Annotated in this window: 50 protein-coding genes and 1 pseudogene (2 of these 51 running past the window's edge); 29 read left to right on the top strand and 22 right to left on the bottom strand. The window is 66.1% G+C overall.

Going from position 1 to position 56,350, the window contains the following annotated elements:
* Positions 1 to 2,266 carry the 5' portion of a PAS domain-containing hybrid sensor histidine kinase/response regulator gene (locus ACSQ24_RS18330; RefSeq protein WP_436096058.1) on the bottom strand. The gene continues 1,313 nt to the left of window position 1, outside the view, so the window shows 2,266 of its 3,579 coding nt (coding positions 1-2,266); its start codon is at positions 2,264 to 2,266; its stop codon lies off the left edge, out of view.
* Between the two features lie 287 nt (positions 2,267 to 2,553).
* Between ACSQ24_RS18330 and mscL the strand changes: the two genes are divergently transcribed.
* The 3 genes from mscL (at position 2,554) to ACSQ24_RS18315 (ending at position 5,488) form a co-directional block, all read left to right on the top strand.
* A complete protein-coding gene (gene mscL / locus ACSQ24_RS18325) occupies positions 2,554 to 2,970 on the top strand; it encodes a large conductance mechanosensitive channel protein MscL (protein WP_436096057.1) in 417 nt (138 codons plus the stop codon).
* 153 nt (positions 2,971 to 3,123) lie between these two features.
* Positions 3,124 to 4,314 carry a pyridoxal phosphate-dependent aminotransferase gene (locus ACSQ24_RS18320; RefSeq protein WP_436096056.1) on the top strand — a complete coding sequence of 397 codons (1,191 nt, stop codon included), beginning with the start codon at positions 3,124 to 3,126 and terminating at the stop codon, positions 4,312 to 4,314.
* A 103-nt stretch (positions 4,315 to 4,417) separates the two neighbouring features.
* Entirely contained in the window at positions 4,418 to 5,488 is a 1,071-nt protein-coding gene (locus ACSQ24_RS18315) for an AbrB family transcriptional regulator (protein WP_436096055.1), read from the top strand.
* Positions 5,489 to 5,529: 41 nt separating this feature from the next.
* Here the strand turns inward: ACSQ24_RS18315 and ACSQ24_RS18310 are convergent, their stop codons facing one another.
* The 3 genes from ACSQ24_RS18310 to ACSQ24_RS18300 all read right to left on the bottom strand — a co-directional run bounded on the left by ACSQ24_RS18310 (position 5,530) and on the right by ACSQ24_RS18300 (position 9,311).
* Entirely contained in the window at positions 5,530 to 7,119 is a 1,590-nt protein-coding gene (locus ACSQ24_RS18310) for an ABC transporter substrate-binding protein (RefSeq protein ID WP_436096054.1), read from the bottom strand.
* Positions 7,120 to 7,227: 108 nt separating this feature from the next.
* Positions 7,228 to 8,157, bottom strand: coding sequence for an SMP-30/gluconolactonase/LRE family protein (locus ACSQ24_RS18305; RefSeq protein ID WP_436096053.1), 930 nt, complete (start codon positions 8,155 to 8,157; stop codon positions 7,228 to 7,230).
* Positions 8,158 to 8,405: 248 nt separating this feature from the next.
* Entirely contained in the window at positions 8,406 to 9,311 is a 906-nt protein-coding gene (locus ACSQ24_RS18300) for a LysR family transcriptional regulator (protein WP_436096052.1), read from the bottom strand.
* Between the two features lie 160 nt (positions 9,312 to 9,471).
* On the opposite strand from ACSQ24_RS18300, the gene ACSQ24_RS18295 reads away from it, so the two are divergent.
* The 5 genes from ACSQ24_RS18295 to glcF all read left to right on the top strand — a co-directional run bounded on the left by ACSQ24_RS18295 (position 9,472) and on the right by glcF (position 14,515).
* On the top strand, positions 9,472 to 10,908 hold the full coding sequence (locus tag ACSQ24_RS18295; protein WP_436096051.1) for an FAD-binding oxidoreductase: 1,437 nt from the start codon (positions 9,472 to 9,474) through the stop codon (positions 10,906 to 10,908).
* 59 nt (positions 10,909 to 10,967) lie between these two features.
* Positions 10,968 to 11,252 (top strand): GIY-YIG nuclease family protein, encoded by a 285-nt coding sequence (locus ACSQ24_RS18290; protein ID WP_436096050.1) that lies wholly within the window; start codon positions 10,968 to 10,970, stop codon positions 11,250 to 11,252.
* Positions 11,253 to 11,321: 69 nt separating this feature from the next.
* The gene (locus ACSQ24_RS18285; protein ID WP_436097923.1) at positions 11,322 to 12,509 is read left to right on the top strand and encodes an FAD-binding protein; all 1,188 of its coding nucleotides are present in this window, start codon (positions 11,322 to 11,324) and stop codon (positions 12,507 to 12,509) included.
* Positions 12,509 to 13,144, top strand: coding sequence for a DUF2585 domain-containing protein (locus ACSQ24_RS18280; protein WP_436096049.1), 636 nt, complete (start codon positions 12,509 to 12,511; stop codon positions 13,142 to 13,144). The genes ACSQ24_RS18285 and ACSQ24_RS18280 overlap by 1 nt, the downstream gene beginning before the upstream one ends.
* A gap of 3 nt (positions 13,145 to 13,147) precedes the next feature.
* Complete coding sequence (glcF, locus tag ACSQ24_RS18275) at positions 13,148 to 14,515, top strand: glycolate oxidase subunit GlcF (protein WP_436096048.1); 1,368 nt, start codon at positions 13,148 to 13,150, stop codon at positions 14,513 to 14,515.
* A 156-nt stretch (positions 14,516 to 14,671) separates the two neighbouring features.
* On the opposite strand, the gene ACSQ24_RS18270 is transcribed toward glcF, so the two are convergent.
* Positions 14,672 to 15,373, bottom strand: coding sequence for a DUF3053 family protein (locus ACSQ24_RS18270; protein ID WP_436096047.1), 702 nt, complete (start codon positions 15,371 to 15,373; stop codon positions 14,672 to 14,674).
* 397 nt (positions 15,374 to 15,770) lie between these two features.
* Between ACSQ24_RS18270 and hisS the strand changes: the two genes are divergently transcribed.
* The 4 genes from hisS (at position 15,771) to ACSQ24_RS18250 (ending at position 20,332) form a co-directional block, all read left to right on the top strand.
* Positions 15,771 to 17,327: a histidine--tRNA ligase gene (gene hisS, locus ACSQ24_RS18265; protein ID WP_436096046.1), complete on the top strand. Its 1,557-nt coding sequence runs from the start codon at positions 15,771 to 15,773 to the stop codon at positions 17,325 to 17,327.
* A 258-nt stretch (positions 17,328 to 17,585) separates the two neighbouring features.
* Positions 17,586 to 18,689 (top strand): ATP phosphoribosyltransferase regulatory subunit, encoded by a 1,104-nt coding sequence (locus tag ACSQ24_RS18260; RefSeq protein WP_436096045.1) that lies wholly within the window; start codon positions 17,586 to 17,588, stop codon positions 18,687 to 18,689.
* A complete protein-coding gene (hisG, locus tag ACSQ24_RS18255) occupies positions 18,686 to 19,675 on the top strand; it encodes an ATP phosphoribosyltransferase (RefSeq protein ID WP_436096044.1) in 990 nt (329 codons plus the stop codon). Before ACSQ24_RS18260 ends, hisG begins: the two co-directional genes overlap by 4 nt.
* Before the next feature lie 174 nt (positions 19,676 to 19,849).
* A complete protein-coding gene (locus ACSQ24_RS18250) occupies positions 19,850 to 20,332 on the top strand; it encodes an META domain-containing protein (RefSeq protein WP_436096043.1) in 483 nt (160 codons plus the stop codon).
* 220 nt (positions 20,333 to 20,552) lie between these two features.
* Here the strand turns inward: ACSQ24_RS18250 and ACSQ24_RS18245 are convergent, their stop codons facing one another.
* From ACSQ24_RS18245 to groES, 5 genes are all read right to left on the bottom strand, one after another.
* Positions 20,553 to 21,656 carry an ISAs1 family transposase gene (locus ACSQ24_RS18245; protein ID WP_436096042.1) on the bottom strand — a complete coding sequence of 368 codons (1,104 nt, stop codon included), beginning with the start codon at positions 21,654 to 21,656 and terminating at the stop codon, positions 20,553 to 20,555.
* Positions 21,657 to 21,771: 115 nt separating this feature from the next.
* Positions 21,772 to 23,871 carry an ABC transporter ATP-binding protein/permease gene (locus ACSQ24_RS18240; RefSeq protein ID WP_436096041.1) on the bottom strand — a complete coding sequence of 700 codons (2,100 nt, stop codon included), beginning with the start codon at positions 23,869 to 23,871 and terminating at the stop codon, positions 21,772 to 21,774.
* Positions 23,872 to 24,003: 132 nt separating this feature from the next.
* A complete protein-coding gene (locus tag ACSQ24_RS18235; protein ID WP_436096040.1) occupies positions 24,004 to 24,387 on the bottom strand; it encodes a DoxX family protein in 384 nt (127 codons plus the stop codon).
* 316 nt (positions 24,388 to 24,703) lie between these two features.
* Positions 24,704 to 26,341, bottom strand: a complete 1,638-nt coding sequence (gene groL / locus ACSQ24_RS18230; RefSeq protein ID WP_436096039.1) for a chaperonin GroEL — start codon at positions 26,339 to 26,341, stop codon at positions 24,704 to 24,706.
* A gap of 42 nt (positions 26,342 to 26,383) precedes the next feature.
* A complete protein-coding gene (groES, locus tag ACSQ24_RS18225) occupies positions 26,384 to 26,671 on the bottom strand; it encodes a co-chaperone GroES (protein ID WP_129158371.1) in 288 nt (95 codons plus the stop codon).
* Positions 26,672 to 26,887: 216 nt separating this feature from the next.
* On the opposite strand from groES, the gene ACSQ24_RS18220 reads away from it, so the two are divergent.
* Positions 26,888 to 27,343 (top strand): MarR family winged helix-turn-helix transcriptional regulator, encoded by a 456-nt coding sequence (locus ACSQ24_RS18220; RefSeq protein WP_436096038.1) that lies wholly within the window; start codon positions 26,888 to 26,890, stop codon positions 27,341 to 27,343.
* A gap of 160 nt (positions 27,344 to 27,503) precedes the next feature.
* A complete protein-coding gene (locus ACSQ24_RS18215) occupies positions 27,504 to 27,977 on the top strand; it encodes a PaaI family thioesterase (protein WP_436096037.1) in 474 nt (157 codons plus the stop codon).
* Between the two features lie 7 nt (positions 27,978 to 27,984).
* Here ACSQ24_RS18215 and ACSQ24_RS18210 read toward each other — a convergent pair whose 3' ends face one another.
* Positions 27,985 to 28,794, bottom strand: a complete 810-nt coding sequence (locus tag ACSQ24_RS18210; protein ID WP_436096036.1) for a helix-turn-helix domain-containing protein — start codon at positions 28,792 to 28,794, stop codon at positions 27,985 to 27,987.
* 86 nt (positions 28,795 to 28,880) lie between these two features.
* On the opposite strand from ACSQ24_RS18210, the gene ACSQ24_RS18205 reads away from it, so the two are divergent.
* Positions 28,881 to 29,381, top strand: coding sequence for a hypothetical protein (locus ACSQ24_RS18205; RefSeq protein ID WP_436096035.1), 501 nt, complete (start codon positions 28,881 to 28,883; stop codon positions 29,379 to 29,381).
* Positions 29,382 to 29,398: 17 nt separating this feature from the next.
* Positions 29,399 to 29,776, top strand: coding sequence for a VOC family protein (locus tag ACSQ24_RS18200; protein WP_436096034.1), 378 nt, complete (start codon positions 29,399 to 29,401; stop codon positions 29,774 to 29,776).
* A 171-nt stretch (positions 29,777 to 29,947) separates the two neighbouring features.
* Here the strand turns inward: ACSQ24_RS18200 and ACSQ24_RS18195 are convergent, their stop codons facing one another.
* The 4 genes from ACSQ24_RS18195 to ACSQ24_RS18180 form a co-directional block, all read right to left on the bottom strand.
* Positions 29,948 to 30,652: a DUF930 domain-containing protein gene (locus tag ACSQ24_RS18195; RefSeq protein ID WP_436096033.1), complete on the bottom strand. Its 705-nt coding sequence runs from the start codon at positions 30,650 to 30,652 to the stop codon at positions 29,948 to 29,950.
* 106 nt (positions 30,653 to 30,758) lie between these two features.
* The gene (locus ACSQ24_RS18190) at positions 30,759 to 31,601 is read right to left on the bottom strand and encodes a DMT family transporter (RefSeq protein WP_436096032.1); all 843 of its coding nucleotides are present in this window, start codon (positions 31,599 to 31,601) and stop codon (positions 30,759 to 30,761) included.
* Entirely contained in the window at positions 31,598 to 32,098 is a 501-nt protein-coding gene (locus ACSQ24_RS18185; protein ID WP_436096031.1) for an N-acetyltransferase family protein, read from the bottom strand. The genes ACSQ24_RS18190 and ACSQ24_RS18185 overlap by 4 nt, the downstream gene beginning before the upstream one ends.
* Before the next feature lie 65 nt (positions 32,099 to 32,163).
* Positions 32,164 to 32,928 (bottom strand): sulfite exporter TauE/SafE family protein, encoded by a 765-nt coding sequence (locus tag ACSQ24_RS18180; protein WP_436096030.1) that lies wholly within the window; start codon positions 32,926 to 32,928, stop codon positions 32,164 to 32,166.
* A 137-nt stretch (positions 32,929 to 33,065) separates the two neighbouring features.
* Here ACSQ24_RS18180 and ACSQ24_RS18175 point away from each other — a divergent pair, with 137 nt between their 5' ends.
* Complete coding sequence (locus ACSQ24_RS18175; RefSeq protein WP_436096029.1) at positions 33,066 to 34,490, top strand: lipopolysaccharide biosynthesis protein; 1,425 nt, start codon at positions 33,066 to 33,068, stop codon at positions 34,488 to 34,490.
* A gap of 156 nt (positions 34,491 to 34,646) precedes the next feature.
* Positions 34,647 to 35,459: a L,D-transpeptidase gene (locus ACSQ24_RS18170; protein ID WP_436096028.1), complete on the top strand. Its 813-nt coding sequence runs from the start codon at positions 34,647 to 34,649 to the stop codon at positions 35,457 to 35,459.
* A 77-nt stretch (positions 35,460 to 35,536) separates the two neighbouring features.
* On the opposite strand, the gene ACSQ24_RS18165 is transcribed toward ACSQ24_RS18170, so the two are convergent.
* The 4 genes and pseudogenes from ACSQ24_RS18165 to ACSQ24_RS18150 form a co-directional block, all read right to left on the bottom strand.
* Positions 35,537 to 36,334, bottom strand: a complete 798-nt coding sequence (locus ACSQ24_RS18165; protein WP_436096027.1) for a DUF2076 domain-containing protein — start codon at positions 36,332 to 36,334, stop codon at positions 35,537 to 35,539.
* Positions 36,335 to 36,517: 183 nt separating this feature from the next.
* A pseudogene (locus ACSQ24_RS18160) lies at positions 36,518 to 36,724 on the bottom strand (IS630 family transposase); the annotation flags it as partial.
* 848 nt (positions 36,725 to 37,572) lie between these two features.
* Positions 37,573 to 38,877: a UDP-glucose dehydrogenase family protein gene (locus tag ACSQ24_RS18155; protein ID WP_436096026.1), complete on the bottom strand. Its 1,305-nt coding sequence runs from the start codon at positions 38,875 to 38,877 to the stop codon at positions 37,573 to 37,575.
* A gap of 310 nt (positions 38,878 to 39,187) precedes the next feature.
* On the bottom strand, positions 39,188 to 39,886 hold the full coding sequence (locus ACSQ24_RS18150) for a L,D-transpeptidase (protein WP_436097922.1): 699 nt from the start codon (positions 39,884 to 39,886) through the stop codon (positions 39,188 to 39,190).
* A 469-nt stretch (positions 39,887 to 40,355) separates the two neighbouring features.
* On the opposite strand from ACSQ24_RS18150, the gene ACSQ24_RS18145 reads away from it, so the two are divergent.
* On the top strand, positions 40,356 to 42,524 hold the full coding sequence (locus tag ACSQ24_RS18145) for a methyl-accepting chemotaxis protein (protein ID WP_436096025.1): 2,169 nt from the start codon (positions 40,356 to 40,358) through the stop codon (positions 42,522 to 42,524).
* 6 nt (positions 42,525 to 42,530) lie between these two features.
* Here the strand turns inward: ACSQ24_RS18145 and ACSQ24_RS18140 are convergent, their stop codons facing one another.
* On the bottom strand, positions 42,531 to 42,953 hold the full coding sequence (locus ACSQ24_RS18140; protein ID WP_436096024.1) for a globin domain-containing protein: 423 nt from the start codon (positions 42,951 to 42,953) through the stop codon (positions 42,531 to 42,533).
* Positions 42,954 to 43,068: 115 nt separating this feature from the next.
* Positions 43,069 to 44,478 (bottom strand): MATE family efflux transporter, encoded by a 1,410-nt coding sequence (locus ACSQ24_RS18135; RefSeq protein ID WP_436096023.1) that lies wholly within the window; start codon positions 44,476 to 44,478, stop codon positions 43,069 to 43,071.
* A gap of 185 nt (positions 44,479 to 44,663) precedes the next feature.
* On the opposite strand from ACSQ24_RS18135, the gene ACSQ24_RS18130 reads away from it, so the two are divergent.
* The 5 genes from ACSQ24_RS18130 to ACSQ24_RS18110 all read left to right on the top strand — a co-directional run bounded on the left by ACSQ24_RS18130 (position 44,664) and on the right by ACSQ24_RS18110 (position 51,243).
* Positions 44,664 to 45,893: a M20 family metallo-hydrolase gene (locus ACSQ24_RS18130; protein WP_436096022.1), complete on the top strand. Its 1,230-nt coding sequence runs from the start codon at positions 44,664 to 44,666 to the stop codon at positions 45,891 to 45,893.
* Between the two features lie 169 nt (positions 45,894 to 46,062).
* Positions 46,063 to 47,475, top strand: a complete 1,413-nt coding sequence (locus ACSQ24_RS18125) for an amidase (RefSeq protein ID WP_436096021.1) — start codon at positions 46,063 to 46,065, stop codon at positions 47,473 to 47,475.
* Between the two features lie 223 nt (positions 47,476 to 47,698).
* The gene (locus ACSQ24_RS18120; protein ID WP_436096020.1) at positions 47,699 to 49,297 is read left to right on the top strand and encodes an ABC transporter substrate-binding protein; all 1,599 of its coding nucleotides are present in this window, start codon (positions 47,699 to 47,701) and stop codon (positions 49,295 to 49,297) included.
* Between the two features lie 120 nt (positions 49,298 to 49,417).
* Complete coding sequence (locus ACSQ24_RS18115; RefSeq protein ID WP_436096019.1) at positions 49,418 to 50,359, top strand: ABC transporter permease; 942 nt, start codon at positions 49,418 to 49,420, stop codon at positions 50,357 to 50,359.
* A 41-nt stretch (positions 50,360 to 50,400) separates the two neighbouring features.
* Positions 50,401 to 51,243: an ABC transporter permease gene (locus tag ACSQ24_RS18110; protein ID WP_436096018.1), complete on the top strand. Its 843-nt coding sequence runs from the start codon at positions 50,401 to 50,403 to the stop codon at positions 51,241 to 51,243.
* 246 nt (positions 51,244 to 51,489) lie between these two features.
* Here the strand turns inward: ACSQ24_RS18110 and ACSQ24_RS18105 are convergent, their stop codons facing one another.
* Positions 51,490 to 51,789 (bottom strand): DUF718 domain-containing protein, encoded by a 300-nt coding sequence (locus tag ACSQ24_RS18105; RefSeq protein ID WP_436096017.1) that lies wholly within the window; start codon positions 51,787 to 51,789, stop codon positions 51,490 to 51,492.
* Between the two features lie 179 nt (positions 51,790 to 51,968).
* Between ACSQ24_RS18105 and ACSQ24_RS18100 the strand changes: the two genes are divergently transcribed.
* The 5 genes from ACSQ24_RS18100 to ACSQ24_RS18080 form a co-directional block, all read left to right on the top strand.
* Positions 51,969 to 52,901, top strand: coding sequence for an N-carbamoyl-D-amino-acid hydrolase (locus ACSQ24_RS18100; protein ID WP_436096016.1), 933 nt, complete (start codon positions 51,969 to 51,971; stop codon positions 52,899 to 52,901).
* 237 nt (positions 52,902 to 53,138) lie between these two features.
* The gene (locus ACSQ24_RS18095) at positions 53,139 to 54,305 is read left to right on the top strand and encodes an amidohydrolase/deacetylase family metallohydrolase (protein WP_436096015.1); all 1,167 of its coding nucleotides are present in this window, start codon (positions 53,139 to 53,141) and stop codon (positions 54,303 to 54,305) included.
* Positions 54,306 to 54,435: 130 nt separating this feature from the next.
* A complete protein-coding gene (locus ACSQ24_RS18090; RefSeq protein ID WP_436096014.1) occupies positions 54,436 to 54,960 on the top strand; it encodes a GNAT family N-acetyltransferase in 525 nt (174 codons plus the stop codon).
* Positions 54,957 to 55,415 carry a RidA family protein gene (locus tag ACSQ24_RS18085; RefSeq protein WP_126113183.1) on the top strand — a complete coding sequence of 153 codons (459 nt, stop codon included), beginning with the start codon at positions 54,957 to 54,959 and terminating at the stop codon, positions 55,413 to 55,415. The genes ACSQ24_RS18090 and ACSQ24_RS18085 overlap by 4 nt, the downstream gene beginning before the upstream one ends.
* Positions 55,412 to 56,350 carry the 5' portion of an alanine racemase gene (locus ACSQ24_RS18080; protein WP_436096013.1) on the top strand. The gene runs 156 nt beyond the window's last position, so only the first 939 of its 1,095 coding nucleotides appear in the window; it begins with the start codon at positions 55,412 to 55,414; its stop codon lies off the right edge, out of view. Before ACSQ24_RS18085 ends, ACSQ24_RS18080 begins: the two co-directional genes overlap by 4 nt.

Genomic DNA, 56,350 nt, shown 5'->3' with positions numbered 1-56,350 from the left:
ACGGGTAGAGCTTGAGCCGGACCGGCTCGCGGTCGTTGACGAAGCTCTCCAGCCGCGCCGCCATGAGCTCGTCCTGCGGCCCTACGCCATAAGCGCCCCGCTCGGCATTATAGCGCACGATTTCGTCGAGCCCGGTTCCGAAGCGCACCAGCGAGGGCGGCAGGTCGTAGAGCTGGATGAAGGCCTTGTTCCAGGCGAGGAGCCTGAGGTCGCGGTCGAGCACCGTGATGCCCTGGCCGGCATGGTCGAGGCCGTTCTGAAGGATGTCTCGATTGTACTGGAGGGCGGCCGAAGCGTCGTCGAGTAGCTTGAAGGCGGCTTCGGTCGAGAGATTGCGCCGCTTCAGCAGCAGCGACAGCACGAGGCGCGAGGAGGCGGCGCCGATCGCGGAGGAGAGCAGGTGCTCGCCGAAGCGCAGCGTGTGGATATCGGCCTCGCGGGTTCCATTTAGCACTTCGCCGCGCGAATGCGCGAAGCCCTCGAAGGCGCGCTGCGTCCGCTCCTGGCCGAGATAGCGGCCGATGGTCGACTGCAGCTCCGCCTCGGTGACGCTGGAGCGCCAGAGCGAGAAGGACTGCGCCATGGTCGCCCGGTCCGACTCGACGAAGGCGTTGGCCTGGAGGCGCTCCATCGCGCTCGCCGGGCGAATGAACGAGAAGCCGACATAGCAGGCGAGGTTGATGCCGAGGCTCCAGAGCACGCCATGCGGCAGCGGCGGCAATGACAGGCCGAACAGCCCCTCCGGCCGCAGCAGGGCGATGCCGAGCGGCCCGTGCTCGACGATTCCCGCCCAATAGCCGCCGGGCAGCGCCAGACTCGGAATCAGCAGGGTGTAGAGCCAGGTCAGCAGGCCAGCGGACAGTCCGGCGGCAGCGCCGAGCGCCGTGCCGCGCCGCCAGACCAGCCCGCCGAAGAAGGCTGGTGCGATCTGCGCGGTCGCGGCGAAGGAGAGTAGGCCGATCGAGACCAGTGCCGCCTCGCCCGCGGCCCGATAATAGGCATAGCCGAGCAGGATGACGACGACGATGGCAAGGCGCCTGATATGCACCACCTGCGAGCCGAGGTCGCCGCCGGTCGGACCGCTGCGGCCCTTGCGCTCGATCATCGCGGCCGCGCGCTCGGGGTCGACGCTGACGCCGCGCCCGCGCAACAGCAGCGGCGTGACGAGATGGTTCGAGATCATGATCGCGAGCGCGACCGAGGCGACGATGACCATCGCAGTGCCCGCCGAAAGCCCGCCGATGAAGACGAAGAGGGCGATGAGGCCCGCCTGCTTCTCCAGCGGCAACAGCAGCACGGTCATGTCGCGGTCGACGCCCGAGCCCGGCAGCAGAACCTCGCCGGCCGCCGCCAGCGGCAGCACGAACAGGTTGATCAGCACGAGATAGAGCGGGAACATCCAGGCGGCGCGGCGCACGTCCCGGACGTCACGGTTCTCGACGATCGCCATGTGGAACTGCCGTGCCAGCAGCAGCGCGGCGCACGAGGACAGCGCCGTCAGGGTGAGGAACATCGGCCAGCTCGAAGTCCGGTCCCAGATCGGCGGTTTGTCCGCAGCCGCAGCCGCCCGTGCCGCCTGGGCGAAGAGGTCGCCAGCCCCATCGAACAGGCCGTAGACGACGAAGACGCCGAGAGCCAGGAACGCGACGAGCTTGACCAGTGACTCGGCGGCGATCGCCAGGACCAGGCCGTCCTGGTGTTCGGTCGCGTCGATATGGCGGGTGCCGAAGGCGCAGGCGAAGCCGGCCAGGACCAGGGCGACCAAGAAGGCGAGGTCGCTCAGCACCGGCATGTCGGTCATCGGTGGTGGCCCGCCGGCGGCGGCGAAGAACACCGAGAGCGAGTTCGCTACCGCCTTCAACTGCAGGGCGATATAGGGCAGGGCGCCGACCACCGCGACGATGCAGACTAGCGCCGCGACGCGCTCGCTCTTGCCGTAGCGCGCGCCGACGAAATCGGCGATCGAGGTGATGTTCTGTGATTTGGCGATGCTGACGATGCGCGCGACGAAGCGGTGCCCCAGCCCGATCACCAGGGCCGGGCCGACATAGATGCCGAGGAAGTCGAAGCCCGCCCGGTTGGCGAAGCCGACCGAGCCGTAGAAGGTCCAGGAGGTGCAGTAGACCCCGAGCGCCAGCGCATAGATGGTCGTGCGCGCCCGCCCGGTCATCAGGCGACGCCCGGTGGTGTCCGCGAGATGGGCGATCGCGAACAGAACGCAGAGATAGCCGAGCGCGCTCAGGACGACGGACCAGGCCGGTAGCATCGCGCCTCCTTGCAACGGCGATCGCCGGCAAACCTATCGCCGCCGCGCCGTTGCCGCCATCGGTCTTTAGAACCCACGCAGATGGCGCCGATCGGAGCCCTGCCTCGCAGCCGGTCCGTCATTCAGGCGGGATCCGAGCCGAAAATGTCAGCCAGTGTAGCAAAAGGGCAGGGGAACGGCGCCAGAAATCGATTCCCTTGGCGATTGTGGATGTTCTAGCCTGCACGCGGGGGCGGCATTGCGCAGCGCGGTGCCGAAGACTGGCCAAGCATTCGGAAAGGCGCGCTATGCTCAAGGAGTTCAAGGAATTTGCCCTGAAGGGCAATGTCGTCGATCTCGCCATCGGCGTGATCATCGGCGCGGCCTTCGGCAAGATTGTCGAATCTCTGGTCGGCGACATCATCATGCCGCTGATCGGCGCGATCGGCAGCGTCGATTTCTCCAACTATTTCTTCGGCCTCAACAGCGCTGTCACCGCGCCGGTCCTGGTCGATGCCAAGAAGCAGGGCGCCGTGCTCGCCTATGGCAACTTTCTCACCATCGCGGTCAACTTCCTGATCATCGCCTTCGTGCTCTTCCTCGTCGTCAAGGGGATCAATACGCTGAGGCGCCGGGAAGCGGCCAAGCCGACCGAGCCGGTGGCCCCGCCGCAGGACATTGCCCTGCTCAGCGAAATCCGCGACCTGCTGAAGCAGAAGGCCTGAGGGCTTTCGCGGGGTGCTCTGACCCCTCTCGAGCGCTCCGCGATCCATCACTGCGACCGATCGGGTCGATCTCGTCAATTCATGCCGCCGCGGCGCGATCTGCGTTAGATTGGCTTGCATGTTTCTTGCGACGGATCGCCCGAAGGATCGCTTATGAACATGCACGCACCGGCCGGCACCAGCCTGATCGCCGATTTGCGCCCCGAGGCGCGCAATGCGCCCGAGAGCGGCATCGTCGAGGTCGTCAACCATGGCCGGCTCAAGCCCGGGCTGATCCCGCTCTGGGTCGGCGAGGGCGATCTTGCGACGCCCGAGTTCATCGTCCGCGCCGCCAACAAGTCGCTGGCCGATGGCGAGACCTTCTACACCTGGCAGCGCGGCATTCCGGACCTGCGCGAGGCGCTGGCGCGCTACCACACCGCGCTCTATGGCCGCCCCTTCGCCATGGACCGCTTCTACGTCACCGGCTCCGGCATGCAGTCGGTCCAGATCGCGGTGCGGCTGATCGCGGGCGTCGGCGACGAGTTGATCATCCCGACCCCGGCCTGGCCGAATTTCGCCGCCGCCATGGGCGTTGCCGGCGCCAATCCGGTCTGCGTGCCGATGGAGTTCAAGGATGGGCGCTTCACGCTCGACCTCGAGAAGCTGGAGGCGGCGATCTCGCCGCGCACCCGCGCCTTCGTCATCAACTCGCCGGCCAACCCGACCGGCTGGACCGCGACGCAGGGCGAGCTCGCGGCGATCCTCGCCATCGCCCGCAAATACGGCATCTGGATCATCGCCGACGAGATCTATGCCCGTTTCGTCTATGACGGCTCAGCCCGTGCCGCCTCCTTCCACGACGTGATGGAACAGGAGGACCGCGTCCTCTTCGTCCAGACCTTCTCGAAGAACTGGGCGATGACCGGTTGGCGCGTCGGCTGGATCGAGGTGCCGCCGGCCTTCGGCCAGATCGTCGAGAACCTGATCCAGTATTCGACCTCCGGCTCGCCGGTCTTCGTCCAGCGCGCGGCGATCGCCGCGCTGGAGGAGGGCGAGCCCTTCGTCGCCGAGCAGATCGCGCGCGCCACCGAAGGCCGGCGCATCATCGCCGAGGGGCTGAAGGCGACCAACCGCGTGACGCTGCAGGCGCCGGACGGTGCCTTCTACCAGTTCTTCGCCGTCGACGGCCGCACCGATTCGCGCGCGCTGGCGCTCGAGCTGGTCGACACGGCCAATGTCGGCCTGGCGCCTGGAACCGCCTTCGGCCCGGGTGGCGAGATGGGCCTCCGGCTCTGCTTCGCCCGCAAGGCTTCGGATCTCGTCGAGACGGTGGCGCGGCTCCAGAAGGCCTTGGCCGGCTGACATCGCCTGCGGTCATGCCCCGCTTGCGCTCCGGGCGTTTGACCTGAGGGTTGGCGGCCGTCATTGATGCGGCGCTGCGCCCTGACGGCGCATCGCGAGCATCATGCCTGTCCCGAGCTACGTCCCCTACCATCTGCGCACCTTGTCGCGTGAAGCGGCGGTGATCGCTTGCGCGGCGGTCGGCGGCACCATCTTCGCCCTGCTCGACGTTCCGGCAGCCTGGCTCTCGGGCTCGATGCTGCTGGTTTCCATTCTCGGTATCACCCGGCCGCTGCCCGATCTGCGCCGCCCCTGGTTCGATTCGACCATGGTGATGTCCGGTGCGCTGATCGGCTCGGCCGCGACGCCAGAAGCGCTCGCCGCGACGGCGCGCTATCCCGGCTCGCTGCTCGTGCTGGTCGTCGGCCTCGTCGCGATCATGCTGGCGACGGGCGCCTATCTGCGTTTCGTGGCACGCTGGAGCTGGATCGACTCGCTGCTGGCGGCTGCGCCGGGCGCGCTCTCGGCAGTGATCTCGGTGGCGCAGGACAAGGGTGCCAATATCGGCCGCATCGCCGCGATCCAGCTTTTCCGCATCCTCGTCCTGGTCGCGGTCCTGCCCAGCATCATGAAGTTGAGCAGCAGCGGCCCGCTCACCTTGCCGCCTCCGATCGCGGTCGCGAGCGTCGGCGACATGGCGCTGCTGCTCGGCAGCGGGTTGGTCACCGGGCTCATCTTCGAGAGGATCGGCGTCACGGCCCCCTTCATTCTCGGCGCGACCCTGGCGAGCGCCGTGCTGCACGGCACCGGCCTCGTCCACGGCACCATGCCGCCGGAGATCGCGATCGCGGTGATGGTCATGCTCGGCGCCGCCATGGGCGGGCGCGTCTCGAACCTGAAGCGCAACGAGATCGCGGCGCTGTTCCCGCTCGCGATCGGCGGCTTCGTCGTCTCGATGGTCGTCGCCTTCGCCTTCGCCTGGCCGGCGGCCTGGCTCGCCGGCGTGCCCTATGCCAGCGCAATGGCCGCGTTCGCACCAGGCGGGCTCGAGGCCATGGCGATGCTCGCCTTCGCCATGGGGCTCGACCCGCTCTATGTCGGCGCGCACCATCTGGTGCGCTTCATGCTGCTCGGGCTCGCCATGCCCTTTCTCGTCGGGCGGCTGAAGTCCGAAAAGCCGCCGGCGTCGCAGTAACGGCTCCCGGGGCCTGCCATGGCCGGCCCCGGGGGCAAGGATCAGTCCAGGCCGATCGTGGTCAGGTCCTGGAACCAGTGCTGGGCCAGCACGAACTTTTTGATCTTCGGCGAGAGCACATGCGGGTTGGTGTCGTGCACCACCCAGACCAGCACGGCGTCGTCGACGATCTGGGCATGGGCCCTGGCGAGGAGTTCGTCCTGCCGGGCGACGTCGAAGGTCTTCATCGCCTCGTCGAGCAGGCCGTCGACCACCGGGCTGGTATAGAAGCCCCAGTTCACGCCGACCGGAGCGGCCTGGTTCGAGTGGAAGAACCGGATGATCGCATAGAGCGGATCCGAGGTGACATAGGCGATGTTGTTGGAGCTGATGCCGGCGTTGATCTCGTCCTTCGCGCCCTTGCGCCAGTGGGTGTAGAGCAGCTCGAGCTCGACCACCTTGAAGTCGATCTCGATACCGACCTCTTTCAGGTTCTGCTGGATGAACTCGTTCATCGGCAGCGACAGCATCTGGCCGGTGCCGCCCTGGGCGATCACGAAGGTCGCCTTCAGCGGTTTGGCGGGCGAGTAGCCGGCCTCCGCCAGCAGCTTCTTCGCAGCTTCCGGATCGTACCTGATTTCGAAGCCGGGCTTGCCGAACCACGGGCTCGCCGGATCGACTTGGCCGACGGCAGGCTTGGCGAGGCCGTTCATCAGCTCGACCACGCCCTTGCGGTCGATCGCCAGGTTCATCGCCTTGCGCAGGCGAACATCGGTCCAGGGCGAGCCGGGAAGCACGCTGAGATGATAGTTCCAGACATGCGGCGTGACGTTCTCGACGATCTTCATGCCGGCCTTCTTGAGCTGCGGCACGGTATCGGGAGCCGGCGTCTCGATCAGGTCGACCTGGCCGGCGATCAGCGCATTGGTCCGCGCCAGCACCTCCGGCATCGGCACCAGCACCAGCTTGTCGACCTTGGCGAGGCGGTTCCGATTCCAGTAATCCGCGTTCTTGCTGAGTTCGGCGAGCTCGCGCGGCACCAGCCGGGTCAGCTTGAACGGGCCGGTGCCGGAGGGCTCGCGGGCGAACTTCTCCCAGTCGCGGCCGAGCTTCTCGTATTGCGCCGGGCTCGACACCAGGAACCAGAGCATCTGGTAGGGGAAGAAGGAGTCGACCGCTTTGGTCGTGATCTCGACCGTCCTGCCATCGACCTTGCGCCAGCTCGCAACCGAGGGCAGGCGGGGCTTGACCTGCGCCGCCTGGCGCCGGTCGTAATGCGCCGCCTTCTCGTCGAGCACCTTGTCCAGATTCCAGACCACAGCGTCGGCGTCGAAGGCGCTGCCATCATGGAACTTCACGCCCTCGCGCAGCGTGAACAGCCACTTCTTCGGATCGGCAGGATCGACCCTCCAGCCCGTGGAGAGTCCCGGAACCAGCTTGCCGGGCCGGTCGCCGATATCCATCTCCCAGGCGACCAGCGGGTCGTAGAGCGTATAGCCCGTGAATTTATAGGCGCCCGCGCCGCGATCGGGCTGGCCAGAGGTCAGCGGTATGTCCGCCATCGAGATGCCGTAGCGGACGATCGACTCGGCCAGCGCGGGGCTGGCTACGGAAAGAGCGACGAGGGCAGAGGCTGCCAAACATTTGAACATTGCGCACACCGGTGAGAGGGATGGTGTGCGGACCGCGGCAAGAGATGTGCCATACGGAACTATCTCCGTGCCGCCATCGCGGGCTTGTCGTAGAGCCGGTGCGGGAGGTCAGGCTACGCCGTTGGTGTGCGTCATCAACGCATAGAGCGAGGTCGTGCCGCAGATGAACAGCCGGTTCCGCTTCGGCCCGCCGAAGCACAGGTTGGCGACCACCTCGGGCACCAGCACCTTGCCGATCAGCGTGCCGTCTGGATCGTAGACATGGACGCCATCGGCGGCGCTGCTCCAGAGTCGGCCGGCGACGTCGAAGCGGAAGCCGTCGAACAGCCCGCTGGTGCAGGTGGCGAAGACCGAGGAGGCGCCGAGTGTCTTGCCGTCACCGGTCACCGCAACCTTGCGGATATGGCGCGGCCCGTTCTGCGGATCATGGCTCGCGCCGGTGTCGGCGATGTAGAGCGCGCTCTCGTCGGGCGAGAAGGCGAGCCCGTTCGGCTTGACGAAATCGTCGGCGGCAATGGTCACCTCACCGCTCTGCGGATCGATGCGGTAGACATTGCAGCGCCCGATCTCGCTTTCGGCCTTGTCACCCTCATAATCGGTCAGGATGCCGTAGTCGGGATCGGTGAACCAGATCGAGCCCTCCGACTTCACCACCACATCGTTCGGCGAGTTCAGCCGCTTGCCCTGGTAATGGCTCGCCAGCACGGTGACGGAGCCGTCATGCTCGGTACGCGTCACCTGGCGCCCGCCATGCTCGCAGGTGACGAGCCGACCTTGCCGGTCGATCGTATTGCCGTTCGAGTTGCGGGCCGGTTGGCGGAAGACGCCGACCTGGCCGGTGAGTGCGTCGAAGCGCAGCATCCGGTCGTTGGGGATGTCGGACCAGACCAGCGTCTGGTGCGCCGGGAACCAGGCCGGCCCTTCCGACCAGCGCGCCCCGGTCCACAGCCGCTCCATCCGGGCCGAGCCGGGCACGATCCGATGGAAGCGCGGGTCGAGTACCTCGACGCGAAAACCCTCGATGAAGCCGAATGTCATGCCTGTCCTCCGTGGTTGGGAGGGAGGATCGGAAATAACGAGCGCTTTCACAACTCGTGTCTGTGTGGACCTACAATGCGAGAGGCGCGGGGAGCCCTCTCCTGTAAGGAGAGGGCAGGGTGAGGTGTAGGCCGCTTGACGAGTTTCGCGAGCACTCACCGCGCGCTCAGGTTCAGGCCAACGTTTCCAGTCCGAACACCTCACCCCTACCCCTCTCCTTACAGGAGAGGGGTTCCCGCGGTTCCGCGTTACAGCACCAACCCATCGTCCCAATACGGCGTCGCCCCATACAACTCCGCCAGATAGTCGACGAAGGCGCGCACCTTTTGTTCCATGTGGCGTCGGCTGGGATAGACCGCATACACCGCGACGCGCTTGCCGACCGAATAGTCCGGCAGCACCCTGACGAGCGCCCCCGATTTCAGCTCCGGCCCGACATCCCAGGTCGAGCGCAACGCGACGCCGACGCCGGCCAGCAGCGCCTCGCGGACCACCTCGCTCGAATTGGTCCGCAGCGGCCCGTTGATCCTAACCGAGACCTGGCCTTCCGGCCCGTCGAGGCGCCATTGGTCGGCATTGTGGGCGACGAGTGTATGGCGCGACAGGTCCTCTATGGTTTCGGGAGTGCCGTTGGCAGCGAGGTAACCGGGCGTCGCGCAGAGCACACGATGGTTCGGCGCCAGCCGCTTCGCTACCAGGCTCGAATCGCGCAGATCGGCGATCCGCACCGCGAGATCGAAGCCCTCCGCGATGATGTCGACGAAGGCGTCGCTCAGGATCAGCTCGACATTCACCGCCGGATTGGCGTCGAGGAAGGGTTTCAGATGCGGCGCGACATGCATCCGCCCGAACGAGGTCGGCGCCGAGACGCGCAAGGTGCCGCGGGCCTGGCCGGCGCCGCTGGCGACCCAGGCCTCGGCTTCCTCGATCGAGCCGAGGATCGAGACGACCCGCTCGTAGAAGCCCTGGCCGGCCTCGGTCAGCGAAAGCTGGCGCGTGGTGCGCTGGAGCAGGCGCACGCCGAGCCGGTCTTCCAGGCGGCGGATGCGCTTGGAGATCACGGCCGGCGAGAGGCTGAGCTCGCGTGCGGCGGCGGACATGCTCCTGGCCGTGACGACATGGGCGAAGACGTCGAGGTCGCCAAACCGATCCATGCGCCCACCATCTTTTCCGTTTTGGAAATAATCATGCACGTTACTCGCGCTGCGCCGCATGTGGAAGTATTCTAGAGTCGCATCAGACTCGTTCGGTGCGTGTGCGCAGCGACGGCGCCTGGTGGCTCCGAAGGCGAGGAAGGCGAGTGGAGGATTTGCTATGAGTGCGATCGCCTTTCCGGTTCCCGATGCCGGCATCCTCGCCCGCCGCGACGCCATCATCGCCGGTCTCGCCGGGCTGGTCGCGCCCGATGCGCTGATCACTTCGGAGGACGAGCGCCGGCCCTATGAGACCGATGCGCTGACCGCCTATCGCCGCATGCCGCTCGCCGTGGTGCTGCCCTCGACCACGCAGGAGGTCGCCGCCGTGCTGCGCTATTGCGGCGAGCAGGGCGTGCCGGTCGTGCCGCGCGGCGCCGGCACTTCGCTCGCCGGTGGCGCGATCCCGCAGGAGGACGCGGTGGTGATCGGCGTCTCCAAGATGAACCGCATCCTCGAGATCGACTATGCCAACCGGGTGGCGAAGGTGCAGGCCGGCGTCACCAATCTCGCGGTGACCGGCGCCGTCTCGGCCGATGGCTTCTTCTACGCGCCCGACCCGTCCTCGCAACTCGCCTGCTCGATCGGCGGCAATATCGGCATGAACTCCGGTGGCGCGCATTGCCTGAAATACGGCGTTACCACCAACAATGTGCTGGGCGTCACCCTGGTGATGCTCGACGGCAGCATCGTCGAGATCGGCGGCGGCCATCTCGATGCGCCCGGATACGATCTGCTCGGCCTGATCGTCGGCTCGGAAGGGCAGCTCGGCATTGTCACCGAGGCGACGGTGCGCATCCTGCGTCAGGCTGAAGGCGCGCGCCCCGTCCTGTTCGGCTTCCCGACCAGCGTCGAGGCCGGCGCCGCCGTCGCCGCCATCATTGGCGCCGGCATCATCCCGGTGGCGATGGAGTTCATGGACAAGCCGGCGATCGAGATCTGCGAGGCTTTTGCCCATGCCGGCTACCCGATGGATTGCGGCGCGCTGCTGATCATCGAGGTCGAGGGCTCGGAGGCCGAGATGGACGCCCAGCTCGCCCGCATCGTCGCGATCGCCAGGGAGCACGGCGTCGGCACGGTCAAGGAGAGCAAATCGGCGATGGAGACGGCGGCGATCTGGAAGGGTCGCAAATCCGCCTTCGGTGCGACTGGCCGCATCGCCGACTATATCTGCATGGACGGCACGATCCCGACCGGGCAATTGCCCTTCGTGCTCGAGCGCATGGACGAGATCATCAAGGGCTATGGCCTGCGTGTCGCCAATGTCTTCCACGCCGGCGACGGCAATCTCCACCCGCTGATTCTCTACAACTGCAACGATCCGGTCGAGGCGCAGAAGGCCGAGGACGCCGGCAACGACATCCTCAAGCTCTGCGTCGAGGTCGGCGGCTGCCTGACCGGCGAGCACGGCGTCGGCATCGAGAAGCGCGACCTGATGACCGTGCAGTTCAACGAAGCTGACCTGCACCAGCAGCAGCGGGTGCGGGCGGTGTTCGATCCGCGCTGGCTGCTCAACCCGGCCAAGGTATTTCCGCTCGAAGGCCGGGTCGCGGCGTGAGCTTTGTCATTCCGGGGCTCGCGTAGCGAGAACCCGGAACCCACGACCGGGTGAGCGGGATGGCGTATTTCGTCTATCTCATGGCGAGCAAAAGAAGCGGTACGCTCTACCTGGGCGTCACCAACGATCTGGCGAGGCGTGCCCATGAGCACAGATCGAAACGGAACATCGGATTCACGAGCCGCTACGGAGTAGACAGGCTGGTCTGGTACGAACAGTTCGAGGATGTCAGGGATGCGATCGACCGGGAGAAGGTCCTGAAGAAATGGCGCAGAGCCTGGAAGATCAAGCTCATCGAAGACATGAATCCGGAATGGAAGGATTTCTATGAAGGGCTGTCCTGACCGGCGATGCCAAGTCGTGGGTTCCGGGTTCTTCGCGATGCGAAGCCCCGGAATGACAGCGGTAGGTGCCTGATGCTCCATACCCCCACCACAGAGGCGCAGGCCTGCGCCGTCGTCGCCTCGATCGTCGAGGCGCGCGTTCCGCTCGCCATTCGCGGCGGCGGCACGCGCACCGGCCTCGGCCGGCCGGACAATGCGGTCAGCACCATCTCCAGTTCCGGTCTCAACGGCATCACCCTTTACGAGCCGGCCGAGATGGTGATCGGTGCCAAAGCCGGCACGCCGCTGAAGCTGATCGAGGAGACGCTGGCCGCGCGCGGACAGATGCTGCCCTTCGAGCCGATGGACCATCGTGCTCTGCTCGGCACGGAGGGCGAGCCGACGATCGGGGCCATCGCGGCGGGCAACATCTCCGGCCCGCGCCGGATCAATGCTGGCGCCGCCCGCGACTCGCTGATCGGCATCAAGCTGATCAATGGTCGCGGCGAGCTGGTGAAGTCGGGTGGTCGGGTGATGAAGAATGTCACGGGGCTGGACCTGGTCAAGCTCGTCGCCGGCAGCTTCGGCACGCTCGGCTTCCTGACTGAGGTGACCTTCCGCGTCCTGCCCCGGCCGGAACGCGTCGCCACGCTGATCTGGGAGGGTCTCTCGGACGAGGCGGCGGTGGCGCTGCTCTCGGGTGCGCTCGGCTCGCCCTTCGAGCCCATGGCCGCGGCGCACCTGCCCGCTGGGATCGGCGCCGAGGAGCCTCGCACCTTGCTCAGGCTGGAGAATTTCTCGGCCTCGATCAGCTATCGTGCCGCCGAGCTCGCCCGCCTGCTGAAGGCCCATGGCCGGCCCGAACTGGTCGAGGGCCGCGCGTCGGAGGCGCTCTGGCGCGAGGTGCGGGACGCTTCCTTTTTCGCCGGCACGCAGGAGGCTGTCTGGCGGCTCTCGCTCGCGCCGACCAATGGGCCGAGAGCGACCGCTGCGATCGCGCGCACTGTGCCGAGCGCCCGCTGGTTCTACGATTGGGGCGGCGGTCTCATCTGGCTCGCCGTGCCGGCTGATGGTGACGCGGGCGCCGCCGCGATTCGCGCTGCGCTCAAGCCGCTCGGCGGCCATGCCACTTTGGTGCGGGCGCCTGATGCGGTGCGGGCGGTGGTTCCTGTGTTCGAGCCGCTCTCCGAGCCGCTGATGCGGGTGACGGCGGGCATCAAGAAGAGCTTTGACCCGGAGGGTGTGTTCGAGCCCGGCCGGATGTATGCGGGGATCTGATGGCGCTCGCTGAACCGCTTTCCTCCGAGATGCCCGCGGCGCACGCGAACTGGGCGCCCGGCCGTCTCGGCCCCGTCGCCATCGCCGTGCTGGCGGCATTGCTGACGGCCGGCGCAGCGGCGATCCTGCTCTGGATGGGCCGCGAGCCGATCTGCAAATGCGGCACCATCAAGCTCTGGCAGGGCACGGTGATGTCCTCCGAGAACTCCCAGCACATCGCCGACTGGTACACCTTCTCGCACATCATCCACGGCTTCCTGTTCTATGGCCTGTTCTGGCTGATCCGCCGCGCCACCGGCCTGCCGATCTCCGTCGGCCTCGCGCTGCTGCTCGCCATCATGCTGGAGAGCGCCTGGGAGATCACCGAGAACACCGATGCGGTGATCAATCACTACCGCACGGCCACGATCTCGCTCGATTATTACGGCGATAGCGTCCTGAACTCGGTCAGCGACGTCCTCGCCATGGCGCTGGGCTTCCTGTTCGCCCGGTTCGCGCCGGCCTGGATCACGGTAACGGGCGCGCTGGCGATGGAGCTGTTCGTCGGCTGGCTGATCCGCGACAACCTCACCCTCAACGTCATCATGCTGCTCTGGCCAATGGACTGGATCAAAACCTGGCAGGGTGGAGCCTGAGCGATGCAGACCAATTTCACGCCCGAACTCCTCGCTTCCGACCCGCGCCTGCCGGTCTCCGAGAAGATCCTGCGCACTTGCGTGCATTGCGGCTTCTGCACCGCGACCTGCCCGACCTATCTCCTGCTCGGCGACGAGCTCGATTCCCCGCGCGGGCGCATCTACCAGATCAAGGACATGCTGGAGAGCGGCCGGCCGGCGAGCCCCGACGTGGTCAAGCATGTCGACCGCTGCCTTTCCTGCCTCTCCTGCATGACGACCTGCCCCTCGGGCGTGCACTACATGCACCTGGTCGACCATGCCCGCGCCTATATCGAGGAAACCTATGAGCGGCCCGTCGCCGATTGGACGCTGCGGCGCATCCTCTCGGCGATCCTGCCCTATCCCGGTCGCTTCCGCCTCGCCATGCTGGCGGCGCGCCTCGGCAAGCCGCTGGCCGGGGCGCTCGGCCTGCTGCCCGTCATCGGCGCCTGGCTGAAGGCGATGCTGGCGCTGGCGCCCTGGAGCCTGCCCAACCGCTCGGCGATGGAGGGCCCTGCCTCCTTCCCGGCCGAGGGCGAGCGGCAGAGGCGCGTCGCCATGCTCTCGGGCTGCGCCCAGCCGGTGCTCGACCCCGGCATCAACGAGGCGACGATCCGCCTGCTCACCCGCCACGGCGTCGAGGTGGTGCTGCCCAAGGGCGAGGGCTGCTGCGGCGCGCTCGTCCACCATATGGGCCGCGAGCATGACGCGCTCGCCTTCGCCCGCGTCAATATCGACGCCTGGATGGCCGAGGTCGAAGGCGAGGGGCTCGACGCCATCCTGATCACGGCGTCGGGCTGCGGCACCACGATCAAGGATTACGGCTTCATGTTCCGCGACGACGAGGCCTACGCCGCGAAGGCGGCGAAGATCTCTGCCCTCGCCAAGGACGTGACCGAGTTCGTCGAGACGCTGGAGATCGCACCGGTCAGGAGCTTCGACCTCACCGTCGCCTATCACTCCGCCTGCTCGATGCAGCACGGCCAGCAGCTCAAGGACGGGCCGAAGCGGCTGCTGACGCGCGCCGGCTTCCGCGTGAGGGAGGTGCCGGAGGGCCACATCTGCTGCGGCTCGGCCGGCGTCTACAACATCCTCCAGCCGGAGATCGCCGGGCAGTTGCGCGAGCGCAAGGTCGGCAACATCCAGCGCACGAAGCCGGATCTCGTCGCCACCGGCAATATTGGCTGCATCACCCAGATCGCGAAGGGCTTCGCCGACCGCGGCGCGACCACGCCGATCCTGCACACCGCCGAACTGCTCGACTGGGCGACCGGCGGGCCGTTGCCGGCGCGGCTGGCGAAGGCGGGGATCGGGGAGGCGATTCCGATTGGAGTCGTTGCGGCGGAGTGAGGTTCACGTCATTCCGGGGCGCTGCGGAGCAGCGAGCCCGGAACCCATGAACACGGCCTCAATTTCGATGCGCGACGGCTGCGTAGACAGCTGGGCACCGTCGTGGTCATGGGTTCCGGTCCCTTCGCTGCGCGAAGTCCCGGAATGACGCCAGCGTCAGTTCCCGTAAACCATCTGCCGGAGCTTCTGCTGCGCCGCGGTCATCGCCGACTGCTTGGTGTTCATCGCGGTGATCGCCGCCTGCACCCTGTTGCGCAGCGCCGTGTTGCGTATGTCGACCTGCGAGCCGCTCACCCGGATCGCCGCCTTGTTGGCCTCGATCAGCTCGGCCAACGCCAGGATCGCGGCGAAAGTCTCGTCCGTGACCGGGAAGACCTCGCGGACGGTCGCGGCGGGCTCCGTCACCAGCTTCTGGTAGGCGCTGGCATAGACCTTGGCGAGGTCCTCCGGCTGCTTCAGCGCGGCGCGCTCGCTGTCGGCGGCTGCGAGCGCGGCATCGAGCGCCTGGCGCATCTGGCTGAAGCCGGCGCGGACGGCGGCGATCTCGCTCTTGCGCGCGACGATGTCCTCGATCGAGCGCGGCGCTGCCTTGGCGGTCGCCTCCTGCATCGGCTTTCCGACCGTCGTGTTCATGCGCTCATGGAAGTGCTGGATCACGGCATAATGGCCGGCATAATCGCCGAAGGATTTCTGCCTCTCGGCGTCGGGGCGCGGCAGGCGCACGCCCGGGCGCGCCAGGATGTCCGTTTGAAGGAAGCTGATGAAAGCCTTGCGCTGATCCGGCTCGCTCGGCCCGCAGGCGGCGAGCAGCAGCGTCGCGAGCAGGCATGCCAGCAGGCTACGTAGTCCAACCCGCATCATCCATTCCTTGCGCCGCGGCGGGACATTAGTGCGCGATTATGGCCGCGGCTAGCCGGGGAGTTCCCTTCTCCCCTTGCGGATTCCGCTGTGAAAGGTCGGTCGCAAGGGCCTCCTTTCCCCGTTGTGGGGAAGGGCTGGGGATGGGGGTGGTGCCGCTTGGTGATCGTCGGCAGAAGACGGGGCCTGGCAGCAACGACAGCGCCATCAGACCCTGCCGCTCGCGCCGGCTTTACAACCCCCACCCCTGCCCCTCCCCACAAGGGGGAGGGGTTCCCCGCGCCTTGTCTGGTTTCGCAGAGAAATCTTTGCGGGAGAAGGGAAGCTTGCCCCTGGCGGCTTCGCGGGCTAACCCGCTCGCTCATCAATAAGCATTTGCTGACCGAGTTCCTCTGCCATGTCCGCCGACAAATCCGCCCCTGCCAAGCTGAAGGCCCGCCAGCCGCGCGGTTTCGTCGATCGCGGCCCGGCCGATGTCGCCGCCACCGAGCGCATGCTCGGCGTGATCCGCGAGAGCTTCTCGCTCTACGGCTTCGATCCGGTCGAGACGCCCTTCGTCGAGTACACCGACGCGCTCGGCAAGTTCCTGCCGGACCAGGACCGGCCGAATGAGGGCGTCTTCTCCTTCCAGGACGATGACGAGCAATGGCTCTCGCTGCGCTACGACCTGACCGCGCCGCTCGCCCGCTATGTCGCCGAGAATTTCGACGCGCTGCCGAAGCCTTATCGCAGCTATCGCGCCGGCTATGTCTTCCGCAACGAGAAGCCGGGACCGGGCCGCTTCCGCCAGTTCATGCAGTTTGACGCCGACATCGTCGGCTCCGCTTCTGTCGCCGCCGATGCCGAGATCTGCATGCTCGCCGCCGACACGATGGAGAAGCTCGGCATCAAGCGCGGCGACTATGTCGTCAAGGTCAACAACCGCAAGGTGCTCGACGGGGTGATGGAGGCGATCGGCCTCGGCGGCGAGGAGAACGCCGGCCGCCGGCTGACGGTGCTGCGGGCGATCGACAAGTTCGATAAATTCGGTGTGGAAGGCGTCGCGCTGTTACTCGGTGATGGCCGCAAGGACGAGAGCGGCGATTTCACGAAAGGCGCTGGTTTAGACCAGCAAAGCATCGAAAGAATTTTGAAGCTTTGCGCTTACCCTGATGCTCTTGGCGGCGCTTTGGGGCTCTCTAACGCGAATACTCTTGAGGCCATAGCGCAGTCGGTCGCGGGGAATGAGCTCGGCGAAGCCGGAGTTCAGGAGCTGACAGAGCTTGTTCGCTCTGTGCAGACCGCAGGCTATGACATGGATCGCATCCGCATCGACCCTTCCGTCGTCCGCGGCCTCGAATACTATACCGGCCCGGTCTACGAGGTGGAGCTGACCTTCCCGGTCACCAATGAGGACGGCCAGGTCGTGCGTTTCGGTTCGGTGGCCGGCGGCGGCCGCTATGATGGCCTCGTCGGCCGCTTCCGGCCCGAGCCGGTACCGGCGGCCGGTTTCTCGATCGGCGTCTCCCGGCTCTATTCGGCGCTGAAGGCGGTGAAATCGCCGATCGTCGACCAGAAGAACGAACGGCCGCTCGTCGTCGTCACGACCATGGACCGAGATGCTCAGTTCATGCCGGACTATCAGAAGTTCGTTTCGGAGCTCCGGCAGGCCAAGGATGGCGAGAGCAGGCCGCTCTGCCGAGCCGACCTCTATCTCGGCTCGTCCGGCTTCAACGCCCAGATGAAATATGCCGACCGGCGTGGCGCGGTTTGCGCCGTGATCCAGGGCTCGTCGGAGCGTGAGGCCGGAACGGTCGTCATCAAGGACCTGATCCTCGGCGCCGAGCTCGCCGCCGCGGGCCGCGACGTGAAGGACTCAGCCGAGCACAAGGAGCGGCAGGCGCAGGCGCAGTTCTCCGTGCCGGTGGGCGAGCTGGTCGAGGGCGTGAAGCGGGTGCTGGGGCGGCATCGCTAGCGCCCTTCTCCCCCTGCGGGAGAAGGTGCCGGCAGGCGGATGAGGGGTCGCTCGACGCTTCGAAGTACTATGCCGAGACTTCTTTCGCGACGTCGCGCGACCCCTCATCCGTCTCGGCTTCGCCGAGCCACCTTCTCCCGCAAGGGGAGAAGGGAAGGGGCGCTCCGGATTCCCGCTAACCCAATTCCCTAAAAACCATCGAAAATCGGGCGCACCCCTGCTAGGACGGCGCCGCAACAGGGTGTCCAAGTGCCGGCCATGCGCTCAAAGCTCGAGACCGTGATCGCGCCGTTCGAGCGCGAAGGCTACCGGCGCGCCGAGCCGGCGATCCTGCAGCCGGTCGAGCCTTTCCTCGATCTTTCCGGCGAGGATATCCGCCGCCGCATCTTCCTGACCCAAGACGATGACGGGCGCGAATGGTGCCTGCGTCCCGAATACACCATCCCCGTCGCGCTGGCGCACATCGCCGCCCATGCCACCGAGCCGGCCTCCTATGCCTATGCCGGCCCGGTCTTCCGCATGCGCGTCGGCGAGCCCAACGAGTTCGCGCAGGCGGGCCTCGAATCCTTCGGCCGGGCCGATTTCGCTGCCGCCGATGCCGAGATCATGGCGCTGACTGTCGAAGCTGCCGCTTCGCTCGGCCTGAGCCGGCCGCGACTGCTGATGGGCGATGTCGCGCTGCTGACGGCGCTGCTCGATCGGCTTGGCGTACCGCAGGCGGCCCGCCGCCGGCTGATGCGCGCAGTCGCACAGGGCAGGGGCGCCGATGCCGTCACCGCGCTCGAACCGCCGGCGGGCGAGGTCGAGCATGCCCATGCCGGCCTGCTCAAGGCGCTCGAAGGCCAGGATCCCAAGGCGGCGCGTGCCTTCGTCGAGGACGTGCTCTCGATCGCCGGCATCTCGACCGTCGGTGGCCGCTCGGCCGGCGATATCGCCGAGCGCTTCCTGGCGCGGGCGGCCGAGCGCGACAATCCGGTCAATGCCGAAGCGAGCGGCCTGATCGCGCATGCGCTGGCGATCGGCGGCGATCCGGACGGCGCTTCCGCCGCCTGGCGCAAGCTCGCCGGTGAGGCCGGGCTCGATCTGTCGGCCGCGCTCGACGCCTTCGACGAGCGCACCGGCTTCCTCGCCGCGCGCGGCGTCGATGTCGCCAACATTTCCTTCTCGGCCGGCTTCGCCCGCAATCTCGACTACTACACCGGCTTCATCTTCGAATTGCACGACCCGGCCCGGCCGGATCTGAAGCCGATCGCGGGCGGCGGCCGCTATGACGGCGTGCTCCAGCGCCTCGGGGCGCCGGCAGCGGTGCCGGCGGTGGGCGCCTCGCTCTGGCTCGATCGTCTCGCGGGAGGCAAGGCATGAGCGGGACAGTGACAAACGAAGTGCCGCTGGTCCTCGCCGTACCCTCCAAGGGGCGGCTGCAGGAGAACGCCACCGCCTTCTTCGGCCGCGCCGGCCTCTCCTTCGTGCAGGCACGCGGGCAGCGTGAGTATCGCGGGCAGATCGCCGGGCTCGGCGGCGCCGAGGTCGCCTATCTCTCGGCCTCCGAGATCGTCGCGCAGTTGTCCTCCGGCGCCGCACATCTCGGCATCACCGGCGAGGATCTGGTGCGCGAGCAGGTCGCCGATGCCGATGCCAGCATGGTGATGCTGGCGCCGCTCGGCTTCGGCCAGGCCAATGTCGTCGTCGCCGTACCGCAGGCCTGGATCGATGTCCGCACCATGGCCGATCTCGACGATGTCGCTGCAAGCATGCGCGCCCGCAGCGGCCGCAAGCTGCGTGTCGCGACCAAATATGTGAACCTGACCCGCCGCTTCTTCGCCAACCACGGCCTCGCCGACTACCGGATCGTCGAGAGTCTCGGTGCGACCGAGGGCGCTCCTGCAGCCGGCACCGCCGAGATCGTCGTCGACATCACCACCACCGGCGCGACGCTCTCTGCGAACGCCCTCAAGGTGCTCGACGACGGCGTGATCCTGGCATCCGAGGCCAATCTCGTCGCCTCGGTGCGCGCGCCCTGGAGCAAGCAGGCGCGGGATGCCGCCACAGCCATCCTCTCGCGCATCGCGGCCGAGGAGGAGGCGCGCTCGCTGCGCGAGGTCCGCGCCGTGCTCAACGCCGTTTCACCGCAGCGGCTCGGCGAGATCGCGCATCGGCTTGGCGCACGTCTACCCTTTGGCGCGGCCGGCAGCGACGGCGTCGTCACGCTGCACTGCCCGCGCAAGGCGGTGTTCCCGCTGGTCGAGGAATTGAGCAAGGCCGGTGCCGACGACATCACCGTGCGGACGCTCGATTATGTCTTCCGCCGTTCCAATCCGCTGATCGAACGATTGCTGGCCCGCATCTGACGCGCCGGATTCCCGACGCAATGTCCGGGTAATTCACCCGGGCGAGGCGATTTCAGTGCAAGTCGTACCAAAAGCGGTGCGATCGAGACTTGCGCTCGCCACCGCGATCGGTGCAGTGGAAAGCGTCGGGTTCTCCTACGAGCTGTCGCTTTTTCCAATCGGGGTCTGGACCAGTTGAATACGCAGTCGCGCCTCGGCCTGATGGCCGCCTTCGTTCTCTCCCTGTCGCCTGTCCTGGTGAGCGATGCGCTCGCCCAGGGGCGCCAGCGGCCGTCGCAGATTCCGCAGCAGGGGCAGGACGCTCCGCCGCCGCGGCAGCAGGAGAAGAACTTCCCGCTCGACGCCTCCTGGACGCTGAGCCAGATGAACGGCAAACCGAATACCGGCTATCGCGCGACGCTGAAGGTCGATTCCAATCTGCGCGGCACCGGCTTTGCTGGCTGCAACACCTTCTCGGCCTCGGCCTATCCGCTGCGCCAGCAGGCCATCGCTGTCGGCCCGATCGCGGTGACCAAGATGGCCTGCGACAAGGGCGCTTCAGATTTCGAGCGCGGCTATCTCATGGCGTTGCGCACCGCCCAGAAATGGGACCTGGTCGAAGGCCGCCTCGTCATCAAGACGGGCACCGGCGAACTCCGCTTCGACCGCGGGATCTGACGGGCGCCACCTCCCTTCTCTCCCCCTTGCGGCAGAAGGTGGCGCATAGCGCCGGATGAGAGGTCGCACGACTTTCCGTCATGCTCGCCCTTGTGGCGAGCATTCCACGTCTTGAACACCGCCTTCGATTGCGGAAGACGTGGATGGTCGGGACAAGCACGACCATGACGAAAGGGCGTCGCGCGACCCCTCACCCCTACCCCTCTCCTTCCAGGCAGGGCTATCGCATTTGGGCGAGGAGGGAGGATAGATAGTGATCGCTCCAGCCTGCGCGCTTGATTTTGGCGCGTATGGAGAGTTTTCGGGGATCGTGCTGGAGCAGGTTGAGGGCGAGACGGCGTAGCAGGGCGAGATTTTCGGCGCAGTGGTCGGATCTGGTGTGGATGCGATCTTCTCCGAATGCGACGTCGAGCAGCCAGTGCTGTTGGTTTTCGATCGTCCAATGCGCCCTGATCACCCGTAAGGCTTCGTGTGGCGGCAGGAGGCGGGAGAAGATGGCATAGCGTGTATCGGTCTGCTCTCGGCCGTTGCTGCGGCGCAGGCTGTCGATCCTGGCAACCGCGCAGAGCGCCTCGAAGCCATAAAGCTGGGCCCAGTCGGGCGGTGTCTTGGCCACCCAGGCCCGGCGTTCTTCATAACGGCCATGGGCGGTTTCGCTGGTGCTGGCGGCCTGGGCGGGGTCAGGGTCGGCCAGAAGGGTTTGGATGGCTTGATGGAGCGGCCCCCGATTGCCCTTGATGACCAGGGCATAATCGCCCCCGCGCGCCCGAATGGCAGAGGCCGTTTTGCGGCTGGCATGCAACGCATCGGCGGTCACGATGCAACCCGTCAGATCCAGCAAGGCGATGATCGTCCGTGCCGCGGTGACCTCACTGCGATTGGGCGCGCGACATTGGCTCAGGATCAGCCGATGATCGGCGGCCCAGGCGGTCACAAGATGCAGGGGCATGGTGCAGCGGGCCGTGTCGAGCGCCCCGCGCAAGGACTTGCCGTCGATCGCGATGATCGGGCCCGCCAGGCCCTGACGCTCCAGGGTCGCGGCAAAGGCGCTGGTGAAGCGGCGAAACGCGGCCTCGAAGGCCGAGGGATCAAGCAGCCGGAAGACGCGGCTGAACGTGTCGTGGCTCGGCGTTCCGTGCCCCATCTCGACAAATTCGCCCAACATCTCCCGTTTCGCTTCGCCAAATTCGGCGATATCGACGCAGGTCTCGGCACCGCACAGCACCGCCGCAAACGCGATCAGCAAGATGTCTGGCAAGGCGTGGCTGACATTCGCCCGACGCGGGTCCGGTACAATCTCGAACAGCGCTTGGAAACCTCGCATGCGCGCCTCCCAGACAATCAGGAGACCCTACAGAATCCAACGCTGCTCTCTTGGCCAGACCTTTTCAGCCAAATGCGATTCCCCTGCCCGCAAGGGGAGAGGGGATAGGTCGCGCTCACCCCGCCTCCGTCATGGCCTTCGCCTTCGGGCTGAAGGTGCCGTCGGCGTTCTTTTCCATCGCAATCAGCTCGTCGTGCATCGCGCGCAGCGTCGAGCGGTGGCCGATCGAGACGATGCTGGTCTGCGGCAGCTCGCGCCGGATCACCTCGTAGATCTCGCCTTCCAGTTTCTCGTCGAGCGAGGCGGTCGCCTCGTCGAGGAAGAGCCAGTCCGGCTTGGCCAGCAGGGCGCGCGCCACCGCGAGGCGCTGCTGCTCGCCGCCCGAGAGGCGCTGGCCCCAGAGGTCGACCTCGTCGAGCCGGTCAGTGAGATGGCCGAGCTTGACCTTCTCCATCGCCGCGTGGATCTCCGCGTCACTGAAAGCGTCAGGCTCGGCCGGATAAGCGAGCGCGGCGCGCAAGGAGCCCTGCGGCAGGTAGGGCCGCTGCGGCAGCACCAGCATGCTCTGCCCTTCCGGTGTCGCGACCTTGCCCTCGCCGAAGGGCCAGATGCCGGCGAGCGCGCGGAACAATGTCGACTTGCCGGAGCCTGACGGGCCAACGACGAGCGTTGACTGCCCGGCCGGCAGCGTGAGGCCGGAGGCCTGCACGATCGGTTGGCCGTTCGGCAGATTCAGCTTGAGCGTCTCGATCGTGGCGTCCTTGACCGGCTTTTCGACGATGTCGATCGCCGCTCCCTCGCCGCCGACGGCTTGGGCTTCAGCCTTGGCGATGGCTCCTTCGAAGGTGGTCAGGCGGTTGATCGAGGCAAGATAGGAGGCGATCGACTGGTAGCTGTTGATGAAAAAGGACATCGCCGTCTCGACCCGGCCGAAGGCCGAGGCAACCTGCGTCAGCACGCCGAAGGCGATCTGGCCAGCGAAGTAGTACGGCGCCAGCAGCACGTAAGGGATGACGACGTTGGCCTGATTATAGGACAGCGTGAAGGTGGTCAGCTTCAGCTTGCGCCAGAGCAGGTTATAGAAATTGTCGACGATGCCGCCGAAGGTCTCGCCGAGATGGCGACGCTCGGCGCCCTCGCCGCGCATCAGCGCGATCTGCTCGGAGTATTCGCGCAGGCGAGCGAGTGCGAAGCGGAAATTCGCCTCGCGCCGCTCCTGCTCGAATTCCAGCGCGATCAGCGGTTTGCCGATCAGATGGGTGACCCAGGTCGCGATCGCCGCATAGACCAGCGTCGCCCAGAAGATGAAGCCGGGGATGACGATGTCGGTGCCGGGCACCGTGATGGCCACAGGAATCGACCACAGCACGATCGAGAACGAAACCAGCGTCGAGACCTGGGTGATCAGCGTCAGCGAAAAGCTGTAGGTCTGGTTCAGGAAGGAGCGGGTGTCTTCCGAGATGCGCTGGTCGGGATTGTCGGCGGTGCCGGCGAGCGAGATACGGTAATGATTGCCGTTGCCCAGCCAGCGCCTGTTGTACTCGGCTGCCATCCATTCGCGCCAGCGGATCAGCAGCACCGATTGCGCGACAGTCTCGATCAGATAGCTGATGACCGAGATCGCCGCCCAGACGCAAAAGACGTTGACGAGTTGCTCCCAGAAGACCGGCGCATTCTTCTCCTGCAGGGCGTTGTTGAAATCGCGGTAGAAGAAGTTGATGCGCAGCGAGATGCCGACCTGCGCCTGGTTGAGCACGATCAGGAAGACGACCAGCGCGACGGCGAAGGTGCCGAGCCGCATGCGGTAGCGGCCGAGCGGTCCGAGATTGGCGATCTGCGGCTCGGAAGATTCGAAATAAGGCGAGGCGATGCGGGCGATACGTTGCACCACCGGCACGAAGGAAACCAGATAGATCAGAATGCCGAAGACGGCGACTGTCGTGCCGAGGCTGGTCGGCGGGGCAGCCGCCTGCCAGGCGGTAGGCCAGAGCCCGAGCTGGGCAAGCAGCGCGCCTGCACCAAAGATCACATACTCTGTGCCGAAGATGCCGGAAAAGATCTTCAGGAAAAATGGGATCGTGGTGGAACGGAAAGTCGCGAAGGCGAGGAGGACGCCGACCACGCCGAGCCCGATGATCCCGGCGCTGCCACTCTGCTGGCCGACCACGAGCGCGATCACGGCGAGCGCGGCGATGGCAAAACTCAACAGGCGCATGGCGTCGTCCTTGTCGGGGAATCAGCGCGGGAGCCGCGCTGCTTAGGAGAGAGCGTTGTAGATCAGCCCTGCGCACAAAAAAGGCCCGGCTCAAGGCCGGGCCGCGCTTTTTCAGCGTTTTGTGATCTGTCTTCAGTCCTTGTCGACCGAATAGGCACCGGCGCCAGCTGTGAACAGCATGAGGAAGCCGCCGGCGACGGCGAGGTTCTTCATGAACAGCAATTGCTGCATCGGCTGTGCCCAGTTCAGGTGGAACAGCACCGAAGCGGCGATGGTGAAGGCGAACAGGGCCAGCGCGGCGAGGCGGGTCTTGTAGCCGACGACGATCATCAGGCCGCCGATCAGTTCGACGGCGATCACCAGCGGCAGCAGAATCCCGGGGACGCCCGCGGAGCCCATATAGGCTTGCGTCCCGGCATAGCCGTTGATCTTGGACCAGCCGCCGAGCACGAACATCAGGGCGAGCAGGATGCGGCCGACGAGCTTGGCGGCGTCGGCCAGGGCAGGGTTGTTCATGAAGTGACCCCCGAAAGCATTGGCGCGGCAGGATGCCGCACCCGTCGCGATCTAGGGCCTACAACGAAAGTCGATGCAAGCAGGTGGCCGATCATGCCTGTGTAAAGTGCGAGATTGCCGCCGGAAGCGTAGGCGTCATTCCGGACAAGCTGCGAAGCAGCGCAGCTCCGGAATCCATCGAAGGACGCCGAGCTCTACGATGGATTCCGGCGCTCCGCTTCGCTGCGGCCGGAATGACGTGGAGGAGAGGTTGAAGACAAAAAAGAAGGCCCGGCTTGCGCCGGACCTTCCGTTCTTGTCGAGGTTGAAGGCTGGATCAGAAGTCCATGCCGCCCATGCCGCCGCCGCCCATCGGGGGCATCGGGGCGTCCTTCTTCGGCGCCTCAGCGATCATCGCCTCGGTGGTGATCAGCAGGCCGGCGATCGAAGCCGCGTCCTGGATCGCCGTCCGCACGACCTTGGTCGGGTCGATGATGCCGGCCTTGACCAGATCGCCGTACTCGCCGGTCTGGGCGTTGTAGCCGTAGGCGTAGTCCTTCGACTCCAGCAGCTTGCCGACCACGACCGCGCCGTCATCGCCGGCGTTGTCGACGATCTGCTTGGCCGGGGCCGTGATCGCCTTGCGGACGATCTCGACGCCGGTCTTCTGGTCGTCGTTCTGGGTCTTGATCGCCTTGACGGTCGACAGGGCGCGCAGGAGGGCGACGCCGCCGCCCGGCAGGATGCCCTCTTCGACGGCCGCGCGGGTCGCGTTCAGGGCGTCGTCGACGCGGTCCTTCTTCTCCTTGACCTCGACCTCGGTCGCGCCGCCGACGCGGATGACCGCGACGCCGCCGGCGAGCTTGGCCAGGCGCTCCTGGAGCTTCTCACGGTCGTAGTCCGAGGTGGTCTCCTCGATCTGCGCCTTGATCTGCGAGACGCGGCCTTCGATGTCCTTCTTCTTGCCGGCGCCGTCGATGATCGTGGTGTTCTCCTTCTCGATGCGCACCTTCTTGGCGCGGCCGAGCATCTGGAGGGTCACGGTCTCGAGCTTGATGCCGAGGTCTTCCGAGATCATCTGGCCGGCGGTCAGGATCGAGATGTCCTCGAGCATGGCCTTGCGGCGGTCACCGAAGCCCGGAGCCTTGACGGCCGCGACCTTGAGGCCGCCGCGGAGCTTGTTGACGACGAGCGTGGCGAGAGCCTCGCCCTCGACGTCTTCGGCGATGATCAGCAGCGGCTTGCCGGTCTGGACCACGGCCTCGAGGATCGGCAGCATCGCCTGGAGCGACGACAGCTTCTTCTCGAAGATGAGGATGTAGGGATCCTCGAGCTCGGCGACCATCTTCTCGGCATTGGTGATGAAGTAGGGCGAGAGATAGCCGCGGTCGAACTGCATGCCCTCGACGACGTCGAGCTCGGTCTCGGCGGTCTTGGCCTCCTCGACGGTGATGACACCCTCGTTGCCGACCTTCTGCATCGCGGTCGCGATCATCTTGCCGACCGACTCGTCGCCGTTCGCCGAGATGGTGCCGACCTGCGCGACTTCCGCGTTCGAGGTGACCTTCTTGGAGTTCTTCTTGAGGTCAGCGACGATGGCGTCGACAGCGAGGTCGATGCCGCGCTTCAGGTCCATCGGGTTCATGCCGGCCGCAACCGACTTCAGGCCTTCGCGCATGATCGCAGCGGCGAGAACCGTCGCGGTCGTGGTGCCGTCACCGGCAGCGTCGTTCTGCTTCGAGGCGACTTCGCGCACCATCTGGGCGCCCATGTTCTCGAACTTGTCGGAAAGCTCGATCTCCTTGGCGACGGTGACGCCGTCCTTGGTGATGCGGGGCGCGCCGAACGACTTCTCGATCACGACGTTGCGGCCCTTGGGACCGAGCGTGACCTTGACGGCGTTGTTCAGGATTTCGACGCCGCGCAGCATCTTGTCGCGGGCATCGGTGGAAAAGCGGACTTCTTTGGCAGCCATGAGACTACTCCTGATTGAGGGCTTGAAGGAACGTCAGGCTGTTCAGCCGATGACGCCCATGATGTCGGATTCCTTCATGATCAGGAGATCCTGGCCGTCGATCTTGACTTCGGTGCCGCTCCACTTGCCGAAGAGGACGCGATCGCCCTTCTTGACATCGAGGGCAACCAGCTTGCCGGCTTCGTCGCGGGCGCCGGGGCCGACGGAGACGATCTCGCCTTCCTGGGGCTTTTCCTTGGCGGTATCGGGGATGATGATGCCACCCTTGGTCTTCTCTTCGCCATCAAGGCGACGGACCACAACGCGGTCATGCAGCGGACGGAACTTCATGGTTCTGTCTTCCTCTCGGTCGTATTCTGGACGGGCTCGAGTTTGGCCCGTGAAAGGGGTCTGTTAGCAGTCTCACCAAGTGAGTGCTAACGGACGTCGCGGAGATAGGCCTGAGGCCCGCAGGAGTCAAGGAAACCGCCGCGCAAAAGGTGAACGCGGCCAGTAGCCGCCCAACTGCCTGCTGCGGCGGCACGTTAAACCGGTTATCGTGGCGAGATGACGACGCCAGCGCACGATCTTCACCTCGACGACATCGCCCGATCCTGCGTCGTGCTGCATGTGCGCATGACCGCGCGGGCCGTGACCCGCGCCTATGACGAGGCGATGCGGCCGAGCGGGCTGAAGATCACCCAGTTCGTGCTGCTCTCGGCGCTCTCGACCGGCGCCTGGCGGTCGGTCACCGAACTCGCCGACCGCTTCGCGCTGGAGCGGACCTCGCTGACGCGCAACCTGCAGCTGCTCGCCGCCGAGAAGCTGATCGAGCCGGTCGACTGCAAGGGCCGGGCGCTGACCTATGCGGTCACGGAGAAGGGCCGCGCCGCGATCGAGGCGGCGATCCCCTATTGGCGCGCGGCGCAGGACAGGATCGAGGGTGGCCTCGGCCAGAAGCGCTGGAGCGAGACGCGCGACAGCCTGAAAGCGATCAGGCGGGCGGCCCGGCAGGCCGGCTGAGCCCGTCATTGCGAGGAGCGAAGCGACGAAGCAATCCAGGAGGACGTGGAGCGCTGCCGCCCTGGATTGCTTCGCTGTGCTCGCAATGACGGGTGGCGCGCTTGACCTCGATCCAACTCCATCTCTATCGTGCATCTACACGATAGAGATGGAGTTGGACATGCCCCGTGAGATCGGTGTCGTCAGCCGCGATGTTCTGCTCGCGGAGGACGGCGCGTCCTTCCTGCGCGGGATGATCGAGGGGCGCCATCCCGGCCCGCCCTTCGCCGATGCGATGGATTTCGACATCGCCGAGGTCGAGGAGGGCAGAGTGGTGTTCGTCGGCAAGCCGTCGCCGCGCTTCTTCAACCCGCTGGGCACGATCCATGGCGGCTGGACGGCAACCATCCTCGATTCCGCCATGGCCTGCGCCGTGCATTCGACGCTGCGGGTCGGCGAGGGCTACACCACGCTGGAGATGAAGCTGAACTATGTTCGCCCGGTCATGCCCGGCAACGGCCCGGTACGCTGCGAGGGCAGGCTGATCCATCGCGGCGGCTCGGTCGCGACGAGCGAGGGCAAGCTCGTCGACGCGCAGGGCAAATTGCTGGCGCACGGGACCGAGACCTGCATGATCTTCGGCGCGAAGCGCTGAGCGCCGCTCAGGCTCTACGATAGTCGCTCGGGTTCGCGCCCATCACGCGCTTGAAGCGTCGGTTGAAGGTCGAGAGGTCGCCGAAGCCGCAGTCGAAGGCGATGCCGGCGACCGGCAGGTCCGTCCGGCGCAGCAGCAGCGCCGCCCGATGCAGACGGGTGCGCAGCACATATTGATGCGGCGTCATTCCGATCATCAGGCGAAACGTGCGTAGGAAATGGTAGGGGCTCATCGCCGCCTGCCGGGCCAGTGCGTCGAGTGAGAGCGCCTCTTCGCAATGCGCCTCGATATGGCGCAGGGCCCGCGTAATCCGGCGCTGGTCGCGGGTGTTCGGCGTATCGGCTCCAGGTTCTGTCCCAGACAATACGCTCGCCACGGTGCCGGCGAGGCGCATCGCGATCTCCTCAAGCCTTTCGGGATCGTTCGCAACGGCTTCCGCTTCGGCCAGGAGGCTGGCGAGCGCAGGCAGCGGCGGGAGATGTGCCTGCCCGAAATCGCTGCGCCGGGCACCGGGCACGGCCGCGACGATGCCTTCGAGATAGGCCGGTTCGAACTGGAAGGCGAGGCAGCGGTCGCCGGCCGCATGCTCATGGCCGCATTCGAAGCAGGCGCCGCGATTGCCGAGCAGCAGCGAGCCCGGCGCCAGCACGGCGCTGCCCTGCGTCGAGCGATACCGGAACGAGCCGCTGCGGACGATGGCGATGCAGTGATGCGGGTGCTCTTCCTCGAAGGCACGGTCGTTCGGGCCAGCGGTGCAGACGATGTCGCTGACACGCCAGCCCGGGCCAGAGGCAAGTAGATGAGCGGTCGCGGTCATGCTGGCGAGTTTAGCAGTTTTTCCCAAGCAAGGCCCGAGACCCGGGTCTAGACTAGGCATCAATCTGATCAAGACGGAGCTCGATCATGACAGCAGCGCCATCGACGCTGGCCGATGCCCTCATCGCCGCCGGGCCGGCGCCCGAATATGCGGAAAAGCTCGCCCTCTACGGTCAATTCGTCGGTGCCTGGACCATGGCGGCGGTGATCCACACCGACGATGGCCAGCGTCACGAGGCCAAGGGCGAAATCCGCTTCGGCTGGGTGCTTGGCGGGCGCGCCGTGCAGGATGTCTGGAGCCTGCCCGGCTTCTTCCACGGCACGACGCTGCGCATCTACGACCCCGGTCAGGACGCCTGGCACATCCGCTGGAGCGACCCGGTCATGCAATACTACACCGATCAGATCGGCCGCGCCGAGGGCGACACCATCGTGCAGCACGGCAGGCTCGAGGACGGCACCGCGATCCGCTGGCGCTTCACCGAGATCACGCCGGACTCGTTCCATTGGATCGGAGACCGCTCGCGCGACGGCGGAGCGAACTGGCAGATTGAAGCCGATTTCCGCGCGAAACGCATCAAAGCCTGACGATCAGGAGGACTACCATGTTCGATCACGTCTCAATCGGCGTTCACGAGCTTGCCCGCACGAAACGCTTCTACGACGGAGCACTCGGTGCGCTCGGCTATGACTGCCTCAGTGCGGACGAAAGCTCGCTCGGCTATGGCAAGGGCAGTGTCGGGCTCTGGATCGGTGCGGTCTCGGCGCCGGTGCCGCCGGACCGCGAGTCGAATCTGCATTTCTGTTTCGTCGCGCCGACGCGCCAGAGCGTCGATGCCTTCCATGCCGCTGCGCTGGCGGCCGGTGGCACGGACAACGGCAAGCCGGGTCTGCGCGAATCCTACGGGCCCGACTACTATGCCGCCTTCGTCGTCGATCCCGACGGCTACCGGCTGGAGGCCTATTGCGGCAAGCCGGCCTGAGGCGATCGCAATAGGCTAGAGCGTGCTGAGTTCACACGGAACCACCGTCGTCATCCTGGGCGAGCGCAGCTCGGCCCGGGATCCATCGGAGAGTTCCGGAGCCTTACGATGGATCCCGGAGCTGCGCGGCTTCGCCGCTTGTCCAGGATGACGGCGGGACTCCGAGTAAAATTAATGCTCGGGCGGCAGATCGTGCGCCGCCCATTCGTTGCGCGGGATCGCCTCGCCGACGCGGAACTGGAAGCCGGCGACCTTGCCACTCGCCGCCATCTCGCAGCGGAACCGCAAGCCGTACCATTGCTTGCGGCTGCGGAAGGCGGCCCCCTCCGCTTCCAGGGCAGCCTTTGTCAGCTTCGTGCTGGACATGGCGTAGGCGACGACGCGGTCCGGCTCGAATTCGGCCTTCCAGGCGTGGATCTGGCTCATCGCCTCGAGATTGCAGAGCTGCTCGATGCGCTCGGCAGCCTCGAGCGTCTTCAGCGCCTCGCGCGCGCCGCGGCTGCGCGGATTGGCCAGCACGCTCTCGGAATGCAGCGTGTGGGCGGTGATCATCGTCTGCGGCTCGGCCGGTGGTGGAACGAGCGGGAGGGCCGGCTGGTCGGGACGTGGGGCAGACGGATCTGGTTGCGGGATCGGTGCGATTTCGGCCGCTGGCGGAGGGGTAGCCGTCTGAGCGGCGGCGGGCGGCGGTGGTGAAACCGACGTCAGCGCCTCCGGCCCGACCAGCTCGACCTCGATGCTCGCCTCGCTCATCGGAACGAAGCCGCTGAAGGCTCGGACAGCGAGCAGCGCGCCAAGCAAGGCAAGATGCAGGCAGAGCGCGACGGCGAGACCGGGTTCGCGAAGGACGCGAACAGCGGGGCCGGGGCGCTGCATGCCCTGATCAATCGCCGTTGGTGCGGAACGAGGGCATGAGTGGCGGGCGCTTCCCTTGAGGCGTTCCGTGCAGAAGTCCGACCAAGCAGGCGATTTTGCGGCGGGGTCAGCGTCGGCTGACGGCGAAGGCCCCGGCGACGATCAGCACCGCGCCTGCAAAGGTGGTCCAGAGTGGCGCTTCACCGAAGGCGAACCAGCCGAGCAGGCTCGCCCAAACCAGCGCCGTGTACTCGATCGGTGCCAGCCGCGAAGCTGGCGCACGCGCGAAAGCCGAGGTCAGCGAAAGATGCCCGGCGACGCCGAGCGCACCGGCGCCGAGATAGGCGAGCAGATCGCCGCCGCTCATTGGCATGAAGACGAAATAGGCCGGCCAGGCCAGGCACAGTGCCGGCCCGGCATTCTGGAACAGCACGATGATCGCCGGGTGCTCCTTCACCGCGATGCGACGCAGCAGGATCAGGTTGAAGGCATAGGAGACAGCGGAAAACAGCGCGGCAGCGACGCCGAGCTCGGCGCCGGTGACACCGCCCTGCAAGCGCGGCCAGACCATCACCAGCATGCCGGCGAGGCCGAAGCCGAGCGCCTGCAGGATGCGTCCGTCGAGCCGTTCCTTCAGGATCAGGGCGCCGAGCAGGGCGACGAAGACCGGCGCGAGGAAGGACAGCGTCAACGCCTCGGCGAGCGGCAGGACGGAGACCGAATAGAAGAAGCTGCCGGCGGTCAGGATCACCACCGGCACGCGCAACGAATTGCCGACCAGGCTGGCGCGTGTCGGAAAGGCGGGGCGCATGAAGGCGAGCACCACGAGCGCGCACAGGCCGCCCATGGCAAAGCGCATGAACAGCGCCAGCAGGAACGGGTGCTGCTGCATCTGCGCTTTGATGACCGCGTCCATCGCGGTGAGTAGCGCGATGCCGAGGACCGCTCGCAGCGCCGTGGTGAGGCTCATGGCGCGTTGGCGGTGAGCGGCTTGCGGAAATGGTATTCCCAGGTAGCGGAGATGTCGGCGAGATAGCGCTCGCCCGGCCAGCGCACGAAGCCGAGCTTCTCGTAGAAGCGGTGGCCGCGGGCGAATTTGCTATCCGACCACAGCATCATCTCGCCATAGCCGGCGGCCTCCGCGAAGGCGAGCGTCTGCGCAAACAGCGCTTGCGCCAGGCCGCTGCCGCGCTGGCTCGGGGCGGCATAGACCTTGAACAGCTCGACCGCGTTCTGGTCGGGCACCGGTACGACCGCGATCGAGCCGGCGATACGGCCATCGGGCCCATCAGCGATCCAGAGCCTGCCGCCCTTCTCAGCATAGTGGCTGGCCGGGCGGCGCAACTCCGGGAATTCCGACCAGTCGAAGAAACAGTGCGGGTATTCGGCGAAGGTCGCGGCGATCAACGCGGCGAGCGGTTCCGAATCGGCGTCGGTGGCATCGCGGAGGACGGGCAGGGCGGTCATGATCGATCGCTTAGGGCCAATGCAGTCCGCTGCAAAGATGGCTCGCTCGCGCTCCTGCCATGCCGCTATCGCAGCAATGCCAGCGCGGCGTCGGCCGTCAGCTTGAGTGCGGCCACGGCGAGCAGCAGGTAGCAGGCGAAGAACAGCCGCTTCTGGTCGAGCCGCTCATGCAGCCAGCGGCCGATCCAGACGCCGATCGGCGCGGCTGGCAGCAGCGCGAGCGCCGCCCAGAGCGCCTGCGGCTGCTTTAAGCCCAGCGCCAGATAGGGCGGCAGCTTCAGGAGGTTGCCGAGCATGAAGAAGGCGATTGTCGTGCCGACGAAGGCGGTCTTGGAGAGCCCACGCGCCAGCAAATACATGGCGACGGGCGGTCCGCCTGCATGGGCAACGAATGTGGTGAAGCCCGAAGCGGTTCCGGCCAGCAGTGCCAATGGCGGCGAGACCGGCAGTTGGCCGGGGGGCGCGACACGCCCGCGCAGGAACCAATGCGCGGTGAAGACGAGGGTGATGAGCCCGATGGTCAGTGTCACCACGCGCGCGTCGACGATGAGGAAGACCGCATAGCCGATGGCGATGCCGGTGATCAGGCCGGGAATGAGCCAGGCGAGATCCGGCTTCGACCAGGTCGAGGCGCCGAAGCTGCCGATGGCGAAAAGGTCCATCGCCGCGACCAGCAGCGCCACCATGATCGCGGCCTGCAAGGGATCGACCACCAGCGCCAGCAGCGGTATGCCGAGGATGGCGAGCCCGCCGCCGAAGGCGCCCTTGCCGATGCCCATGAGCAGGGTCGTGGCCCAGCCGACGAGATAGAACAGCGGATCGCCCGGCATCGGCTCAGCCTAGAGCAATTGCGGGATGAGCGGCCCGGCAAGCTTCTGCTTGGACATCTGCGGTTTTGCAGTTAGGCGGAATCAGCGCAGTCATGCATCGCCGGTGCCGAGCTGGCCTGCCCCTTCGCGATGGCGTCATGACCGTTCTCCTGCCCTTCGTGATCAATGCCGGGCTGAACTTCGCCCTCGGGTTGCTCATCGCCTATTTCCTCGGCCCCGCCGAATTCGGCCGCTATGCCATCGGCGCGGCGATCATCGTCGTGCTCAACACCGCGCTACTCGACTGGATCAGGCTGTCGACCGTCCGATTCTACTCGCAGAAGAGCCGTGAGGAACAGCCGCAGATCAGGGCGACCCTCGATGTGCTGAGCGCAGGCATGACCATCGCGCTTACCGGGCTGCTCGTCGCGGCTATCGTCGCCGGCGTCGATTTCGGCCTGCCGGCCATGCTGGTCGCGGCGTCGGTGCTGGGCGGCATCTGCGCCGGCCTGTTCGACTATCACGGCGCCATCGCCCGGGCCCGCTTCCTCGATGCGGCCTATGCCCGCCTGGTCATCGTCAAGAATGTGCTGGCGCTGCTCCTGATGGTCGGCGGCGCCTGGTGGACGCGCGACCCGACGATCGTGATGTTCGGCGGCGTTATCAGCGTGATGGCGGCCTTGTTGGCGGTGCGCCGGTCGCTTGCCGACGCGCCGCTCGTCTGGTCGGCGGCACGGCGCGATCTCGCGCTCGATTTCGCGCGTTACGCATTGCCCCTCGTCGGCGCGAATGCGATCTATTCGCTGATCCCGCTGCTCAACCGCTCGCTGCTCGCCGATGCCTATGGCTTTGCCGAGGCCGGCTATTTCTCGCTCGCCGCCGATATGGGTCTGCGCCTGTTCGGCACGCTCGCCGCGACGCTCGAGATCGTCATGCTGCGCGAGGTGCTTCGGCTCGACGAGGCGAAGGGCCGCCGCGCGGCGCAAAAGCGCATCGCCGACAATCTCGTGATCGTGACGATGGTGGCGCTGCCGGTAGCGGCCGGGCTCTTCCTCGTGCTGCCGGCTTTCGAGAAGCTGCTCGTGCCGGCGGCTTTCCACGGCCGCTTCGCCGCCTACATGCTGCTGCTGCTGCCCGGTTTCTTCGCGCTCACCATTTTCGTCGGCGGGCTCTATCCGGTCTTCCTGCTCGGCAAGCGCACCGGCATGGTGACCCTGGCCGCTTGCACGGGGCTGGCCGCCAATCTCGCGCTCGTCTTCGGTGCCGGCGCCGCCGGGCCGGAGCGGTTCGCGCTCGGCCAGACGGTGAGCTTCCTGATCGTTCTCCTCATCACCGGCTGGGTCGCCCTGCGGTCCTTGCCGGTGCTGCCGAAATTGCGCGATATCGGCCTCATCATCACTGCGGTCGCAGTCATGGTGGCGGCGGTCTGGCCGCTCTCCGGGCGGTTTCCGCCCTTGCCGGAGTTGCTGCTGCAGGGCGCGCTCGGCGTCGTCATCTATGCCGGGCTGATGCTGGCCTTCGACGTGGCGCGCTGCCGGACATTGCTGCGACTATGGCTCGCTCTGCGCAAGCGCGCGGCGTGAACGCGGCGTTTACCGCGTTTGCTCGCGGATCGCTAAGGTTAATCGGCGGAATTCGAGCGATTAAGCTGGTTTCCGGCCGATCAGAGTCAACGATTCACCGTTCATTTCAACGCATCGCCTCACGCTTCTCGCCTGTTGTGTCGAGAGAGTTGCGTCATGCGTCCGCTCTATGTCGTTCCCCTCGTCGTCCTTGGCGGCGCCTTGCAGCTGTCGGGTCGGGCCAGCGCCCAGACCTATTGGCGACCGGCCGATCCGATGGTCACAAGCTCCACGGCCCGCGGTCAGTATGGCGGTGGCTTCATCGAGATGCTGATGACCGGCCAGGACCCCAGCTATGGCCGTGGCGGCGCCGTCTACAACCGGCCGCAGCGCGGCGCCTATGGTCAGCAGCCAGCGATGCGTCGCCTCTCCGATTATGAAGCACCGGTTCCGATCCAGGGCGACCCGATGGAGCCGCGCCGCGAGCGTCGCTCCGCTGCGCTCGGTGAGCCGATGCCAGTCGAGCGGCCGATCGCCCGCACCCTCGATCCGCGCTTCCAGAAGCAGGAGGTCGCCTATGATGGCCCGCACAAGCCGGGCACCATCATCATCGACACACCGCGCCGCTTCCTCTTCCTGGTCCAGCCCGGCGGCCGCGCCCTGCGCTACGGCATCGGCGTTGGCCGTCCCGGCTTTGAATGGGCCGGCATGAAGGCTGTGACGCGCAAGGCCGAATGGCCGAGCTGGACGCCGCCGGCCGAGATGCTGAAGCGCCGGCCCGATTTGCCGCGCTTCATGGCCGGCGGCCCCGAGAATCCGATGGGCGCGCGCGCCATGTATCTCGGCTCGACCCTCTATCGCATCCACGGCACCAATGAGCCGAACACGATCGGCCAGGCCGTCTCCTCCGGCTGCATCCGCATGAACAACGAGGATGTGGTCGACCTCTACGAGCGCGTGCGCGTCGGCGCCAAGGTCCTTGTGATCTGAGACCGGCGGCACGCCGCTAACGGAAAAGGCCCGCCTGTCGCCAGGCGGGCCTCGTCGTTTCAAGGGGCTGTCAGGCCTCAGGCCCAATCGTCGTCGCCACCGCCCGAGCCGTCGTCGTAGGCGGCATCGTCGTAGCTGGCGTCCTGATAGGTCGGCTCCTGATAGGCCTGCTGTGGCTCCGCCGCGGGCTGCTGGTCGGCGGCCGTCTGGGTATCCTTGGCCGCGTCGCTGCTCTGCGAGGCGTCCTTGTTTTCGGCAGTGCTTGCCTCAGCCGGCTTGGCCTCGCTCGCTGCGCTCTTGTTGCCGCCACCGAGCGCATTCATCAGCATGTTGCCGGCGACCATGCCGCCGGCGACGCCGGCCGCCGTCGTCAGCGCGCTCGCCATGAAGCCGCCGCCGCGTGCCGGAGCCTGCTGCGCAGCCTGGTTCTGCCAGGGACCGGGCGCTGCGCCCATGCCTTGCTGCGGGGCCATGCCCTGCTGCGGTGCTCCAGCCTGGCCGCCCCAGGGCGGCGAGGCCGGTTGCGGCTGGCCACGCTGTGGGAAGGAGGGCACCGAGCCAGAGCGGGCCGGCTGGCTCGCACCGCCGCCGAAGATGCCCGACAGGAAGCCACCGGATTGCTGGGCCGGGGCCGGCGCGGGCAGCTGGTTGCGCAATTGCTCGACCTCAGCCTGCAACTGCTCGATCTGGCCCTGCAGGCTGGTGAGCGCCTGCTCCTGGATGTAGACCGATTGCGCCATCGCATAGACGGCATAGGGCTGCTCGCGGAGGCGGTCCGCGATGAAACGTTCAGCCTCGGGGTCGCGGGGCTGGTTGGCCGCCTGACGCAGGCGGTCGAAAATCCCGGCGATCACGTCGCGTTCCTGCGGCGTCATCGTCATCTCCTCTCAATGTTGGACAGGGCGGTCGCCCCGTCGCCCCGAAAGGTGGTGACGGCTTATGACGCTATCAAGGCGCTAGAGCATCGGACCGAAAAGTGGAATCCGATTTTCGGACAAATCCGATGCTTCGACAAAGAGATAGATCGTCATCTTGCGTCCGATAGGATGCGCGGCGATCTACTGACTGGAATCTAACGCTTGGTGCCCACGCCTGACGGCAGCGATGATTTTGTCGGGGTCAGCGGTCCAGGAGAAGGGCTTGGGATCGGCGTTGGTCTCGGCCAGGAAGCGATTGATGGCGGCCTGGAGGTCGACGATCGAGCGGAAGACGCCGCGCTTCAGCCGTCGTCGGGTGAGCTTGGCGAAGAAGCCCTCGACCGCATTGAACCCGGCTTCGAATGCATCGAGGGCGGACATTCCGGCCTCAGCGCCGTTGCTTAAGGTTGAATCTTGCTTGTATTACTGTTTATTGCAAGAAGCAGCAGCAGGATGAAATTCATAGTCGGAAAGCTTGTATATATTGCGAAATATATTAGCCAAAATCCGAATGTATCTGAAAACACTATTGTTTTAGATAATCTTATTTGTGGGTCGAATAGTACAATCCCGAATTTAAAAATCAACACGCTTGCACCGAGAAAGAAAAAAGTTATCCAGAATCTTTTTAGATTCAATATTATTCTTTTTAAAAAAATAACTGTGGCTAGAAAATTCAATGACGTTAAAAGTAATATTGGTGTAAAGAACATCGTTATATTACTTTCAACAGAATTTTTTCGAGAAAATTCTACTCTTTCTATGATTGTTAAATACTCAAGGCAGAAACCGAAATTACCCTTCTGACATACTGTATCTGTGATATAGTACGGAAGCGGAACTGCAATGTTTGAAACAATGAGTACCGCTGGGACGATCATGCTTGCGAACATAAAGGTCCCGCAAGCATTAACAATGGTCTGTCCGGCTTTATGAGTATCCAAGGCCTAAACCTCCAGGAGCGTCGCCTCGACCGGCGGGTCGGTCAGCCTCAGAGCCACCACGCGCTCCGCCACCGCGGGTCCGAGCGGCTTGACCCGGGAGGGCCGGGTCAGACGGCGTGATGGTGATCGAAACCCCGGTGTGCATGCACCAGACTCGCATACGCGCCGACCGAGGGGAATCCCAAGCAGGACTCTTCCGTCAGGCAGAGACCATTAGCCAAATCCGACACCGGCGGCACGACAGCAGGCGCCTCAGGCGTTGCCGACGTTGACGTAAGTAAAGCCGCGCTCGTGCATCTCGCCGGAGCGGTAGATGTTGCGCAGGTCGACCACGACGGGGTGTCGCATTGCCGCCTTGACGCGGTCGAGGTCGAGCGCGCGGAAGGCGTTCCACTCGGTCACGATCACCAGCGCGTCGGCCCCGTCGAGACAGGAATAGGCGTCGGGCGCGTAGGTGATTTCCGGCATCAGCGCCTTGGCACTCGCCATCGCCTCGGGATCGTAGGCGACGATCTCGGCGCCGGCGTCGAGCAGTGCCGTCACGATCGACAGCGAGGGCGCCTCGCGCATGTCGTCGGTATTGGGCTTGAAGGCGAGGCCGAGCACGGCGATGCGCTTGGCCCTGACCGAGCCGCCACAGGCCGCGATCACCTTGCGCGCCATCGCCCGTTTGCGCTGGTCGTTGACCGCCACCACCGTCTCGACCAGGCGCAGCGGGCTCTCCATGTCCTGCGCCGTCTTGATCAGAGCGAGCGTGTCCTTCGGGAAGCAGGAACCGCCATAGCCCGGCCCGGCATGCAGGAACTTGCCGCCGATGCGGTTGTCGAGGCCGATGCCGCGCGCCACCTCCTGGACATTGGCACCGACCCGCTCGCACAGGTCGGCGATCTCGTTGATGAAGGTGATCTTGGTCGCAAGGAACGCGTTGCCGGCGTATTTGATCAACTCCGACGTCCGCCGCGCGGTGAACAGCAGCGGCGCGGCATTGAGATAGAGCGGCCGGTAGATATCTTCCATCACCTTGCGGGCGCGGTCGTCCTCGGTTCCGATCACGATGCGGTCGGGCCGTTTGAAGTCCGCGATCGCGGCGCCCTCGCGCAGGAATTCCGGGTTGGAGACGACGGCGAAGTCTGCGTCCGGCCGGGTCTCGCGCATGATCCGCTCGACCTCGTCGCCGGTGCCGACCGGCACGGTCGACTTGGTGACGACGACGGTGAAGCCCTCGATCGCCGCGACGACGTCGCGCGCCGCTTGGTGCACATAGGAGAGGTCGGCGTGGCCGTCGCCGCGGCGCGAGGGCGTGCCGACCGCGATGAAAACGGCGTCGGCCGCTGCGACCGGTCCGGCGAGCTCGGTGGTGAAGGAGAGTCGTCCGGCGCGGACATTGCTGGCGACGAGGTCGTCGAGGCCGGGTTCGAAGATCGGGATCTCGCCGCGCTTCAGGGCCGCGATCTTGCCGGCATCGGTATCGACGCAGGTCACCTCATGGCCGAAATCGGCGAAGCAGGCTCCGGAGACCAGGCCGACATAGCCTGAACCGATCATTGTCACGCGCATCTGGCGTTCTCACCATCTGGCCGGCGGCCTGCCGGCCCGCAGGGCGTATCGCAAAACTGCGCTGAGGCAAATCGCTGCCGCGCGCATCGGCGTTCCGCGCGATATGGGGATCGTGGGTAACGCCGGCGTGACGACATGGCCGAAGGCAGCTGCAAGAGCTGCCTTCGGGGTAGGCCGGGTGGGACGGGACTAGAGCACGCGCCGATCAGGTTGCTACGCAATCTGATCGGATAACGCGTTCTCTTTCAATAATTTAGAGACGGATTGACCGATCAGGTTGATTCAACCTGATCGGATCCGGCTCTAGACCTCAGATGTCGTCCGGCGGCAGCGGCGCCTCGGTCTCGTCGAGCTCCGGCTCGGCGATCGGGTTGCGGTTCAGCACGACGACGGTGGTGCCGATCGGAACGCGGCTGTGAAGGTCGATGATGTCCTGGTTGAACAGGCGGATGCAGCCTGAAGACACGGCCTTGCCGATCGACCAGGGCTCGCTCGTGCCGTGGATGCGGTAGAGCGTATCGCGATTGCCCTGGTAGAGGTAGAGGGCGCGCGCGCCGAGCGGGTTCTCGACCCCGCCGGCCATGCCGCCGGCCCAGCGCGCATTCCGCTCCGGCTCGCGGGCGACCATGGCGGCGGTCGGCGTCCAGCGCGGCCATTCGGCCTTGCGGGCGACGGTGGCGCGGCCGCGCCAGGACATGCCCTGCTTGCCGACGCCGATGCCGTAGCGGATGGCGCGGCCGTTCTCGCGGACCAGATAAAGGAAGCGGGCCGAGGTATCGACCACGATCGTGCCGGGCGCCTCAGGGGTCCGGTAATTGACCTCCTGGCGCAGGAAGCGCGTGTCGACCTCGTCGATGTCGGTCGCCGGCAGCGGGTGTCTTTCGTCCGGCCGCTCGTCGTACATCGACAGGAAGGCGGCGTTATGATGGGTCGGCGTGCGCGCCTCGAAGGGCTGCTGCGGGCCGTTGACGCAGCCGGCCAGGCCGACGGGGACGAAGGCCGAGGCCATCGTCAGGAAGCGGCGGCGGGAACAGGTCGTGGAGGCGTCAGGCAGGGGGGAGGACATTACTGGGCTCTTCATGGGGCGGCTGGCAGCGAAAACATGCGAATTGCCGACAAGTTCCAATGAGTTCTCGTCGGCTGACCCCTGTCACTTCACGGCTGGGCATGGCGCCGGGGTGAAAAGCATGTGGCAGAATTATGGCTGACGCACAGCGTGGCCCGAATGCCACAGTCGGTATGCCGCTCTGGAATGACAGACGGCTTGCCATCTGTGCGTGCGCCTCGTCGCTATTATGGCGTCAAAATAGGTATATCGCCCTGCTGTTAGTCAGGATTTGAGTACAGAACGCCAATTTTAAAGGGCTCTTAACTGTTCCCGGCAAAGCTTTTTAAGCCTTATCGGCTTCGGTGCCTGCTCATGCCGAAAGTTTGAGCGCCGGTCACGTCTTCGACTGGGCGGGAACACGAGTAAAAATATGAAATCGATCCGCTTCAAGGTTTTGGCGATGCTTGCGATCGTCGCCGCCGGCGCGATCCTCTCGGCCGCCCTGAGTCTTTATGCTCTTTCGCGCTCCAGCGATCTCAATGCACGCTCCGACATCCAGGGCGAGATCGCGCTGGTGACGGAACGGATCAATACGCAGGTCTTCGCCGTGGTGATGGATTCCCGCGGCATCTACATGTCGAAGGATGCCAAGGAGGCGGAAGCCTTTGCCAAGCCGAAGGAGGCGCGCTTCCCCGGGATTCGCAAGCTCGCCGCCGATCTGGTCGCTCTGGTGCCGGCGGCAGAACGCGAGACCGCGCTCAAGCTGCAGAAATCGGTCGAGGAGTTCATTGCTTTCCGCAGCGAAACCATTCGGCTCGGTCGCGAGGTCTCGACCGCCGCCGCCAACCAGCAAGGCAATAACGACCTGAACCGGGCCAATCGCAAGGCGCTGAACGACCAGCTGGTCGCCTTCGGCAAGCGCAATGAGGAGGTGGGCAGCAGGCTCGCCGCCGAGGCGGCCGATTTCACGCGCCAGATCCAGTGGATCCTGCCTTCGGTACTGCTCTCGACGCTGATTGCCTCGATTGCCGCGGCAGTGCTGTTCGCGCAACGCTCGATCACCCGTCCGCTGCTCGATCTCGGTGCCAGCATGGGTCGCCTCACCGCTGGAGAGACTGACATCGCGGTCCCGCACACCAAGCGGCAGGACGAGATCGGCGATATGGCGCGTGCGGTCGCTGTGCTGCGCCAGAGCACCGAGCAGGTCGCGCTGCTGCAGGAGCAGGAGCGGGCCGCTTCGGCGGCGCGAATCCGCTCGGCCGATGCGATGGCGTCTGTTGTCTCGGATGTCGGAGAGGTTGTCGCGGCTGCGGCGGCAGGCGATTTTTCGGCGAGGCTTCAGATCGAAGATGCCGACGAGCAGATGCAGAAGTTGGTTGCCGGCATCAACGAGATCAACTCTGTGGTCGACTCGGCCACGACCGAGTTCGTCGATGTATTGCGCGCGCTGGCGGCGGGGGACCTCACGCGGCAGGTACCGACGGCCTACCATGGCCGCTTCGCGGAACTGAAGGACGCGGTCAACGAGACGATCGAGCGGCTCGCCACGACGGTTCGAACGATCCAATCGACGGCGTCGGAGGTCGGCATGGCGGCGCGCGAGATCAACACCGGCGCTGACGATCTGTCGAAGCGCACCGAGGAGCAGGCCTCCTCGCTGGAGGAGACCGCCGCGACGACGGAGGAGCTGGCCGCTTCGGTGAAGGCCTCGGCGCAAGGCGCGCGCCAGGCGGCGGCGATCGCCGAGGAGGCGATGAAGGCGGCGCAGGATGGCGGCGCCATCGCCGGCGAGGCGGTCGCGGCCATGGCCCGGATCGAGGAAGCCTCGAAGAAGATCTCCGACATCATCCGGGTGATCGACGACATCGCCTTCCAGACCAACCTCCTCGCCCTCAACGCCGCGGTCGAGGCCGCCCGCGCCGGCGATGCCGGCAAGGGCTTCGCCGTGGTGGCGAGCGAGGTCCGCACCCTGGCGCAGCGCTCGAGCGAGGCGGCCAAGGACATTTCCGGGTTGATCTCGTCCTCGAACAGCGAGGTCGAGACCGGGGTCAAGCTGGTCCGCCGGGCCGGCGACTCGCTGGAGAAGATCCTGTCGGCCTCGCAGAAGGTCACCGGCACGATCCAGGAGATCTCGGCGGCCTCTGCCGAGCAGGCGCATGGCATCGACGAGATGAGCCAGGCGGTCGCCCATCTCGACGAGATGACGCAGGCGAATGCGGCGCTGGCCGAACAGAGCGCCGCCTCGGCCGGGGCGCTGTCGGGCCGGATCGGCGAGCTCAACACGCTGGTTGCGAGCTTTCGGACGGACACCGGCACAGCCTTGGCCGCGCCGGTCGCGGCAGCCTTGCCGAGCGTGCACTCGGCCGTCGTTGCTCCGATGCGACGCCCGCCGGCGCGTGTCACAGCCTCGCAGCGCCAGCCCGCGCCTGCCAGCGACGCTGGCGGCCATGGCTCCGAGCCGGAGCGGCTGCGCCAGCTTGCCGAAGCCGCCTTCGCCCAGAGCAAGGTCGCCGCACCACGCCGCGAGCGCCCAGCGCCTGCTCCGACCCGCAAGGCCGCCAACGGCCGCGCTGGAGACGATGGCTGGGAGGAGTTCTAGGAACCGCTAGGCCGAACGTCGGCTGGGTGCTTCGGCAGACAACATCGTCCTCGCCATCTGATCGTAAAGCTCGGTCCAGGCTGCTCTTGTCTGCACGGTGAAGCCGGCCCCCAGCGACGTCTCCAGCGTCCAGAGCAGGGCGCTGCGGACGGCCTCGTAATGCTCCGGCCGGACGCCGTAGTTGCGATGGCGCTCGCCCAGTCGCGCGAGCAGGACATTGAGCCCGCCGGGATCGTTCAGCATTGCGAGCGCGACCGTCAGCGTTTCCATCAGCTTGGCCGCTTGGGTCTCGATATCGGTCTTGAAGAGCTGTCTTGTGCTGGGTGTGGTGGTGAACAGCCGCTCATAGAACAGGCACGCCGTCTCGATCTTGCGCCGATGCAGCTGCGCGAAGCTCGACCGGACCAACGCGATATCCTGCGGCGTCACGACCTTCCTCCCGTCAGCATTGCAGCATGAGGGATCGTCTCGGAGATTCTCCGCCAATTCACCTGGAAGTGCAACGCAGAGTTAGCAGACTCTTGCAAATAAGAAGCCGTTAAATCTAGGAGGCTTGCGTGCTGACTATCTTGGTCAGACCGAGCCGCTCGCGGGCGAACCAGCGCGCCAGCATCAGCACCGCGACGATCGCAAGGCCGGTCGCAAGCCCGATCCAGATGCCGACGCCGGCGAGGGGCGTGAGGAAGCCGAGGGCGGCCGAGAGCGGCAGGCCGATCCCCCAATAGCCGAGGCCGGCGAACAGCATCGGCACGCGCGTATCGCGCAGGCCGCGCAGGATCGAGACGCCGACCACCTGCACGCCGTCGACGATCTGGAAGATCGCCGCATAGAACAGGAACAGCATGGCGAGCTGCGCCACTTCGGCCGCGCGCGGCTTGCTGGCGTCGAGGAACGGCACGACCAGCCAATGCGGGATCACAAGCATCAGCAGGGCGGTGAAGCACATGAAGGCGGTGGCGAGCGCGAGCGCCGTCGCGCCGGCCCGGGCGATGCCCTCGCTGTCGCCGGCGCCGAAGGCGCGCCCGACCCTGACTGTCCCGGCCTGGCCGATGCCCATCGGCACCATGAAGCACAGCGAGGCGATCTGGATCGCGATCGCATGGGCGGCGAGCGAGGTCGGGCCGATCAGTCCCATCAGGAAGGCGGCGCCATTGAAGATCCAGACCTCGAAGCCGACCGTGGTGCCGATCGGCAGGCCCATCCGCCAGAAGGCGCGGTAGCGGCTCCAGTCCGGCCGCCAGAAGCGGCCGAACAGATGGTAGCGGCGGAAGCGCCGGTCGAGCGAGACCACCATGGCGAGGCCGGCGAACATCAAGGTCGAGGCCAGCGCTGTCGCGATTCCCGAGCCGGGCAGGCCGAGAGCCGGGACACCGAGCCGCCCGAACATCAGCACCCAGTTGGCGAAGGCGTTGAAGGCGACCGCGAAGAGCACGGTCACGAAGACCCAGAACGGCCGCTGCAGCGCCGCCAGGAAGCCGCGCAGGACGAGATAGCAATAGAAGGGCAGGAGCCCCCATTGCAGCGTATGCAGATAGGAGGCTGCGGCTGCGGCCAACGCCGGATCCTGGCCCATCGCCGTGAGGATCGTCTCGGCCTGCCAGAGGCAGAGCCACATCGGCCCGGCCATGGTCGCCGCCACCCAGAAGCCCTGGCGCACGGTGCGGCGTACATCACGAACCGAATGCCGGTTCCGTCCGAGCTCGATCGCGACCATCGGTGCGACCGCTGCCATAACGCCGATGCCGAAGATCAGGAAGGCCATGTAGAGATTGGAGGCGAGTGCGCCGGCGGCTAGCGCCTCCGGGCCGAGATGGCCCATCATCACGACGTCAGTCGCGGTCATCGCCGTCTGCGCGACATTGGTCAGCACCATCGGCCAGCTCAGCGCCAGCATGGCCTTGACCTCGGTGAGCCAGGGGCTCGCCGACCGATAGGGAAGGGCGATCTGCGACATCGCTGCCTTTTATCTGGGCAGACTGCTCCTTCACAGTCCTTGTCGCGCCGGGGCGAGCCGCGCCCTGCGCGGGGCGCGCTGCCGGTCCGCGCGGCAACGCTGATTCTGCCTCTTGCGTGTGCGGCCCGGTTCCTGCCTGCTGCGTATCTCTACCAATCCATGCCTGCCTGCGGAGAGCCGACGAGATGAGCACCAACCTGCGGATCGATGGGGAGCGCCTGGTATCCCGACTGGCGGCCCTGTCGAAAATTGGCGCGACCCCGGAGGGCGGCTGCCGGCGGCTGGCGCTGACCGACGAGGACAAGCAAGGCCGCGACTGGCTGGTCGGCGAGCTCAAGGCGCTCGGCCTCGATGTCCGCGTCGATGCCATCGGCAACATCGTCGGCATCCTCAAAGGCCAGGAAGACGGGCCGGCGGTGATCATGGGCTCGCATATCGACACGGTCGGCACCGGCGGGCGCTTCGATGGCGCGCTCGGCGTGATCGGTGGCGTCGAGGTGCTGGCGGCGCTCCGCGATGCGGGCGTGACGCCCAAGCGCGACATGGCGGTGATCGCCTTCACCAATGAGGAGGGCGCGCGCTTCCACCCCGACATGCTCGGCTCCTATGTCTGGGCCGGCGGCATGAGCGTCGATGCCGCACATGCCGAACTCGACGCCGACGGCGCCGTGCTCGGGACCGAATTGAAGCGCATCGGCTATCATGGCGCAGAGCAGCCCGGCTTCCTGCCGGCGCACGCCTATCTCGAGCTGCATATCGAGCAGGGCCCGGTGCTGGAGAGCGAGGGCGGCGGGCTGGGCGCCGTCACCGGTATCCAGGCGATCTGCTGGCTCGAGCTGACCCTGACGGGGCGGCCGAGCCATGCCGGCACCACGCCGATGCGCTATCGCAAGGATCCCGGCCTCGCCGCAGCGCGGATCAACATTTTCGCTAATGAATTGACCAAGACGATCCCGGGCCAGCTCGCCAATTCCGGCGTGATCCGCACCCGGCCCGGCAACGTCAACGTCGTGCCCGAGACCGTGGTGATGACGCTCGACCTGCGCAATCCGCTGGACGCGCCACTGGCCGAGGCCGAGGCTGCCGTGCGGAAGTTCTGCGCCGAATTGTCGGCGCGCGACGATATCGCGATCAGCTTCCGCGACCTTGCCCGCTTCCCGGCGACGCCTTTCGCCGAGGAGTTGATCGCCAGCGTCGAGGCGAGCGCCGCCGAGTTCGGCCTGCCGATCCGCCGGATGATCTCCGGCGCCGGCCATGACGCGCAGATGATGTCGCGCCTCTGCCCGACGGCGATGGTCTTCATCCCCTCGATCGGCGGGCTCTCGCACAACCCGGCCGAACTCAGCAGCGACGACGACATGGTCGCCGGCGCCAACATCCTGCTCAGCGCCGCCTGGCGCGCCGCCAACGCCTGATATCCAGAGTGCTCATGAATTCGCCCGTCATCCCGGACGTAGCGAAGCGGAGCTCCGGGATCCATCGTAGAGCGCGGAGCCTTACGATGGATCCCGGGTCTGCGCGGCTAAAGCCGCTTGCCCGGGATGACGGCGTGGTTCCGAACTGATCTTTCGAACGGGTATTGCCATGACCTCCATCGCCTCCCTCTCCGCCGCCGAACTCGGTGAACTCTACGCCGCGCGCGAACTCTCCCCTGTCGAGGTCGCGAGGGATGCGCTCGCCCGCATCGACCGTTTCGAGCCGGAGGTGAATGCCTTCGTCGTGCGTGACGAGCCCGTGACGCTCGCCATGGCGCAGGCTTCCGAGGCGCGCTGGCTGAAGGGCGAGGCGCTCGGCCCGCTCGACGGCGTGCCGGTGACGATCAAGGACAATCTCGGCGTCGCCGGTTGGCCGATGCGGCGGGGCTCGGCCGTCGCCTCCGACGCGCCGTATCAGCAAGATGCGCCGGCAACCGCACGGCTGCGTGAGGCGGGCTGCGTCTTCCTCGGCAAGACGACCATGCCGGAATATGGCTGGAAGGGCGTCGGCGATTCGCCGTTCTCAGGCATCACCCGCAATCCCTGGGATGTCTCGACCGGCCCTGGCGGTTCCTCTTCGGGGGCGGCTGTCGCCGCGGCGCTCAATCTCGGCTGCATCCATCTCGGCACCGATGGCGCCGGCTCCGTGCGCATTCCCGCCGCCTTTTGCGGCGTCTTCGGCCTGAAGCCGACCTATGGCCGCGTGCCGGCCTGGCCCGCCTCGGTCATGGGGTTCCTCGCCCATCTCGGCCCGCTCACCCGAACCGTGCGCGATGCTGCCCTGGCGATGAACGCGATCGGCCGTCCTGACGCCCGCGACATGACGGCCTTCAAGAACATGCCGCCGGACTTTACGGCCGGGCTCGACAGGGGCGTGCGAGGATTGCGCGTCGCCTGGTCGCCGCGCCTCGGCGGCGACGTTCCGGTCGATCCCGAGATCGCGGCCCTGACGCATGCGGCGGCGCTGAGCTTCCGCGAGCTCGGCGCCACCGTCGAGGAGGTCGATCCCGGCTTCGACGATCCGATCGCGCCGCTGATGACGCTTTGGGCAGCGGGGGCGGCGCTGGCGCTGCGCAGCGCCGACGCTGCGGCGCGTGCGCAAATGGATCCCGGCCTCGTTGCGGTTGCCGAAATCGGTGAGCGAATCGACGGCGCGGCCTATGTCGACGCCCTGCTCAACCAGCGCAACGCGCTCGCCTACCAGATGGCGCAGTTCCACGAGCGCTTCGATCTCCTGCTGACGCCGACACTGCCGCTGCCGGCCTTCGCGGTCGGCCGCAATACGCCCGAGCACGGCGCTTATGGCGAGGATTGGACGCGCTGGACGCCCCTCACTTATCCTTTCAACATCACCCAGCAGCCGGCTGCTGCCGTGCCGTGCGGGCTGACCTCGGCCGGGTTGCCGGCGAGCCTGCAAATCGTCGGGGCGTTCGGCAATGATCTGCTGGTGATGCAGGCGGCTGCGGCCTTCGAGGCTGCGCGACCCTTCGCTCGCGTCGACGCGCCGATCAAATCGATTTAGGCGGATGAGCGCAATTTTCTGCGCCGGCCCGGCGGCTTCGCGTGTCATTTGCTTGCAAACGATGTCGCGAGCCACAAACCAGTTCCGTCTGGCACGAACCCTGCAGGGTCACTTCTTGTCGTAGTGGCCCGTCAAGCGTGTTGTCAGGTGCGGATTTTTCTGCCCACACTCTAGGCAAGGTCGCCCGATCAGAGGCCGCCGCCGCTTCAGGGGAGAGTACAAGATGGACCGCAGGAATTTTCTGAAGACCGCCGCCGGGACCGGCGTTCTGGCAGCAACCGGCGGTCTTGCCATGCCGGCGCTCTCGCAAGGCGCTGCCGCCAAGACACTGCGCTTCGTGCCGCAGGCCAATCTCGCCAATTTCGACCCGATCTGGGGAACGCAATACGTCGTCCGCAATGCCGCCGCTCTGGTCTGGGACACGCTCTACGGCATCGATTCGAAGTTTCAGCCGCAGCGCCAGATGGTCGAGGGCGAGGAGGTTTCCTCCGACGGGCTGACCTGGACCTTCAAGCTGCGCTCCGGCCTCAAATTCCATGACGGCACGCCGGTGCTGGCCAAGGACGTGGTGCAGAGCCTGAAGCGCTGGCAGGCCCGCGATCCGATGGGCCTGATGATCAGGGCGATCGAGAACGAGCTCAGCGCCGTCGATGACCGCAGCTGGAAATGGCAGCTGAAGCAGCCCTTCCCGAAGATGCTGCTGGCGCTCGCCAAGAACAACGCGCCGTGCTCCTTCATCATGCCGGAGCGCATCGCCAAGACCGATCCGTTCACGCAGATCACCGAATATGTCGGCTCCGGGCCGATGAAGTTCGCCCGCAATGAATGGGTGCCGGGCGCCAAGGCCGTCTTTGAGAAGTTCGCCGACTACGTGCCGCGTTCCGAGAAGGCCGACTGGCTCGCCGGCGGCAAGAAGATGCTGATCGATCGGATCGAGTGGGTGATCATCCCCGATGCCGCAACCGCAGCGGCTGCGCTGCAGAGCGGCGAGGTCGACTGGTGGGAAACTCCGCTTTCCGATCTCGTGCCCGTCCTCAAGGCTCACAAGGACATCAACGTCGATATCGGCGATCCGCTCGGCAATATCGGCGCCTTCCGCATGAACCACCTGCACCCGCCCTTCAACAATCTGAAGGTGCGCCAGGCGGTGCTGACGGCGATGAACCAGGAAGACTACATGCGCTCGATCGTCGGCGACGACGACAAGCTCTGGAAGCCGCTGCCCGGCTTCTTCACGCCCGGCACGCCGCTCTACACCGAAGCCGGTGGCGACATGCTCAAGATGAAGAATGTCGCGGCCGCCAAGAAGCTCATCGCCGAGTCCGGCTACAATGGCGAGCCGGTGATCTGCGTGGTAGCGCAGGACATGTCGGCGACCAAGTCGATGGGCGACGTCACCGCCGAACTGCTGAAAAGCATTGGTCTGAAGGTCGATTTCGTCGCCACCGACTGGGGCACGGTCGGCGCGCGCCGCGCCCAGAAGACACCCCCGAGCCAGGGCGGCTGGAGCATGTTCCATACCTGGCATGCCGGCGCGGACTGCATCAATCCGTCGTCCTACACCGCGATCCGTGCCAATGGCGACAAGGCCTGGTTCGGCTGGCCGGACGTGCCCGCGGTGGAGGCCGAGGTCACCAACTGGTTCAACGCCAAGGATACGGCCGAGGAGAAGGCGGCGATGGACCGCCTCAACAAGGCCGCCGTCGAGAATGTCGTCTATGCGCCGACCGGCTTCTATCTCGGCTATCAGGCCTGGCGGAAAAACGTCACCGGCGTGACCAGCGGCCCGCTGCCCTTCTTCTGGAACGTCGCGAAGGGCTGAGACCAGAGCAAGCCTTGCGTCCCGGCTTTCGCCGGGGCATGGCCCAGATCACGCCCGCCGGGCCTATCGGGATCACGCTCCTGATGGGTCCGGCGCCAGCAGCGGCAACTCAGGATTTCGATGCTCGCATTCATCATCAGACGCATCATCACGACGATCCCCGTCATGGCTTTCGTGGCGTTGTTCGTCTTCTCGCTCCTCTATATCGCGCCGGGCGATCCGGCGGCCGTGATCGCCGGCGACCAGGCGTCGCCCGCCGATGTCGAGCGCATCCGCCAGAGCCTGGGGCTCGACCGGCCTTATCTCGTCCGCTTCGGCGAATGGTTCTTCCGGGTGCTGCAGGGCGATCTCGGCACCTCGATCTTCACCTCGCTGCCGGTAACGCAGCTGATCGCCCAACGCATCGAGCCGACATTGTCGCTGATGGTGCTGACGCTGATCTTCGCAGTTTCGGTCGCGGTCCCAATGGGCGTCGTCGCTGCCTGGAAGGCCGGCACCTGGGTTGATCGTGCAGTCGTCGGCTTCGCGGTCTTCGGCTTCTCGGTGCCGGTCTTCGTGATCGGCTACCTGCTCGCCTATATTTTCGCGCTCAAGCTCGACTGGGTGCCGGTGCAGGGCTACACGCCGATCGCGCAGGGCCTCTGGCCCTGGTTGAAGAACCTGATCCTGCCCTCGATCACGCTAGGCACGGTCTATATCGCGCTGATCGCGCGCATCACCCGCGCGACCATGCTCGAGGTCCTGCAGCAGGACTATATCCGCACCGCCCGTTCCAAGGGGCTCGCGCAAAACAACGTCCTCTTCCTGCATGCGCTCAAGAATGCCGCGGTGCCGGTCATCACCATCATCGGCATCGGTGTTGCGCTCCTGATCGGCGGCGCGGTCGTCACCGAGAGCGTCTTCGCCATTCCGGGCCTCGGCCGGCTGACCCTCGATGCGATCCTGCGGCGCGACTATCCGGTCATCCAGGGCGTCGTGCTGATCTTCTCGTTCGTCTACGTGCTGGTGAACCTGGCCGTCGACCTGATCTACACCCTCGTCGATCCGAGGATACGCTATTGACCGCTCCAGCTGCCCCACTGCCCCTGGCAGATGAAATCGGCGTGGACGCCACGCCGCGCAAGCGCTCCTATCTGCGCAAGCACCCGTCGGTCGCCATCGGCGGCTTCCTCCTGCTGCTGATGATCTTCATCGCGGTGTTCGCGCCGTTGCTCTTTACGGTCGATCCGACTGCGATCGCCACCTCCAGGCGCACGCGTGTGCCGTCCGAATTGTACTGGTTCGGCACCGACATGCTCGGCCGCGACATCTATTCGCGCGTCGTCTATGGCGCGCGCGTCTCGCTGATCGTCGGCTTCTCGGTCGCGATCCTGTCCTCGGTGGTGGGTCTGGCGATCGGTCTGTTCTCCGGCTTCGTGCGCTGGGCCGACGGCATCGTCATGCGTGTCATCGATGGCATGATGTCGATCCCGCCGATCCTGCTTGCCATCGCGCTGATGGCGTTGACGCGTGGCTCGGTCGGCAATGTCATCCTCGCCATCACCATCGCCGAGATTCCGCGTGTCGCACGCCTCGTTCGCAGCGTTGTCCTGTCCCTGCGCGAGCAGCCCTATGTCGAGGCGGCGATCTCGAACGGTGCCGGCGTGCCGCGCATCATCTGGAAGCACATCCTGCCCAATACGATCGCGCCGATGACGGTGCAGGCGACCTATATCTGCGCCAGCGCCATGATCATCGAGGCGATCCTGTCCTTCATCGGCGCCGGCGTGCCGCCTGCAACCCCGTCCTGGGGCAACATCATGGCCGAGGGCAGGGCGCTCTGGCAGGTCAGGCCGCACATCGTCTTCTTCCCGGCCCTGTTCCTGTCGATCACCGTGCTCGCGGTGAACCTGCTTGGCGACGGCCTGCGCGACTCGCTCGATCCGCGGCTGGCCAAGGGCATCTGAGGGCGGTTCGGCGTCATGCCATGCCACGGACGGGAGAACCCCTCCCCCTTGTGGGGAGGGGAAGGGGTGGGGGTCGCAAAGCCGGAGCGATCGGCACACACTCATCGCGATGCAGTTGCTGCCAGCCCTTTTCTCCTGCCGGTCACCAAGCTGCACCACCCCCATCCCCAACCCTTCCCCACAAGGGGGAAGGGAGAAGCCCGGGCGATCAGCCTTGAGCAAAGAGACTATGCTGACGGCCGCGCTTCAGGCGCGAAGGTCGACGACGACGTCTCCGGACACAGCGTCGGTGACGCCGCGGCCGTCGCCGAGGTCCTCGAGAGTGTCCCGGAAGCTGTTGAGCGTCGCGATCATCTGGTCGCGGGCGCCCTTCAGCGTGGCGAGGTCGGCCCATTCGCCGATCAGGCAATAGGAATTGTCACCGGTCTTGATGATGTGGCCCTTCTCGAGGCCGGGCCAACGGGCCTTGCCCTGGCGATGGGCGTCGAGAAACTCCTCCTCACGTCCGGGCTTGATGCGGAAGCGGACGACGTTGAACGTGGTCATGGCTTTGGTCCGAAGCTCGGCGCTGCCTCGGCAGCCGCGGCCGGCGGTTCCGGACCGAGCCCAGAGGGAACGTCCGACGGTATTGTGGCGACCTCTTCTCCGCAATTGCGCACAAGGATACCTGCCTACGCCTCTGGCAGCGGCCCTCGATAGCGACCAAGCACAGCAGGAGCCTTCCCATGCCTCGCATTCTGACCGTCGGCGCTGCCCAGCTCGGGCCGATCCAGCGTGAGGAGAGCCGCAGCCAGGCGGTTGCGCGGATGATCGAGTTGATGCGCCAGGCGAAGTCGAATGGTTGCGATCTCGTCGTCTATCCGGAGGCGGCGCTGACCGCCTTCTTCCCGCATTGGTGGATGGAGGACGAGGCGGAGATAGACTCCTATTTCGAGAGCGCCATGCCCTCGAACGAGACGGCGCCGCTCTTCGCCGAAGCCGAGCGGCTCGGGATCGGCTTCCATCTCGGCTATACCGAGCTCGCGCATGAGGACGGCCGCAAGCGCCGCTTCAACACCGCGATCCTCGTCGACAAGGCAGGCAAGATCGTCGGCAAGTACCGCAAGATCCATCTGCCCGGCCATCCCGAACACCGGCCGGACGCTGTCTTCCAGAACCTCGAGAAGCGCTATTTCGAGACCGGCAATCTCGGCTGGCCAGTCTGGGAGACCATGGGCGGGCGGCTCGGCATGATGATCTGCAACGACCGGCGCTGGCCGGAGAGCTATCGCGTCATGGGCCTGCAGGGGGTCGAGATGGTCCTGCTCGGCTACAACACGCCCAAGCACAATCCGCCGGCTCCGGCCCACGACCGGCTCGGCAATTTTCACAACCAGCTCGTGATGCAGGCCGGGGCCTACCAGAATGCGACCTGGGTCGTCGGCGTCGCCAAGGCCGGGCTGGAAGCCGGCGTCGATCAGATCGGCGGCTCCTGCATCATCGCCCCGACCGGCGAGGTGGTGGCGCAGGCGGTGACGGAAGCTGACGAACTCGTCGTCGCGCGCTGCGATCTTGACCTCGGCAACAGCTATCGGAATTCGACCTTCAACTTCGCCAAGCACCGTGAGCCGCAGCATTACGGCATGATCGTCGAGCGCAAGGGCGCGGTGATCGCGTGAGCGCTGCCGGCGCATGCGCCGCATTCCCCGGGGCGCGGCCCGTCGGCTCCGCGCAACGGCAGCGCGAAACACGTTCCGATTCAGGACCGCCGACTCCGGACCCGACCATCTCGCAGCTCTATATTCCTGAGCTGCATAACCACTTCGCCAAAGCCTTCGCTATTATCCAGAAGGGCGCTACGGCCAGCTTCGCCTGAACGCGACGCTGCCGCCCGCCCGGTTTCCCAAGGAGCTGTCATGACTCACGATCTCATCCTCAAGGGCGGGCGGGTAATCGACCCGTCGCAGAAGCATGACGGCATCATCGACGTCGCCTTCACCGACGGGAAGGTTTCGGGCTTCGGCAAGGACCTGAAGGGGGCGAAGGAGATCCGCGACGTCTCCGGCTACATCGTCACGCCGGGGCTGATCGACCTGCACACCCATGTCTACTGGGGCGGCACCTCGCTCGGCATCGACGCCGACGAGTTCTGCCGCGCCTCCGGCGTCACGACCTCGGTCGACACCGGCTCGGCCGGCCCCGGCAACTGGCCGGGCTTCCGCAAGCATGTGATCGAGAAGAGCCAGGCGCGCATCCTCGCCTATCTCCATGTCTCGCATGCCGGCATCTACGGCTTCGACCATCGCGTCATGGTCGGCGAGAGCGGCGATCTTCGGCTGATGAACCCGATCGATTGCGCCGAGGTCGCCGACAAGAACCGCGACCTGATCGTCGGCATCAAGGTCCGCGTCGGCCTGCATGCATCGGGCACCTCTGGCACGGTGCCGCTCAACATCGCGCTGCAGGTCGCCAACGAGGTCGGCATGCCGCTGATGTGCCATATCGACCATCCACCGCCGTCCTATGAGGAGGTGATCGGCATGCTGCGCCCCGGCGACGTGCTGACCCACGCCTTCCGGCCCTTCCCGAACGCGCCGGCGACGGCGCAGGGCACGGTGAAGCCCGAAGTGCTCGCCGCCCGCAAGCGTGGCGTCATCTTCGACATCGGCCACGGCAAGGGCTCGTTCTCGTTCAAGACGACGCGCGCCATGCTCGCCAACGGCTTCGAGCCGGATGTGATCTCCTCCGACGTGCACAAGCTCTGCATCGACGGCCCGGCCTATGACCAGGTCACGACCATGTCGAAGTTCCTCTGCATGGGCATGAGCCTGAACAACGTCATCGCCGCTTCGACCGTGAACGCGGCGATGGCGCTGAAGCGGATGGAATATGGCTCGCTCAAGGTCGGTTCGCTCGGCGATGCGACCGTGCTCACCGTCAAGGAAGGCAAGTTCGACTATGTCGATGTCGTCGGCGAACACCTGACCGGCGACAGGAAGATCGTCTCCGAGGGCGTCGTGCTGAAGGGCGCCTGGTGGCACCCCAAGCGCAGCAACAAGTTCCGGAAGGTCGAGGCGGCGTAAGACGCAGGCGTCATTCTCGGGCGAAGCGAAGCGCAGGCCCGAGAATCTCACGATGAGAGAGCGCCAAATTGGAGCCTCTTTCCGCCTGAGATGCTCGGGGCGAGCCCGAGCATGACGCATAGTCGTTCTAATGAGCACACACCCACCATCCTGGCGCGCCATGGCGCCCGCCGATCTGCCGGCCGTCATGGCGGTCGCGGCTGAGGTGCATCCGAATTACCCGGAGGGCGAGGCGGTCTATGCCGAGCGACTAGCCCTTCATCCAGCCGGCTGCCTCGTGCTGGCTGGCGGGGAGGGGCTCGGCGGCTATGCGCTGAGCCACCCCTGGCTGCTCGGACAGGTGCCGGCGCTCGACAGCCTGCTCGGTGCCTTGCCCGAGCCGGCGGACGCCTATTACATCCACGATCTCGCTCTGCTGCCCAGCGCGCGCGGCGGTGGCGCTGCCTCTGCCTGCGTCGACAGGCTGGCGGCGCATGCCGGCGCCTCAAGCTTCGTCCGAATGGCCCTGGTTGCGGTCGGCAACTCAGCCGGCTTCTGGCGGCGCCACGGGTTTCATGAGGCGCATGACGAAGCCCTTGCTCGCAAGCTTGTGAGCTATGACGATGCGGCCCGCTACATGGTCCGCGATCTCGACCACGATTGGAGAACAGCATGAGTGCCGAAGACAAGCTCAAGGAGCTGGGCCTGACCCTGCCCGACGTCCCGACGCCGGTCGCGACCTATGTCAGCTTCAAGCGCGTCGGCGAGTTCATCTATCTCTCCGGCCAGGGCCCTAAGCGCGCCGACGGCACCTATCCGACCGGAAAGGTCGGCGCCGGCGTCTCGATCGAGGAGGCCTATGAGCACGCCAAGCAGACCGGTCTCGGTCTGCTTGCGGCGATGAAGAAGGCGGCCGGCTCGCTGGACAAGATCGAGGTCGTCAAGCTGCTCGGCATGGTCAATGCCGCGCCCGACTTCGCCCAGCATCCCAAGGTCATCAATGGCTGCTCGGACCTGTTCGTCGCCGTGCTCGGCGACAATGGCCGCCACGCCCGCTCCGCCGTCGGCATGGGCTCGCTGCCCAACAACATGACGGTCGAGATCGAAGTCATCGTGCGGGTGCTGCCGTGACGACCGCGCTCGCTCAGGAAAACCTCAAGGACGAGATCGCCCGCGTCTACGGTACGCCGGCCGTCGTCATCGACCTCGACAAGGTCGAGGCCAATATCGCCCGGCTCCAGGCCGTCTGCGATGCTGCCGGCGTCGCCAACCGCCCGCACATCAAGACGCATAAATCGCCGGAGCTGGCGCGGCTCCAGGTCGCTGCCGGTGCGCGCGGCATCACCTGCCAGAAACTCGGCGAGGCCGAGGTCATGGCCGATGGCGGCATCGACGACATCCTGATCAGCTACAACATCCTCGGCGAGGAGAAGCTCGGACGCCTCGGCGCGCTCCAGCGCCGCGTGCGCATGATCGTCGCGGCCGACAATCCCGTGACGATCTCAGGGTTGCCCAAGGCCGCCGAGATCGCCGGGCGCAATCTCGAGGTTGTGGTAGAGTGCGATACCGGCCGCAAGCGCGCCGGCGTCGAGACCCCGGGCGAGGCGGTCGAGCTTGCCAAACAGATCGCCGCGTCCAAGGGCCTGACCTTCGCCGGCTTCCTGATGTACCCGCCGGAGACCGGTTGGCCGGCGACGCAGGACTTCCTCGACATCGCCAATGCCGGGCTGCGCGAGGCTGGGCTCGAAGCCGGCATCATCTCGACCGGCGGCTCGCCGAACATCCCGAACATCGGCAAGCTCAAGGGGTCGACCGAGCATCGCTCCGGCACCTCGATCTTCAACGACCGGATGCAGATCGCGGCCGGGGTTGCGACGCTGGAGGACTGTGCGCTGACGGTCTATGCCACCGTTGTCAGCCGGGCCGGAGCGGAGCGCGGCATCCTCGATTCCGGCTCGAAGACGCTGACCAGCGACAAGGGCAATCTCGACGGCCACGGCTACATCCTCGAGTATCCCTTGGCCCGGATCGCCCAGTTCGCCGAGGAGCACGGTTTCCTCGATCTC

Source organism: Allobosea sp. LjRoot237 (genome assembly GCF_964253285.1).
Lineage (GTDB): Bacteria > Pseudomonadota > Alphaproteobacteria > Rhizobiales > Beijerinckiaceae > Allobosea.
Note: the sequence above shows the minus strand (reverse complement) of the source record. Positions and strands in the feature narration are given on the sequence as shown.

Coding starts and splice junctions, on each gene's coding strand:
- mscL (WP_436096057.1), top strand. CDS start 2,554: ATGCTCAAGGAGTTCAAGGAATTTGCCCTGAAGGGCAATGTCGTCGAT.
- ACSQ24_RS18320 (WP_436096056.1), top strand. CDS start 3,124: ATGAACATGCACGCACCGGCCGGCACCAGCCTGATCGCCGATTTGCGC.
- ACSQ24_RS18315 (WP_436096055.1), top strand. CDS start 4,418: ATGCCTGTCCCGAGCTACGTCCCCTACCATCTGCGCACCTTGTCGCGT.
- ACSQ24_RS18310 (WP_436096054.1), bottom strand. CDS start 7,119: ATGTTCAAATGTTTGGCAGCCTCTGCCCTCGTCGCTCTTTCCGTAGCC.
- ACSQ24_RS18305 (WP_436096053.1), bottom strand. CDS start 8,157: ATGACATTCGGCTTCATCGAGGGTTTTCGCGTCGAGGTACTCGACCCG.
- ACSQ24_RS18300 (WP_436096052.1), bottom strand. CDS start 9,311: ATGGATCGGTTTGGCGACCTCGACGTCTTCGCCCATGTCGTCACGGCC.
- ACSQ24_RS18295 (WP_436096051.1), top strand. CDS start 9,472: ATGAGTGCGATCGCCTTTCCGGTTCCCGATGCCGGCATCCTCGCCCGC.
- ACSQ24_RS18290 (WP_436096050.1), top strand. CDS start 10,968: ATGGCGTATTTCGTCTATCTCATGGCGAGCAAAAGAAGCGGTACGCTC.
- ACSQ24_RS18280 (WP_436096049.1), top strand. CDS start 12,509: ATGGCGCTCGCTGAACCGCTTTCCTCCGAGATGCCCGCGGCGCACGCG.
- glcF (WP_436096048.1), top strand. CDS start 13,148: ATGCAGACCAATTTCACGCCCGAACTCCTCGCTTCCGACCCGCGCCTG.
- ACSQ24_RS18270 (WP_436096047.1), bottom strand. CDS start 15,373: ATGCGGGTTGGACTACGTAGCCTGCTGGCATGCCTGCTCGCGACGCTG.
- hisS (WP_436096046.1), top strand. CDS start 15,771: ATGTCCGCCGACAAATCCGCCCCTGCCAAGCTGAAGGCCCGCCAGCCG.
- ACSQ24_RS18260 (WP_436096045.1), top strand. CDS start 17,586: ATGCGCTCAAAGCTCGAGACCGTGATCGCGCCGTTCGAGCGCGAAGGC.
- hisG (WP_436096044.1), top strand. CDS start 18,686: ATGAGCGGGACAGTGACAAACGAAGTGCCGCTGGTCCTCGCCGTACCC.
- ACSQ24_RS18245 (WP_436096042.1), bottom strand. CDS start 21,656: ATGCGAGGTTTCCAAGCGCTGTTCGAGATTGTACCGGACCCGCGTCGG.
- ACSQ24_RS18240 (WP_436096041.1), bottom strand. CDS start 23,871: ATGCGCCTGTTGAGTTTTGCCATCGCCGCGCTCGCCGTGATCGCGCTC.
- ACSQ24_RS18235 (WP_436096040.1), bottom strand. CDS start 24,387: ATGAACAACCCTGCCCTGGCCGACGCCGCCAAGCTCGTCGGCCGCATC.
- groL (WP_436096039.1), bottom strand. CDS start 26,341: ATGGCTGCCAAAGAAGTCCGCTTTTCCACCGATGCCCGCGACAAGATG.
- groES (WP_129158371.1), bottom strand. CDS start 26,671: ATGAAGTTCCGTCCGCTGCATGACCGCGTTGTGGTCCGTCGCCTTGAT.
- ACSQ24_RS18220 (WP_436096038.1), top strand. CDS start 26,888: ATGACGACGCCAGCGCACGATCTTCACCTCGACGACATCGCCCGATCC.
- ACSQ24_RS18215 (WP_436096037.1), top strand. CDS start 27,504: ATGCCCCGTGAGATCGGTGTCGTCAGCCGCGATGTTCTGCTCGCGGAG.
- ACSQ24_RS18210 (WP_436096036.1), bottom strand. CDS start 28,794: ATGACCGCGACCGCTCATCTACTTGCCTCTGGCCCGGGCTGGCGTGTC.
- ACSQ24_RS18205 (WP_436096035.1), top strand. CDS start 28,881: ATGACAGCAGCGCCATCGACGCTGGCCGATGCCCTCATCGCCGCCGGG.
- ACSQ24_RS18200 (WP_436096034.1), top strand. CDS start 29,399: ATGTTCGATCACGTCTCAATCGGCGTTCACGAGCTTGCCCGCACGAAA.
- ACSQ24_RS18195 (WP_436096033.1), bottom strand. CDS start 30,652: ATGCAGCGCCCCGGCCCCGCTGTTCGCGTCCTTCGCGAACCCGGTCTC.
- ACSQ24_RS18190 (WP_436096032.1), bottom strand. CDS start 31,601: ATGAGCCTCACCACGGCGCTGCGAGCGGTCCTCGGCATCGCGCTACTC.
- ACSQ24_RS18185 (WP_436096031.1), bottom strand. CDS start 32,098: ATGACCGCCCTGCCCGTCCTCCGCGATGCCACCGACGCCGATTCGGAA.
- ACSQ24_RS18180 (WP_436096030.1), bottom strand. CDS start 32,928: ATGCCGGGCGATCCGCTGTTCTATCTCGTCGGCTGGGCCACGACCCTG.
- ACSQ24_RS18175 (WP_436096029.1), top strand. CDS start 33,066: ATGACCGTTCTCCTGCCCTTCGTGATCAATGCCGGGCTGAACTTCGCC.
- ACSQ24_RS18170 (WP_436096028.1), top strand. CDS start 34,647: ATGCGTCCGCTCTATGTCGTTCCCCTCGTCGTCCTTGGCGGCGCCTTG.
- ACSQ24_RS18165 (WP_436096027.1), bottom strand. CDS start 36,334: ATGACGCCGCAGGAACGCGACGTGATCGCCGGGATTTTCGACCGCCTG.
- ACSQ24_RS18155 (WP_436096026.1), bottom strand. CDS start 38,877: ATGCGCGTGACAATGATCGGTTCAGGCTATGTCGGCCTGGTCTCCGGA.
- ACSQ24_RS18150 (WP_436097922.1), bottom strand. CDS start 39,886: ATGGCCTCGGCCTTCGTCCCCGTCGGCCTGGCCGGCTGCGTCAACGGC.
- ACSQ24_RS18145 (WP_436096025.1), top strand. CDS start 40,356: ATGAAATCGATCCGCTTCAAGGTTTTGGCGATGCTTGCGATCGTCGCC.
- ACSQ24_RS18135 (WP_436096023.1), bottom strand. CDS start 44,478: ATGTCGCAGATCGCCCTTCCCTATCGGTCGGCGAGCCCCTGGCTCACC.
- ACSQ24_RS18130 (WP_436096022.1), top strand. CDS start 44,664: ATGAGCACCAACCTGCGGATCGATGGGGAGCGCCTGGTATCCCGACTG.
- ACSQ24_RS18125 (WP_436096021.1), top strand. CDS start 46,063: ATGACCTCCATCGCCTCCCTCTCCGCCGCCGAACTCGGTGAACTCTAC.
- ACSQ24_RS18120 (WP_436096020.1), top strand. CDS start 47,699: ATGGACCGCAGGAATTTTCTGAAGACCGCCGCCGGGACCGGCGTTCTG.
- ACSQ24_RS18115 (WP_436096019.1), top strand. CDS start 49,418: ATGCTCGCATTCATCATCAGACGCATCATCACGACGATCCCCGTCATG.
- ACSQ24_RS18105 (WP_436096017.1), bottom strand. CDS start 51,789: ATGACCACGTTCAACGTCGTCCGCTTCCGCATCAAGCCCGGACGTGAG.
- ACSQ24_RS18100 (WP_436096016.1), top strand. CDS start 51,969: ATGCCTCGCATTCTGACCGTCGGCGCTGCCCAGCTCGGGCCGATCCAG.
- ACSQ24_RS18095 (WP_436096015.1), top strand. CDS start 53,139: ATGACTCACGATCTCATCCTCAAGGGCGGGCGGGTAATCGACCCGTCG.
- ACSQ24_RS18090 (WP_436096014.1), top strand. CDS start 54,436: ATGAGCACACACCCACCATCCTGGCGCGCCATGGCGCCCGCCGATCTG.
- ACSQ24_RS18085 (WP_126113183.1), top strand. CDS start 54,957: ATGAGTGCCGAAGACAAGCTCAAGGAGCTGGGCCTGACCCTGCCCGAC.